The 57,671-nt window shown below is 31.9% G+C and carries 51 protein-coding genes and 2 tRNA genes (1 of these 53 running past the window's edge); 21 read left to right on the top strand and 32 right to left on the bottom strand.

Annotated elements, in window-relative coordinates:
- Together M3P09_RS04105 and rpe are read left to right on the top strand one after the other, a co-directional pair.
- Positions 1 to 174 carry the end of a sigma-70 family RNA polymerase sigma factor gene (locus M3P09_RS04105; RefSeq protein ID WP_034041378.1) on the top strand. 690 nt of this gene lie to the left of the window's left edge, so the window shows 174 of its 864 coding nt (coding positions 691-864); its start codon lies beyond the left edge, outside the window; the stop codon is at positions 172 to 174.
- 140 nt (positions 175 to 314) lie between these two features.
- Positions 315 to 977: a ribulose-phosphate 3-epimerase gene (gene rpe / locus M3P09_RS04100; RefSeq protein ID WP_099564480.1), complete on the top strand. Its 663-nt coding sequence runs from the start codon at positions 315 to 317 to the stop codon at positions 975 to 977.
- On the opposite strand, the gene M3P09_RS04095 is transcribed toward rpe, so the two are convergent.
- The 17 genes from M3P09_RS04095 to mraZ all read right to left on the bottom strand — a co-directional run bounded on the left by M3P09_RS04095 (position 974) and on the right by mraZ (position 18,626).
- Complete coding sequence (locus M3P09_RS04095; protein ID WP_099564481.1) at positions 974 to 1,390, bottom strand: CBS domain-containing protein; 417 nt, start codon at positions 1,388 to 1,390, stop codon at positions 974 to 976. The two genes, rpe and M3P09_RS04095, sit on opposite strands and share 4 nt — an antisense overlap.
- Before the next feature lie 91 nt (positions 1,391 to 1,481).
- Positions 1,482 to 2,342, bottom strand: a complete 861-nt coding sequence (locus tag M3P09_RS04090) for a zinc-dependent peptidase (protein ID WP_249972131.1) — start codon at positions 2,340 to 2,342, stop codon at positions 1,482 to 1,484.
- A gap of 118 nt (positions 2,343 to 2,460) precedes the next feature.
- Positions 2,461 to 2,534: transfer RNA gene (locus M3P09_RS04085), tRNA-Arg, on the bottom strand.
- Between the two features lie 10 nt (positions 2,535 to 2,544).
- Positions 2,545 to 2,994 carry a GatB/YqeY domain-containing protein gene (locus M3P09_RS04080; RefSeq protein ID WP_249972130.1) on the bottom strand — a complete coding sequence of 150 codons (450 nt, stop codon included), beginning with the start codon at positions 2,992 to 2,994 and terminating at the stop codon, positions 2,545 to 2,547.
- Positions 2,995 to 3,097: 103 nt separating this feature from the next.
- The gene (gene ftsZ, locus M3P09_RS04075) at positions 3,098 to 5,098 is read right to left on the bottom strand and encodes a cell division protein FtsZ (RefSeq protein WP_249972129.1); all 2,001 of its coding nucleotides are present in this window, start codon (positions 5,096 to 5,098) and stop codon (positions 3,098 to 3,100) included.
- Positions 5,099 to 5,154: 56 nt separating this feature from the next.
- Positions 5,155 to 6,462 (bottom strand): cell division protein FtsA, encoded by a 1,308-nt coding sequence (ftsA, locus tag M3P09_RS04070; protein WP_099564484.1) that lies wholly within the window; start codon positions 6,460 to 6,462, stop codon positions 5,155 to 5,157.
- A 3-nt stretch (positions 6,463 to 6,465) separates the two neighbouring features.
- Positions 6,466 to 7,158, bottom strand: a complete 693-nt coding sequence (locus tag M3P09_RS04065; protein ID WP_347709794.1) for a cell division protein FtsQ/DivIB — start codon at positions 7,156 to 7,158, stop codon at positions 6,466 to 6,468.
- 16 nt (positions 7,159 to 7,174) lie between these two features.
- Positions 7,175 to 8,527, bottom strand: a complete 1,353-nt coding sequence (gene murC, locus M3P09_RS04060; RefSeq protein ID WP_249972128.1) for a UDP-N-acetylmuramate--L-alanine ligase — start codon at positions 8,525 to 8,527, stop codon at positions 7,175 to 7,177.
- Complete coding sequence (murG, locus tag M3P09_RS04055; protein WP_249972127.1) at positions 8,528 to 9,622, bottom strand: undecaprenyldiphospho-muramoylpentapeptide beta-N-acetylglucosaminyltransferase; 1,095 nt, start codon at positions 9,620 to 9,622, stop codon at positions 8,528 to 8,530.
- On the bottom strand, positions 9,623 to 10,816 hold the full coding sequence (locus M3P09_RS04050; RefSeq protein WP_099564488.1) for an FtsW/RodA/SpoVE family cell cycle protein: 1,194 nt from the start codon (positions 10,814 to 10,816) through the stop codon (positions 9,623 to 9,625).
- A gap of 7 nt (positions 10,817 to 10,823) precedes the next feature.
- Positions 10,824 to 12,161 carry a UDP-N-acetylmuramoyl-L-alanine--D-glutamate ligase gene (murD, locus tag M3P09_RS04045; RefSeq protein ID WP_249972126.1) on the bottom strand — a complete coding sequence of 446 codons (1,338 nt, stop codon included), beginning with the start codon at positions 12,159 to 12,161 and terminating at the stop codon, positions 10,824 to 10,826.
- Between the two features lie 49 nt (positions 12,162 to 12,210).
- Positions 12,211 to 13,452 (bottom strand): phospho-N-acetylmuramoyl-pentapeptide-transferase, encoded by a 1,242-nt coding sequence (mraY, locus tag M3P09_RS04040; protein ID WP_099564490.1) that lies wholly within the window; start codon positions 13,450 to 13,452, stop codon positions 12,211 to 12,213.
- An 18-nt stretch (positions 13,453 to 13,470) separates the two neighbouring features.
- Positions 13,471 to 14,934: a UDP-N-acetylmuramoyl-L-alanyl-D-glutamate--2,6-diaminopimelate ligase gene (locus M3P09_RS04035; protein WP_249972125.1), complete on the bottom strand. Its 1,464-nt coding sequence runs from the start codon at positions 14,932 to 14,934 to the stop codon at positions 13,471 to 13,473.
- Positions 14,931 to 16,892 carry a penicillin-binding protein gene (locus M3P09_RS04030; protein ID WP_099564492.1) on the bottom strand — a complete coding sequence of 654 codons (1,962 nt, stop codon included), beginning with the start codon at positions 16,890 to 16,892 and terminating at the stop codon, positions 14,931 to 14,933. The genes M3P09_RS04035 and M3P09_RS04030 overlap by 4 nt, the downstream gene beginning before the upstream one ends.
- A gap of 63 nt (positions 16,893 to 16,955) precedes the next feature.
- A complete protein-coding gene (locus M3P09_RS04025; protein ID WP_099564493.1) occupies positions 16,956 to 17,273 on the bottom strand; it encodes an FtsL-like putative cell division protein in 318 nt (105 codons plus the stop codon).
- The gene (gene rsmH, locus M3P09_RS04020) at positions 17,273 to 18,169 is read right to left on the bottom strand and encodes a 16S rRNA (cytosine(1402)-N(4))-methyltransferase RsmH (protein ID WP_249972124.1); all 897 of its coding nucleotides are present in this window, start codon (positions 18,167 to 18,169) and stop codon (positions 17,273 to 17,275) included. Before rsmH ends, M3P09_RS04025 begins: the two co-directional genes overlap by 1 nt.
- Entirely contained in the window at positions 18,156 to 18,626 is a 471-nt protein-coding gene (gene mraZ, locus M3P09_RS04015; protein WP_099564495.1) for a division/cell wall cluster transcriptional repressor MraZ, read from the bottom strand. Before mraZ ends, rsmH begins: the two co-directional genes overlap by 14 nt.
- 294 nt (positions 18,627 to 18,920) lie before the next feature.
- Here mraZ and M3P09_RS04010 point away from each other — a divergent pair, with 294 nt between their 5' ends.
- The 3 genes from M3P09_RS04010 to M3P09_RS04000 all read left to right on the top strand — a co-directional run bounded on the left by M3P09_RS04010 (position 18,921) and on the right by M3P09_RS04000 (position 21,061).
- The gene (locus M3P09_RS04010; protein WP_249972123.1) at positions 18,921 to 19,685 is read left to right on the top strand and encodes an alpha/beta fold hydrolase; all 765 of its coding nucleotides are present in this window, start codon (positions 18,921 to 18,923) and stop codon (positions 19,683 to 19,685) included.
- A 47-nt stretch (positions 19,686 to 19,732) separates the two neighbouring features.
- Entirely contained in the window at positions 19,733 to 20,338 is a 606-nt protein-coding gene (yihA, locus tag M3P09_RS04005) for a ribosome biogenesis GTP-binding protein YihA/YsxC (protein WP_099564497.1), read from the top strand.
- 126 nt (positions 20,339 to 20,464) lie between these two features.
- Positions 20,465 to 21,061 (top strand): 3-keto-disaccharide hydrolase, encoded by a 597-nt coding sequence (locus tag M3P09_RS04000; protein ID WP_249972122.1) that lies wholly within the window; start codon positions 20,465 to 20,467, stop codon positions 21,059 to 21,061.
- Between the two features lie 8 nt (positions 21,062 to 21,069).
- Here M3P09_RS04000 and M3P09_RS03995 read toward each other — a convergent pair whose 3' ends face one another.
- On the bottom strand, positions 21,070 to 22,170 hold the full coding sequence (locus M3P09_RS03995) for an ABC transporter permease (RefSeq protein ID WP_249972121.1): 1,101 nt from the start codon (positions 22,168 to 22,170) through the stop codon (positions 21,070 to 21,072).
- Positions 22,171 to 22,178: 8 nt separating this feature from the next.
- The gene (locus M3P09_RS03990; protein ID WP_249972120.1) at positions 22,179 to 24,314 is read right to left on the bottom strand and encodes a carboxy terminal-processing peptidase; all 2,136 of its coding nucleotides are present in this window, start codon (positions 24,312 to 24,314) and stop codon (positions 22,179 to 22,181) included.
- A 198-nt stretch (positions 24,315 to 24,512) separates the two neighbouring features.
- Between M3P09_RS03990 and surE the strand changes: the two genes are divergently transcribed.
- From surE to M3P09_RS03965, 5 genes are read left to right on the top strand one after another with little or no spacing between them, the layout of a single operon-like run.
- The gene (gene surE / locus M3P09_RS03985; protein WP_249972119.1) at positions 24,513 to 25,289 is read left to right on the top strand and encodes a 5'/3'-nucleotidase SurE; all 777 of its coding nucleotides are present in this window, start codon (positions 24,513 to 24,515) and stop codon (positions 25,287 to 25,289) included.
- Positions 25,282 to 25,572, top strand: a complete 291-nt coding sequence (locus M3P09_RS03980; protein ID WP_249972118.1) for a hypothetical protein — start codon at positions 25,282 to 25,284, stop codon at positions 25,570 to 25,572. The genes surE and M3P09_RS03980 overlap by 8 nt, the downstream gene beginning before the upstream one ends.
- On the top strand, positions 25,573 to 26,688 hold the full coding sequence (lpxB, locus tag M3P09_RS03975; RefSeq protein WP_099564502.1) for a lipid-A-disaccharide synthase: 1,116 nt from the start codon (positions 25,573 to 25,575) through the stop codon (positions 26,686 to 26,688).
- Between the two features lie 7 nt (positions 26,689 to 26,695).
- The gene (locus tag M3P09_RS03970) at positions 26,696 to 27,196 is read left to right on the top strand and encodes a C40 family peptidase (RefSeq protein ID WP_249972117.1); all 501 of its coding nucleotides are present in this window, start codon (positions 26,696 to 26,698) and stop codon (positions 27,194 to 27,196) included.
- 23 nt (positions 27,197 to 27,219) lie between these two features.
- Positions 27,220 to 29,259 carry a ComEC/Rec2 family competence protein gene (locus M3P09_RS03965; RefSeq protein WP_249972116.1) on the top strand — a complete coding sequence of 680 codons (2,040 nt, stop codon included), beginning with the start codon at positions 27,220 to 27,222 and terminating at the stop codon, positions 29,257 to 29,259.
- A gap of 6 nt (positions 29,260 to 29,265) precedes the next feature.
- On the opposite strand, the gene M3P09_RS03960 is transcribed toward M3P09_RS03965, so the two are convergent.
- From M3P09_RS03960 to M3P09_RS03945, 4 genes are all read right to left on the bottom strand, one after another.
- Positions 29,266 to 29,814: a thioredoxin family protein gene (locus M3P09_RS03960; protein ID WP_249972115.1), complete on the bottom strand. Its 549-nt coding sequence runs from the start codon at positions 29,812 to 29,814 to the stop codon at positions 29,266 to 29,268.
- An 88-nt stretch (positions 29,815 to 29,902) separates the two neighbouring features.
- A complete protein-coding gene (locus tag M3P09_RS03955) occupies positions 29,903 to 31,651 on the bottom strand; it encodes a peptide MFS transporter (protein WP_249972114.1) in 1,749 nt (582 codons plus the stop codon).
- Positions 31,652 to 31,714: 63 nt separating this feature from the next.
- Positions 31,715 to 33,271: a peptide MFS transporter gene (locus M3P09_RS03950; protein ID WP_249972113.1), complete on the bottom strand. Its 1,557-nt coding sequence runs from the start codon at positions 33,269 to 33,271 to the stop codon at positions 31,715 to 31,717.
- Positions 33,272 to 33,300: 29 nt separating this feature from the next.
- Entirely contained in the window at positions 33,301 to 35,532 is a 2,232-nt protein-coding gene (locus tag M3P09_RS03945) for a S9 family peptidase (RefSeq protein WP_249972112.1), read from the bottom strand.
- 147 nt (positions 35,533 to 35,679) lie between these two features.
- Here M3P09_RS03945 and M3P09_RS03940 point away from each other — a divergent pair, with 147 nt between their 5' ends.
- Both M3P09_RS03940 and M3P09_RS03935 read left to right on the top strand, forming a co-directional pair.
- On the top strand, positions 35,680 to 37,005 hold the full coding sequence (locus M3P09_RS03940; protein ID WP_347709804.1) for a hydroxymethylglutaryl-CoA reductase, degradative: 1,326 nt from the start codon (positions 35,680 to 35,682) through the stop codon (positions 37,003 to 37,005).
- Position 37,006: 1 nt separating this feature from the next.
- Positions 37,007 to 37,951, top strand: a complete 945-nt coding sequence (locus tag M3P09_RS03935; RefSeq protein WP_249972110.1) for a GYDIA family GHMP kinase — start codon at positions 37,007 to 37,009, stop codon at positions 37,949 to 37,951.
- A 58-nt stretch (positions 37,952 to 38,009) separates the two neighbouring features.
- Here the strand turns inward: M3P09_RS03935 and M3P09_RS03930 are convergent, their stop codons facing one another.
- The 7 genes from M3P09_RS03930 to M3P09_RS03900 form a co-directional block, all read right to left on the bottom strand.
- Positions 38,010 to 40,178, bottom strand: a complete 2,169-nt coding sequence (locus M3P09_RS03930; RefSeq protein WP_249972109.1) for a SurA N-terminal domain-containing protein — start codon at positions 40,176 to 40,178, stop codon at positions 38,010 to 38,012.
- A gap of 158 nt (positions 40,179 to 40,336) precedes the next feature.
- Positions 40,337 to 41,626: a hemolysin family protein gene (locus M3P09_RS03925; RefSeq protein WP_099564512.1), complete on the bottom strand. Its 1,290-nt coding sequence runs from the start codon at positions 41,624 to 41,626 to the stop codon at positions 40,337 to 40,339.
- Positions 41,627 to 41,821 (bottom strand): hypothetical protein, encoded by a 195-nt coding sequence (locus M3P09_RS03920; protein ID WP_099564513.1) that lies wholly within the window; start codon positions 41,819 to 41,821, stop codon positions 41,627 to 41,629.
- A gap of 70 nt (positions 41,822 to 41,891) precedes the next feature.
- On the bottom strand, positions 41,892 to 42,449 hold the full coding sequence (lptC, locus tag M3P09_RS03915; RefSeq protein ID WP_099564514.1) for an LPS export ABC transporter periplasmic protein LptC: 558 nt from the start codon (positions 42,447 to 42,449) through the stop codon (positions 41,892 to 41,894).
- The gene (locus tag M3P09_RS03910; protein WP_099564515.1) at positions 42,450 to 43,832 is read right to left on the bottom strand and encodes a tetratricopeptide repeat protein; all 1,383 of its coding nucleotides are present in this window, start codon (positions 43,830 to 43,832) and stop codon (positions 42,450 to 42,452) included.
- Positions 43,833 to 43,850: 18 nt separating this feature from the next.
- A complete protein-coding gene (gene bamG / locus M3P09_RS03905) occupies positions 43,851 to 45,164 on the bottom strand; it encodes a BamG family beta-barrel-assembly machinery protein (RefSeq protein ID WP_099564516.1) in 1,314 nt (437 codons plus the stop codon).
- Positions 45,164 to 45,895 carry a type III pantothenate kinase gene (locus tag M3P09_RS03900; protein WP_249972108.1) on the bottom strand — a complete coding sequence of 244 codons (732 nt, stop codon included), beginning with the start codon at positions 45,893 to 45,895 and terminating at the stop codon, positions 45,164 to 45,166. Before M3P09_RS03900 ends, bamG begins: the two co-directional genes overlap by 1 nt.
- A 173-nt stretch (positions 45,896 to 46,068) precedes the next feature.
- Here M3P09_RS03900 and M3P09_RS03895 point away from each other — a divergent pair.
- Positions 46,069 to 46,141 (top strand) — tRNA-Phe (locus M3P09_RS03895).
- A gap of 344 nt (positions 46,142 to 46,485) precedes the next feature.
- Here the strand turns inward: M3P09_RS03895 and M3P09_RS03890 are convergent.
- Together M3P09_RS03890 and M3P09_RS03885 are read right to left on the bottom strand one after the other, a co-directional pair.
- Positions 46,486 to 47,226, bottom strand: a complete 741-nt coding sequence (locus M3P09_RS03890) for a hypothetical protein (protein ID WP_249972107.1) — start codon at positions 47,224 to 47,226, stop codon at positions 46,486 to 46,488.
- Entirely contained in the window at positions 47,220 to 47,657 is a 438-nt protein-coding gene (locus tag M3P09_RS03885) for a hypothetical protein (protein WP_099564519.1), read from the bottom strand. Before M3P09_RS03885 ends, M3P09_RS03890 begins: the two co-directional genes overlap by 7 nt.
- A 653-nt stretch (positions 47,658 to 48,310) precedes the next feature.
- Between M3P09_RS03885 and M3P09_RS03880 the strand changes: the two genes are divergently transcribed.
- The 8 genes from M3P09_RS03880 (at position 48,311) to M3P09_RS03845 (ending at position 57,650) form a co-directional block, all read left to right on the top strand.
- Positions 48,311 to 49,762, top strand: coding sequence for a VCBS repeat-containing protein (locus M3P09_RS03880; RefSeq protein WP_249972106.1), 1,452 nt, complete (start codon positions 48,311 to 48,313; stop codon positions 49,760 to 49,762).
- 351 nt (positions 49,763 to 50,113) lie between these two features.
- The gene (locus M3P09_RS03875) at positions 50,114 to 51,868 is read left to right on the top strand and encodes a PQQ-dependent sugar dehydrogenase (protein ID WP_199099671.1); all 1,755 of its coding nucleotides are present in this window, start codon (positions 50,114 to 50,116) and stop codon (positions 51,866 to 51,868) included.
- Positions 51,869 to 51,927: 59 nt separating this feature from the next.
- A complete protein-coding gene (locus M3P09_RS03870; protein ID WP_099564522.1) occupies positions 51,928 to 53,178 on the top strand; it encodes an amidohydrolase/deacetylase family metallohydrolase in 1,251 nt (416 codons plus the stop codon).
- A gap of 50 nt (positions 53,179 to 53,228) precedes the next feature.
- Positions 53,229 to 54,329, top strand: coding sequence for a bile acid:sodium symporter family protein (locus M3P09_RS03865; protein WP_249972105.1), 1,101 nt, complete (start codon positions 53,229 to 53,231; stop codon positions 54,327 to 54,329).
- 17 nt (positions 54,330 to 54,346) lie between these two features.
- Complete coding sequence (locus tag M3P09_RS03860; protein ID WP_249972104.1) at positions 54,347 to 55,273, top strand: RraA family protein; 927 nt, start codon at positions 54,347 to 54,349, stop codon at positions 55,271 to 55,273.
- Positions 55,274 to 55,340: 67 nt separating this feature from the next.
- Positions 55,341 to 55,823: a RidA family protein gene (locus M3P09_RS03855; protein ID WP_249972103.1), complete on the top strand. Its 483-nt coding sequence runs from the start codon at positions 55,341 to 55,343 to the stop codon at positions 55,821 to 55,823.
- 18 nt (positions 55,824 to 55,841) lie between these two features.
- On the top strand, positions 55,842 to 57,056 hold the full coding sequence (locus M3P09_RS03850) for an aminotransferase class V-fold PLP-dependent enzyme (RefSeq protein WP_099564526.1): 1,215 nt from the start codon (positions 55,842 to 55,844) through the stop codon (positions 57,054 to 57,056).
- A 12-nt stretch (positions 57,057 to 57,068) separates the two neighbouring features.
- Positions 57,069 to 57,650, top strand: coding sequence for a RidA family protein (locus M3P09_RS03845; protein WP_249972102.1), 582 nt, complete (start codon positions 57,069 to 57,071; stop codon positions 57,648 to 57,650).
- The last annotated feature ends 21 nt before the right edge of the window (positions 57,651 to 57,671 follow it).

Here is a 57,671-nt window from a genome sequence, read left to right as displayed (position 1 = left end):
GCAGATGTTATTCGCTTATACTTTGGTTTAGGAAACCAGCACCCAATGACTTTAGAAGAAATTGGTGAGACTTTCGATTTAACTCGAGAGCGTGTTAGACAAATAAAAGAGAAAGCTATACGTAGATTAAAACATACGTCTAGAAGTAAAATATTAAAAACTTATTTAGGTTAGTAATTAAATTACGACTAAATTACGACAACAAACAGTTTCACATAACTGTTCGTTTTTTGATTGATGAAAGAACCCTCGGCTGATTACCGAGGGTTTGTTTTTTTATACTATTTTTGCGGCAAATAAAATAACATATCAATATGAGTTCTAAATTAATTGCACCTTCAGTTTTAGCGGCAGACTTTGCCAACCTTCAACGCGATATAGAAATGGTTAATCAAAGTGAAGCTGATTGGTTTCATATTGATATTATGGACGGGGTTTTTGTTCCTAATATATCATTTGGCATGCCTGTTTTACAAGCTATTGCTAAGCATGCTAAAAAAACTATCGATGTGCATTTAATGATAGTTGACCCAGATCGATATATTAAAACATTTGCTGAATTAGGCAGCAACATACTTACTGTGCATTATGAAGCTTGTACACATTTACACCGCACGCTTCAGGCCATTAAAGCAGAAAACATGAAAGCTGGTGTGGCACTAAACCCGCATACTAACATTAACGTTTTAGAGGATATCATTAACGACATTGATTTAGTCTGTTTAATGAGTGTAAATCCTGGGTTTGGCGGCCAAAGTTTTATAGAAAACACATATTCTAAAGTACAACAACTTAAGGCTTTAATTACACGCAAGGGAGCTTCAACACTTATAGAAATTGATGGTGGTGTTACAAATAAGAATGCAAAAGCATTAACGCAAGCCGGAGCCGATGTTTTAGTTGCTGGTAGTTATGTCTTTAAAAGCAATAACCAACCAGAAACCATTAAAGATTTAAAGGCTATTGCTAATTCTTAAAACTGCTTTAACAAATATTTTATTAAATCGGTAGTTGTTACAATACCTACTAAAATAGAGTCGTCAACAACTGGAAGTGCGTGAAATTCATTTTCTGCTAAGATTTCTGCAACTTCTTTAATGGTAGTTTCGCTTGTTACATTTATTAAGTTTTTTGTCATCACTTGCTCAATTGTAAACATATTATAAACCACTGAGTCAACATTATATTCATCATTTGTAGCATCAGCAAAACTTATCCGCAACAAATCGGAATAACTTAACATTCCTATTATTGACTCACCAGTAACTACTGGGATGTGCCTAATATTATGTCTTTTAAAAAGCATTTCTGCTCTTTCTAAATCGTCAGCTCTACTCAAAGCTATAACTTCTTTCGACATTATTTCTGAAACTGGAGTTCTTCTTTTCATGATATTCCATTTTAAAATTCTATACTAAAAGTATAAATGAAAAACAGAAAAAAGTATGATAAAAATCATGATTGAAGACATTTTAATTACCCTAAAATCCAGCTATATTAAAATTAAGCATTTGTTTTACTTTATCGTAAACTTTTGGGAATTGTAATTTAAATTCTTGAGGTGTTTCAATAAAATTTTCAATTATAACAGCAACAAATTCAAACTGATTCGTAAAAGCATATTTTCTAAAATAATCAGACCTCATTAACTTACTTCTTAAATCTTCGTTTGCTGATAATAATTTTGTTAACTCTTTAAATGAGTCACTAAAAATTGTGGAGCTCACATCACGTTCTTTCATGCTATTTATATGTATGGCATGAGTAAATTCGTGAATTCCTAAATTTAAATTATCATTCTCATCATTAAAACCAGCTATAAAATCTTCCCACGATAATACTAAAGCCTTTAATTTGGGGTTAAATTCTCCTTTATGATAGGCGTTATTAGTGTTTGAATAAAACTTGTTTGGGTAAACCACTATTTTAGAAATAACACCAATATAGAAATCTCTAAATCCAAAAGTTAACATAACGGCAGTAGCCGAAATTAAAACTTTCACCTCATCAGTAATTCTATTACCATCTCTTCCTATAAAATCTTTGTCTTTAATAAATAGTGCTACTCTGTGCTCAAAATACCTCTTTTCCTTTTCTGTTAAGTTTTTATAAAAAGTAAAATGATTTTTTAATATAGCTTTTTGCGACACACTTAATTGTCTTAAAAAAACATAAAAATGATTGTATAATGGCTTTTTATGTTTTAAAACATATGCCATTTCTGTCATTTTAAAAGCATAATGTAGAAACAGCCAACCTAATGCCCCAAATAAAATGGTCAATATAATCTTACTACCATAAGTATAAGATTCATTAATAAATAAAAATAGATTATATAGCATACATGTTTTAAAAGATTAAAACTACAAGAATGTATTCATTATTAACATAATAATAGGGTATTTATTTTTCATTTTATAAAAAAAAGCGAGCCATATAGCTCGCTTTTTTTTATAAAAGTGACCGCGAAGGGATTCGAACCCCCAACCCTCAGAGCCGAAATCTGATATTCTATCCAGTTGAACTACGCAGCCGTTATTTACTTTATGATAATTTTTGTCTAACTATACTTGAAATCGTTTTTCCGTCTGCTTGTCCAGCCAGCTCTTTACTTACAATCCCCATAACTTTACCCATATCTTTCATGCCTTGAGCTCCTATATTATCAATAGTCATTACAACTACCTTTTCTATTTCTTCTTCACTTAAAGCCTCTGGTAAAAACTGTGCTATTACATCTGCTTCAGCAATTTCAGGAGCTGCTAAATCTTCACGATTCTGCTCTAGATAAATTGCTGCACTATCTCTACGTTGCTTTACTTGCTTCTGAAGTATTTTAAGCTCTTGCTCTTCAGTTAATTCTTCTTTTGCACCACTTTCTGTTTGAGCTAATAAAATAGCAGATTTAACTGCTCTTAAAGCTGTTAAAGCCGTTTGATCTTTAGCTTTCATGGCGCTTTTTAAAGCCGACATAATATCTTGTTGTAAACTCATGTATTCTTTTTTTGATATGCGAAGATAAAAATAATTAAAAAGAAATGCCCGAAAAGCTAAGGGTACTTTTCGGGCACATAAATAAGTAAGTTCTAGTAATATATTAATCTACATTATCGTGTAAAAAAGAATTGCTGCTTCTTAATTGAATATCATCATTATCATCTAAACCTATAGTTGTTCTAGACATATCGGTTTCGGAAGAGTGCTTTGCATCTTCTAAATTCACACCTTGACGTTTGTATGCTGGTACTTTTTCAATGTCATCAATCTTAGCATTATTGAATTTATAATTAAACTCTTTCATTTTACGTCTGCGTTCTTCTGCTCTTTCTATCAACAATTCTGAAATAGGACTGTTCATAGGGTCAGCTTCTTCAACTGATGATTCTTCAACGACTTCTTCTTTTAAAACCTTCTTTTCAAAAACAACATCATTATCTATTTCTTCTACAACTTCGTTAGATTCTGGTACTCTTTTATTCATTGCAGATTCTACCTCAGCATAATCATCTAACACATAGCGTACATCTCCTTTCTCATTTGTTTCATTCACCGTGATTAGCTCTACGTAATCTTTAACTGGGATATCTTTAGTTTCTTCATCTAATTGATAAGAAATAATATCCTCTGCATTTACATCTTCTTCAATGTCTGAAGATAAGGGCAAATCGAATGTTAATGTTATTTGTTGTTCTTCTTCAATATAATCTGAAATCACCTCAACATCTGTTATATCTTCTAGGTCATCAGACATTCTTGTTACTGGCTTGATTATAAAATCTTCTTCTTCAACAATATCGGCTTTAACTTCATCATAAACTACATCAATGTTTTTAATAATTTCTGATGTCGGAATTAGGTTTATGTCTTTTGAAAACACATCAATGTTTTCTGCAATAGAGTCTTCTTTTACAACTGTTTTTTGAGGTTGTTTTATTGGCTCTTCTTCTGATTCTAAGTCTAAAGTATGCCTAACTACTGGTGTCTCTTTCTTCTCTTCTAATTCAACTATAGGTTCAATAATAACAGGTTCAGCAGCTTTTACATTAGCATCTTCATCTTCACTTAATGAATGTACTACTTTTTTGGTTTCTGTATTAGAAATTTCATCTTGTTGCTCCACATTAAATCCAGTAGCTATAATGGTAACTGCGATAGATTCTTCTAATGCTTCATCTTCACCAACACCCATAATAATATTTGCACCATGACCAGCTTCGGTTTGAATATGATCATTTATTTCTCCAATTTCATCAATAGTTATTTCATGCGATCCTGAAACAATTAGTAGCAATACATTTTTAGCACCAGTAATTTTATTATCATTTAATAACGGCGAATCTAAAGCTTTTCGAATAGCATCTTGTGCACGATTTTGACCAGATGCTAATGCAGATCCCATAATAGCTGTTCCGCTATTACTTAATACCGTTTTTGCATCTCGTAAATCAATATTTTGTGTATAGTGATGTGTAATAACTTCGGCTATACCACGAGCAGCAGTTGATAGCACTTCATCAGCTTTAGAAAAACCAGCTTTAAAACCAAGGTTTCCATAAACTTCGCGAAGTTTATTATTATTTATTACAATTAAAGAATCTACAACATCTCTTAATTTTTCAATTCCTTTTTGGGATTGTTCAATACGCATTTTACCTTCAAAAGCAAAAGGCATAGTTACAATACCAACTGTTAGAATATCTAAATCTTTAGCCATTTTGGCAATTATTGGAGCTGCACCTGTTCCTGTACCACCTCCCATTCCAGCTGTTATAAAAACCATTTTTGTATTAGTATCTAGCATTGTTGAAATGTCATCGAAACTTTCAACAGCAGACTGCTCCCCTATATCTGGATTAGCACCGGCTCCCAATCCTTCGGTTAAATTAACACCTAATTGGATTTTGTTTGGAACACCACTATTTTGAAGCGCTTGTGCATCTGTATTACAGATGTAAAAATCGACTCCTTTAATACCTTGTTGGAACATATGGTTAATGGCATTACTACCACCGCCTCCAACACCAATAACTTTAATAACATTTGATTGATTTTTTGGTAAATCAAATGCGATGCTTTCGAATTCTTTTTTGCTGCTCATAAATTCTGTTTTACTGGGGTTTTATACTTTTATATTTTTAATTCAATGGTTTATATTTACTCAGCGTTATCTAAAAAATCTTTAACGCGTTCTGTTAGCTTATCGAGAAACGACCGTCGTTCTTTAACTGGTTTCTCTTTAATTTCTTCTTCATGATTTTCTTCTTCTTCAATTTCTTTTTGCTGCTGCTCTACTTTTTTTCTCTCTTGACGTTTTAAACCATCCAAAACCAATCCTACTGCTGTTGCATACAAAGGGCTAGTAATGTCATCATCACTATCACCTGCTAAATGCTCGTTAGGATAGCCTATTCTGGTATCCATTCCCGTAATATATTCTACTAATTGTTTTAAGTGCTTTAACTGGCTTCCTCCTCCAGTTAAAACAATACCAGCTATTAGTTTTTTCTTTTGTTCTTCGTGTCCGTAATTTTTAATCTCAACATAAACTTGCTCTACAATTTCTACAACACGAGCATGAATAATTTTTGATAAATTCTTTAATGTTATTTCTTTTGGTTCTCTACCACGTAATCCTGGAATAGAAACAATCTCATTGTCTTTATTCTCACCTGGCCATGCTGAACCAAATTTTATTTTTAAAAGCTCTGCTTGCTTTTCTATAATTGAGCAGCCTTCTTTTATATCTTCAGTAATCACATTTCCTCCAAACGGGATAACAGCAGTATGACGAATTATACCATCTCTAAAAATAGCTAAATCGGTAGTTCCTCCTCCTATATCAATTAATGCTACACCAGCCTCTTTCTCTTCTTGACTTAATACTGCATTTGCTGATGCCAACGGCTCCAATGTAATGCCTTCTAAATTTAAACCTGCGCTTTGTACACAACGCCCTATGTTTCGAATTGAAGACACTTGCCCAACCACTACATGGAAGTTTGCTTCTAGCCTACCTCCATACATACCTATAGGTTCTTTTATTTCGGCTTGTCCATCAACTTTATATTCTTGCGGCAATACGTGAATTATTTCTTCACCCGGAAGCATTACCAATTTATGAACTTGATTGATGAGTCTATCTATATCTTCTTCATCTATAACATGTTCCGAATTTGGTCTGGTAATATAATCGCTATGTTGAAGACTACGAATATGTTGCCCAGCTATACCAACGGTTACACCCATAATTTTCATATCAGCAGCAACTTCAGCCTCTTGAACTGCCTGCTGAATTGATTGAATAGTTTGCGTAATATTGTTTACAACACCACGATGTACACCTAAGCTTTTAGATTTACCAATACCTAAAATTTCAACTTTGCCGTATTCGTTTTTACGACCAATCATAGCCACAATTTTTGTGGTTCCTATGTCTAATCCTACTGCTAAATTATGCTCCATGGTTTACGTTTTGGTACACACTACTTGGTTTTCAAATTGCAAATTAACTTTGCTATAATTATTAAGCGTTTTTTCTTTTTGATTTTTTTGATAAAACGCTTTTAGGTTATTAATTTTTTTGTCTAAAAAACTAACATCACCTAATTGAACTAAAAATTTGCATTGCCTAAGTTTCAAGTATATTTTTTTATTAACACTTTGATGAATTTCAATAACATTCTTTTTTAAGAAATCATCCGTATTAATTTTACTTGCTACTTTATAGACATTTTTTAAATTATTTTTTTCAATATAACCAGTAACTAAGGGTACTCTAGCTGAATAATTATCAGATAACGGCATGTATAAACCTTCATCATCAATATAATAAGACGCATTTGTACTTACTCGTGCAATAGGTGTTTTTTGTTCAATTTCTGCATTAAGTGTACCATTTACAGCAACATACACTTCTGCAGTTTTTATCATTGGATTAGATTTTAGGGCATTTTCTAATTCATTCAAAACTAAAGTTTCTTTGGGTACATTTTTAACCCCTCTATAATTTTGTATTAACAATTTACTAACAGTCTCATTTGTAATAAAAAGGTTGTCGTCGCCAATAAACTTAACATTGGGCTTAGTTATTACTCTTTGCCCATTTCTATTTGAAGAAAAGGCAAACAAGAAGACCACTAAACTTAGCAGAACAATCATTTTTATGTAACTCCAATTAACTCGCAACACTTAAGGCCTTTTTTATATGTTTTACTTCCTCTCCTATATCACCGGCTCCTATTGTCAATACAATTTGAGCATTACTTTTTTCTATTTTTGAAAGTAATTCTGCTTTGCTTACTAGCAGCTTATTTTCATTATTCACTTTTCCTAATAACCAATAAGATGTTACACCCTCAATAGGTAGTTCTCTAGCAGGGTAAATATCTAATAGTATTACCTCATCAAATTGCGATAAGCTTTTAGCAAATTCGTCAACAAAATCACGTGTTCTTGAATACAAATGAGGTTGAAAAATTGCCAATACTTTTTTACTAGGATACATTTCTCTAACCGCCTGATATACAGCATTAATTTCTTCTGGATGATGCGCATAATCATCAATAAAAACTAAATCATCAGTTTTTATATGATATGTAAATCTTCTTTTCACACCTTTATAAGATGCTAAAGCATTGGCGAGCTGCTGGTTAGGGCAACCATATTCTACAGCCATCGCCAAGGCTATTAATGCATTCGACAAATTATGTCTCCCAGGCAGGTTAAATTGTAAATTTTCCAGCACTGTTTTTGGCGTTTTCAAATCAAAAACATATGTGCCGTTTTTTATTTTTTTATTTTGAATGGTATAATCTGAATTATCTTCAATTCCATAAGTAATTCCATGTAAAGGCAATCCGCTTTTAACGAATAGCTTCCCATTAGGTTTGATTCGTTTCGAAAATGCTTTAAATGATTCGTGCAAAGCATCAGCCTCTCCATAAATATCCAAATGATCAGCGTCCATTGATGTTATGCATGCAAAGTTTGGTGATAGCGCTAAAAAGGATCTATCAAACTCATCAGCTTCAACAACCGAAACCTCATTACCTTTAAGTATTAAGTTAGAATTATAATTTTCACTAATCCCTCCTAAAAAAGCTGTTAACTCCACACCACATTCATACATTAAATGCCCAAGAATGCTCGTAGTTGTTGTTTTTCCATGCGTACCAGCAATAGCTAAACAAAAAGTGTTTTCTGTTATTAATCCTAATACTTTAGATCGTTTTAAAACTTGAAAACCATTAGTTTTAAAATAATTATATTCTGCATGACTCTTAGGGATAGCTGGAGTATAAACTACCAGTGTATTTTCAGGATCTAAAAATTTATTATCTATATTTTCTATTGAATCTTCAAAATGTATATCAATACCTAAAACGGTTAACTCGTCAACAATTGTTGTTTTAGTTTTATCATAGCCAGATACATTCTTATTATTAGCATTAAAATATCGCGCTAAAGCACTCATACCAATACCTCCAATACCAATAAAATAGATGTTATGTATCTTGTTTAAATTCATTTATTTTTTAAGTAGTTTATCTATTTCGTCTACTATTTCTTTTGTAGCATTAATTAATGCCAGTTTTTTTATGTTTTCTCCTAATTCCTTTTGTTTATCTGGAGATGCTATGAGTTGTGAAAACTTATTCTCAAAATCGACATCTAAATCTTCTTCTTTAATTAGTAGTGCTGCATCATTATTTACTACCGCCATAGCATTTTTTGTTTGATGATCTTCAGCTACATTTGGCGACGGAATAAAAACTACAGGCTTACCTACAATACAAAGTTCTGAAACCGAAATTGCTCCTGCTCTAGAAATCACTACATCTGCAGCTGCATAGGCATAGTCCATATTATTTAAAAACTCATAAACTTGGATTCCTTCGGTATTGTTATAAATTTTATACTGCTGATAATACAGCTTACCACATTGCCAAATTATTTGTACATTTTGAGTATCAAAAAAATCTAACTCCTTTTCAATTAGTTCATTTATTCGTCTAGAGCCTAAACTGCCTCCAATAACTAACAGTGTATATTTACCATGTTTTAAATTAAAATGGTTTTTGGCATCAACTGTTTTTGTATCAATGTCCAACAAATCTTGTCGCACTGGATTTCCGGTTTTAATCATTTTCTCATTAGAAAAAAAACGCTCTAGTCCATCATATGCAACACATATTTTATTAGCCTTTTTAGCCAATAACTTGTTCGTTATTCCTGGAAACGAATTTTGCTCTTGTATTACACTTGGTATTTTATTTGAAGCTGCTACATATAACAATGGGCCGCTTGCAAAACCACCTGTACCAATAGCAACATCTGGCTTAAAGGATTTAATAATTTTGCGAGCTTTCCATAAACTACTAATCAATTTAAAAGGAAACATTAAATTTTTTAACGTAAGCTTTCGCTGAATTCCAGAAATCCACAAACCCTCTATATCATACCCAGCTTGTGGTACTTTTTCCATTTCCATTCTATCCTTAGCTCCAACAAATAAAAATTCAGCATCTGGATAACGAAACTTTATTTCGTTAGCAATGGCAATAGCAGGGTAAATATGACCTCCCGTTCCGCCTCCAGATAATATGATTTTATAACTACTCATTTAAATTGTTTCCGATAGAATTTCTAAGGGATTATCCTCATTACTTTCTTTTTCCTTTATTTCTTCTCGTTTAGCACTTACACTAAGTATAATTCCTATAGCTAAACATGTCATCCAAATAGATGTTCCTCCGCTACTAATTAATGGCAATGTTTGTCCTGTTACTGGAAATAATTCTACTGCAACTGCCATATTAATTAAAGCCTGAAACACAATAGGTAAACCAACGCCAAGAACTAAAAGTTTTCCAAAAATAGTATCAGACTTTTGTGCTGCAATAACTATTCTAAACAACAACCACATATATAGAATCATGATTGTAAAGCCGCCTAACAATCCATACTCTTCAATGATTATGGCGAATATAAAATCGGATGACGATTGTGGTAAAAAATTCTTTTGTATACTTTTTCCTGGACCTACTCCTTGAATACCGCCAGAGGCTATAGCAATTTTAGCTTTCTCTATTTGATAATCGGCTTGAGTGTCTTCTCCATTTGAATAATTTTTAATTCTATTTTCCCAAGTAGTCACCTTAACATTTAATGGCCCTGAAGTTAATTTTGCAGCCATCACAAAAAGCACTAAAGCTAATAATCCAGAGCCTAAAATCACTCCTATATAGCGCATAGGATACCCTCCTAAAAAAACCAATACTAAAACCATTAAAAACATTATGGCAGCTGTTGAAAAATTTGAAGGAAGAATTAATGCTAAAATTAAAAATACTGGCACCCAAAGTGGCAATATAGATTCTTTAAAAGTTATTACTCTATCCTTTACTTTAGACATATACCTCGCTACATAAACCATAAGTACTACTAATGCCAATGTTGATGTTTGAAATGACATCCCCACAATTGGTATCTGAATCCACCTACTTGCACTTGCTCCTTCAACAACCGTTCCTTGTAACATTGTAATGCCCAACAACACTAAAACAATAGGAATCATTACTAATGATAATCCTCGAAAATATCGGTATGGTATTTTATGCACGCCATACATTATTGCAAACCCTAAAAACAAATGCATAAAGTGTTTAACAAAAAACGCAAAAGTATTTCCGTTTCCGCCTCTATATGCCAAATTACTAGCAGCACTATAAACAGGCAAAAACGATAGTATAGCCAACAACGCAACTATTGCCCAAATTAAACGATCTCCCTTTATATTTTTAAATAATGTTTGCACTTATTTTTTATAAATTTCTTACTGCATTTTTAAATTGACGTCCTCTGTCTTCATAGTTTTCAAACAAATCGAAACTAGCACACGCAGGCGACAACAATACATTATCTCCAGCTTCGGCTATTTTATAGGCTATTTTTACAGCTTCGCTCATAAATTGTGTTTCAATTATAATGTCAACCATATTACCAAACGTATTCATCAGTTTTTCGTTGTCAACACCTAAGCAAATAATTGCTTTTACTTTTTCGTTTACAAATTGAAACAATTCTTCATAATCATTTCCTTTATCTGTTCCACCAACAATCCAAACCGTTGGCGTATCCATACTTTCCAAAGCGTAATATGTTGCGTTTACATTGGTGGCTTTTGAGTCGTTTATGTATTGAACTTTATTAATTTTTAACACTTGCTCTAAACGATGTTCGACTCCTTGAAAATTTTCTAAGCTCTCACGAATGGTTTGCTTTCTAATTTTTAATAAATGTGCAACAGTTGAGGCTGCCATTGCATTTTTAATGTTATGTTTTCCCTCTAATGCTAGATTTGTTGTTGGCATAATTATTTGGTTGTTATCTATTGTTATTATAATTTTTTCTTTGTCTAAATACGCGCCATTTTTAATAGTTTTTTTTAATGAAAATGGCAATAATGTTGATTGAACTGGGTATTCTTTTAAATGATTAGTGATTACTTCATCATCTGCATCATAAATCAAATAATCATGTTTTGTTTGATTTATGGCTATTCTAAATTTAGAAGCGATATAGTTTTCAAATTGATAATCATATCTATCCAAATGATCAGGAGTTATATTAGTAATTACTGCTATATGTGGTTTAAAATCAATAATATCATCTAATTGAAAACTACTGATTTCAAGTACATAATTTTTAAAATCATGCTCCAAAACCTGTTTAGCAAAACTGTCGCCAATATTTCCCCCTAACCCAACATTTAGCTCTTGCTTTATAATATGATGTGTTAACGATGCTGTGGTTGTTTTACCATTACTTCCAGTAATTCCAACAATTATAGCATCAGTATATTTTGATGCAAATTCAATTTCTGAAACCACCTTAATTCCTTTAGTTCGAATTTGTTTTATCAAATCAACCTTATCTGGAATTCCTGGGCTTTTCATGACAGTGTTCGCATTTAGAATTTTTTCTTCAGAATGCTTTTCATCTTCCCATTCAATCTCATTATGTATAAGAACTTGTTTATATTTTTCTTTTATTTTTCCTTTATCCGAAACAAAAACCTCGTATCCTTTTTTCTTTCCTAAAAGCGCTGTTCCCACACCACTTTCTCCTGCTCCTAATATGACTAATCTTTGTTTTGTCATTTCGTTTTCATTTCATATGATTCTCGCCTTCGCGAGAATGACGAATTTACTATCGTATTTTCAAGGTCACTATTGACAGTATCGCTAACAAAATGCCTATAATCCAAAAGCGTGTTACTATTTTACTTTCGTGATATCCCGATTTTTGATAGTGATGATGTAATGGTGACATTTTAAAAATGCGACGTCCTTCCCCGTATTTTTTCTTGGTGTACTTAAACCAACTCACTTGCATAATTACAGACATATTTTCTGCTAAAAATATACCGCACAAAACTGGAATTAACCACTCTTTACGAACTGCAATCGCTATAACTGCTATAACACCCCCTATAGTTAAACTTCCTGTATCACCCATAAAAACCTGTGCAGGAAAAGTGTTATACCATAAAAAGCCAATAAGTGCTCCTACGAAAGCTGCGATATAAATAGTAATTTCTTCAACCCTTGGGATATACATAATATTGAGGTACTCTGAGAAAATAATATTACCAGAAACCCATGCAAAAATTCCCAAAGTGAGCACTATTATTGCTGAAGTACCAGCTGCTAATCCATCAATTCCGTCTGTAAGATTTGCGCCATTTGAAACCGCAGTTATTATTAAAATTGATATTAGAATAAATATAATCCACGCATACTTTTCCAAGTCTGGACTAATCCATGTAATTAAATCTGAATAATCAAACTCGTTTCCTTTTACAAAGGGAATGGTTGTTTTTGTTGATTTTACTTCCTCCTTAAATAGTTTTGAAGCTTCTATTTTTGGGTTTTCGGCTAAAAGTTCCTGCTGTACTTCTAACGGAAGTTTTTCTTTCATCGTTACATCATCATGAAAAAACAAGGTAGTACCTATAATAATTCCAAGTCCAACTTGTCCCAAGATTTTGAAACGCCCTTTTAAGCCTTCTTTATCATTTTTAAACTTCTTTAAATAATCATCAATAAACCCAATAACTCCCATCCAGAGCGTAGTTACAATCAATAAAATGATGTAAATATTTTCCAATTTCGCGAGTAATAATACTGGTATTAAAGTGGCAAGAATAATAATGATTCCGCCCATAGTTGGCGTTCCTGCTTTTTGCGCTTGTCCATCTAAACCCAAATCCCTAATAGTCTCTCCCATTTGTTTTTTCTGAAGAAAACGAATTATTCTTTTTCCATATATAGTAGATATAAGCAACGATAAAATCATAGCCAAAGCTGCACGAAACGTTAAGAATCCGAAAAGTGTAGCTCCTGGAAATTGGAATTGTTTTTCTAAATATTCAAATAGGTAATACAACATTTATATATTGATTATTTTTTATTTCTGTAATTGCTTTAAAAACTCTTGTACTATTTTATAATCATCAAAATCAAATCTTTGACCTTTAATTTCTTGATAGGTTTCGTGCCCTTTGCCCGCTATTAAAATGATATCGTTAGGTTGAGCTAACTGACAAGCTGTTTTAATAGCTTGTTTTCTATCGGATATGGTTACAATTTTTTTAAAATTTTGAGGCTCAACACCTTTTTCTATGTCTTCAAGAATAACCTCAGGAGCTTCACTTCGCGGATTATCGCTTGTAAAAATCACTTTAGTACTTAATGCTGATGCAATGTGTCCCATTTTTGGGCGCTTAGTTTTATCTCTATCTCCACCGCAACCAACGACGGTTATTAATTCTTCATTTTTAGTACGAATACTATTGATGGTTTCCAGCACATTTTTTAAAGCATCTGGCGTATGCGCATAATCTACAATTGCAGTGATTTTTTCATCTGAAATGATATATTGAAATCGTCCGCTTACACTTTCCAGCTCGCTTATCAATCTTAGAATTTCAACTTTTTCTAAACCTAACAATTCTGCAGTAGCATAAATTGCCAATACATTGTAGGCATTAAAATTTCCGATAAGGCGTGTCCAAACTTCGCTATCATTAACCTTAAGCAACAAGCCTCCAAACTGATTTTCTAGAATTTGTGCTTTATAGTCAGCATATCCTTTTAAAGCATAAGTGTATTTTTTTGCTTGTGTGTTTTGCAGCATTACCAATCCGTTTTTATCATCTGTATTCACAAGGGCAAATGCTTTTGATGAGAGCGTATCAAAAAACGTTTTTTTCACATCTCGGTATTCCGAAAATGTATTGTGATAATCTAAATGATCGTGAGACAGATTGGTAAAAATGCCACCTTCAAAACATAATCCCTCAATTCGGTTTTGATGAATTCCGTGAGAACTAACTTCCATAAAGCAAAACTCGACTCCAGCATCATTCATTTCTTTTAAATACTTATTTATAGTTAAAGAATCTGGAGTTGTATGTGTTGCTTTATATACCTTATTATCTACTAATATCTTTACTGTTGAAAGCAAACCTACTTTGTATCCTGCCTTTTTAAACAATTGACTTAACAAACTTGCAACAGTTGTTTTACCATTTGTTCCTGTAACCCCAACAAGCTTTAAGTTTTCTGAAGGCGCATCATAAAAATTAGATGCCATAATAGCTAAAGCACTATTAGAATTATCAACCTCGACATAAGTAATACCATCTATCAAATTATCTGGTAAAGTTTCACAAATAATTGCTATTGCTCCGTTTTTTATAGCAACATCAATGAATTTATGCCCATCAACCACATTACCTTTAATAGCAACAAATAAATCGGCCTTTTTAATGTTTCTAGAATCAAAATGAATATTATTAATAGACACACCAGTACTTCCAACAACAGCGTTGAGAGTTACTTTATATAATATGTCTTTTAATATCATCATGATGCTTTTAAAACAATGGTTTGATTATCTTTTAGCTTTACATTTTTATTGATTGATTGTTGTTTTACAATACCACTACCACTAAGTTTTACTTTTACATTTACATCCATATTTTCCAATAATGCCAAAGCATCCATAGCTGGTAAGCCCACCACATTAGGCATTATAGTTTTATAGGTTTGAGCTGTTTTGTAAAAATTTTCGTATTCTTTTTCAGTTGATGCGGTTTTAACTTCCAAGGACTCTACCTCATCAATAATAGGTGTATCTGTAAATATTTTTTGAGCCACTTTTTTGAACACAGGCCCAGACACATCTGCTCCATAATACCCAATACCTTTTTCTGGCTCATGTATAACTACTATGCATGAGTATTTAGGGTTATCTGCTGGAAAATACCCAGCAAAAGATGAGATATAATTTAATTTTGATTTGTCTCTATAATCCTTTTGACAGGTCCCAGTTTTTCCTGCCATTGAGAAGTTTTTAGAATACAATCTATTACCAGTTCCGTGTTTTTTCTCAACAACATTTTTTAACAATTGCTGAACTTTTGCAACAGTTTCTTTTGAGCATACTCGTTTGTTGATTACTTCTTTTTCAAAAGGCACAATGGTTTTATCAAATTCTTTAACTTCTTTTAAAAACTGTGGTTTCACCATCACGCCATCATTAGCAATAGCATTATAAAAGGTTAATGTTTGTAATGGCGTGAATGACACACCGTAACCAAACGCCATCCATTGCAATGCAATACCACTCCAACGTTTATTTTTTATTCTTGGGTCTGGAATAATTGGACTTGATTCTCCAATAATTGGTAATCCCAACTTTTCATTCAAACTCATATCATAAAGCCTATCAACAAACTTGCTAGGCTTTTCTTTATAAGCATGATCTATAGCTGTTACTATACCAGTATTAGAAGATAACTCAAAAGCTTTAGACACGGTTATTTTCCCATAACCTTTATGATTCGAATCGTCTACATGTTTACCGTAAAAAGTTAATCTTCCTTTTTTTGTATCTACTACATCACTTGTATCTATAACTTTATCTTCAAGAGCTGCTGTAATAGCCATTAATTTAAACGTAGACCCCGGCTCGTGAGATTCCCATACAGCATAATTTCTCCTTTCATAATAATTACCAAGCGAATTTCTACCTAGGTTTGCTATAGCTTTTACTTCTCCTGTTTTGGTTTCCATAACCACCACACAGCCATGATCTGCTTTATATTTCTCTAATTGTTCCAAAAGTGCATGATGCGCTATATCTTGAATATTTACATCAATGGTAGTATAGACATCATAACCGTCTTTAGGTTCAATTTCGTTAGCATCACTTAATGGCTTCCATTGCCCTTTTCCTATTTGTTGCTTTTTTCTTTTCCCATCGGTGCCTCTCAAATATTGAATTCCGTAGGCGCCATCAATTCCAGGGCGTGTTACATTTCCCTTTTCATCAAAACGTTCGTAACCAATAGTACGCTGTGCAATACCACCCATTGGATGTTCTCGTTTTGTTGTTTGCTCTACTATCAATCCGCCTTTAAAAGCACCAAGATTTAGCATTGGAAAATTTCGAATTCTTATATAATCTGAATACCCAATATTTCTAGCCAACAAATAATATCTATTTTTATTAGCTCTAGCTTTTCTAATTTCTTTTTGATAATAGCTTGAAGGTTTTCCTGAGTATTTTGAAAGAGAATCGCTTAAAGGCTTCAAATGCTTTTCGAACGTTTTTGAAGAAGGTGTAATAGCATCTATTCTAATATCATATTTTGGAACCGATGTTGCTAGCAAATTACCGTTTACAGAATATACATTTCCTCTATTTGCAGGAATAATTACATCTTTTACTATGCGCTCACTTGCCATAGCTTTATACTTATCACCTTGTAAAAATTGAATACTCAGCAATTTAAACACCACAGCAACGCCGAAGATGAACATACATCCTGCTATAAAATACAATCGGTTTAATATGCCTTTCTCGTTTACTGCCAAGATTCGCTTTTAATTTTGGGATTTTACTTTTATTTTTTTTGGCGGAATCACCGAAGGCGACAACCCTTTTTCTTTCATTTTACTTACTACAGCTGATTCCATTTTTAGCCGCATCAGTTTTGATCTACCATCAATAAATGCCGAACGCATTTCATTAACTTCATTTTTTAATCGTGCAATCTCATATACTTTTTTATCAGCACTATGCGAACTCGCAATCATCACTATAGCTAATCCAGATATAAAAAGAATCATGCGCCAATTCTTAAACGAATCGTCGCTCACTAAAAATGTTCCTTTTAATATGCTATAAATACTTTTCTTCATTAAATTTTTTCAGCAATTCTAAGTTTTGCACTTCTTGCCCTACTGTTTATACTTACCTCTTCTTTAGTTGGAACAATTAATCCATTTACTTTTTTTAATGGTACTTCAAAATTTCCAAACATGTCTCGCTCTGGCTCTCCTTCAAACAATCCATTTCTTATAAAACGCTTTACCAATCTATCTTCTAAAGAATGATAGGATATAAAACTTAAACGGCCTCCAACTTTTAATATTTCTGGCGTTTGCAACAAAAACTCTTTTAAAACCTCTATTTCTTGATTTACTTCAATTCTAATAGCTTGGTAAATTTGAGCTAACACCTTGTTTTCATGTCGTGGCGGCAAAAACTTTCTCAATACTTTTTTTAATTGTTCACTCGTTTTAATTTCTTCCGTTTTTCTATATTCAACAATAAGCCTCGCCATTGCCGGTGCAGCCCTTAATTCCCCATACTGCAAAAACACTTGTTTCAACTGCTCTTCTTCATATTCATTAACTACATGAAATGCCGACATATCATTTTGTTGATTCATTCGCATATCTAAATCAGCTTCAAATCTTGTAGAAAAACCTCGTTCAGCTACATCAAACTGATGTGAAGACACTCCAAAATCTGCCAAAACACCATCTACCTGCTTTACACCATGAAACCTTAAAAAGCGTTTTACATATCTAAAATTTTCATGTATCAACGTAAATCGTTCATCATCAATTGTATTTTCAAGAGCATCTAAATCTTGATCAAAAGCAAACAACCTACCCTCTTCACCAAGATGTTTTAGTATTTCTTTACTGTGTCCACCTCCTCCAAAGGTTACATCTACATATACACCATCTTCTTTAATATTTAAACCATCAACGGTTTCTTTTAACAAAACTGGATTATGATATTCCATGGTCGTCATCATCTTGTCCCATTACCTCTTCAGCTAAATCAGCAAAGTCTATTGCAGCATCATCAATAGCCTGTTCATACCTATCTTTATCCCAGATTTCAATAATATTTACTGCTGGAGAAATCACTATGTTTTTTGAAATACCTGCAAAACCAATAAGATCTTTCGGAATTAGCAAGCGTCCACTACCATCAATATCTACCATTCTTGCCCCTGCATTAAAACGGCGAATAAAATCATTGTTCTTTTTCTTAAACCTATTAAGCTTATTTACTTTTTGCATCACTGTTTGCCACTCGCTCATAGGATACAATTCTAAACACGGTTGAAAAACAGAACGCCTTAACACGAACCCATCTTCTATAATAGACACCAACTGCTTTTTCATGCCAGAAGGCATCATAAGCCTGCCTTTCGCATCTACTTTACAATCGTATGTCCCTATTAATGAGTTCAAAGCGGTCAGTATTCGTTTTTAGGTTTAAGTTTCAAATATATTGAAAAATATCCCACATTTTACCACTTTACTGCACTTTGTTAATAATTTTTCGATGAAGTACCATTTTAAATAGATAATGAAAAGCAAAAAATATTTTAGCTACTCACTGTCAACCTGTTACACAAAAGAGTTTTATTTAAACACTTTGTTAACATCTTAATTCAAAACAATTATGCCAGAGCTTAAATTAAAATGATTGAAATATGAATGAAATAACTATATTTGTTTTTAACGAAATAGACTAACCAGTTAATGACGCATCGTTTAAAAAAAGAAAAGAATTATAGCTATATTGAAGTTGGAGAAGGCAAACCTGTTATTGTTTTGCACGGTTTAATGGGTGGGTTAAGTAATTTTGATTCGGTTACTAAGTTTTTTAGCAAAAAGAGATATAAAATTATTATACCAGAATTACCAATTTACACGATGTCTTTACTAAAAACCAATGTAAAAAGTTTTGCAAAATATTTGCATGATTTTATTGAATTTAAAGGTTTTGATGAAGTGATTTTACTAGGAAATTCGCTAGGTGGCCATATTGGTTTGTATCACACAAAATTATTTCCAGAAAAAGTTAAAGCTCTTGTAATAACAGGAAGTTCTGGGCTTTATGAAAGCGCTATGGGAGGAGGATACACAAAGCGTAGTGATTATGAGGTTATAAAAAAGAAGGCTCAAGACGTGTTTTATGACCCTGCCGTTGCAACAAAAGAAATAGTTGACGAAGTTTACGAAACAGTTAACGACCGTAATAAACTTATAAAAACGTTAGCTATTGCAAAAAGTGCAATTAGACATAATATGGCTAAAGATTTACCAAAAATGCAAACCCCCACATGCATTATTTGGGGAAAGAATGACAACGTAACTCCGCCAGAAGTTGCCGAAGAATTTAATGAGCTTTTACCTGATTCTGATTTATTCTGGATTGACAAATGCGGACACGCTGCTATGATGGAACACCCTGAGGAATTTAATCAAATTCTTGATACTTGGTTAACTAAAAGAAAATTTTAAAACAAAACTAAGATTCCCTTCTTCAAGGGAATGACAAAAACACTATTTTGAAAATTAAATCTGCTGAATTTGTAATGAGTAATTCTGATGTGGCTAAATGCCCTAAAAGCAGATTACCTGAATATGCTTTTATTGGCAGAAGTAACGTTGGAAAATCTTCTTTAATAAACATGCTAACTAGCCGGAAAAGTTTAGCAAAAACATCTGGAAGACCTGGAAAAACTCAACTTATTAATCATTTTTTAATAAATAAAAATTGGCATTTAGTAGATTTGCCTGGTTACGGTTATGCGCGAGTTTCTAAAAGCGCAAAAAAGGTTTTTCAAAAATTTATAACACAATATTTTGCTTTACGGGAGCAGTTGGTTACCGCCTTTGTTTTAGTTGACATTAGGCACAAACCTCAACCTGTCGATTTAGAGTTCATGCAATGGCTAGGTGAAAATGGCATACCTTTTTCAATCATTTTTACCAAAGCAGATAAACTAAAACCTAAAGCTATTGAAAATTATGTTGAAGATTATAAAAATGTACTTTTAGAAACATGGGAAGATATGCCTAATTATTTTATAACTTCATCATCAAAAGATATAGGTAAAGATGACGTTTTGAATTACATTGAGAGTTTAAATGAAAATATGCTACCTGAATAACCTCTATACTACATGTTCAAATAACATAAAGCTACAAGCCATACTTTGACTTTACCACAAATAATTATAACTTAGCTGAATACTCTATTAATAGAACACAAAACACATTAAATACATATAGTAATTATGAAAAACTTTTTAGTTGCAGCAGTAGTAAGCATCTTAACATTTGGAAACATTTATGCACAAAACACAGATTTGTTTAACGGTAAAGACTTAGATGGATGGGAAATTTATGGTACAGAAAAATGGTATGTAGAAGATGGCTATTTAATATGTGAAAGTGGAGAAGATAAAGAATATGGTTACTTAGGCACTAAAAAATACTATAAAGATTTTATTTTAACCTTAGAGTTTAAACAATGGAGCAATGGCAATAGTGGTGTTTTCATTAGATCGACTGTTGATGGCACTAAAGTTAAAGGCTGGCAAGTAGAAGTAGCTCCAAAAGGAAAGCATACTGGTGGTGTATACGAATCTTATGGGCGTGGGTGGTTAATAAAACCTGAAGCAGATAAGGAAAATATCCTTAAAGAAGGGGAATGGAATACCATGAAAATTAAAGTTAAAGGATCTAAACTAACCTCGTGGTTAAATGGAACAAAAATGATTCATATAGATGATGAAAAAATAGGTGAAGGTGAAGGTGGAATAGCTTTACAAATTCATAGCGGTGGAGGCGTGAAAATAAGCTGGAGAAATATTAAAATTAAGGAACTTTAATACAAACATTAACTCTTTACATCTAAAGCATCACGAAGCGCATTACCAATAAGCATAAATGCCATAACCAGACTCATAATACAAAGCCCAGGTATAATGGCTAGATAAGGTTTTCCTAATATTATATAATTATAGTGATCTTTAATCATAGCTCCCCAACTTGCCATTGGAGGTTGGGCTCCAATACCTAAAAAACTAAGTCCGCTTTCTATTAAAATAGCTGCAGCAAAATTAGCTGCAGATATTACAATAACTGGCGCCATAATGTTGGGTAAAATATGTTTAGTTATAATTCTAAAATCATCAAAACCTAAAGCTCTAGCAGCCGTAACATATTGCATTTCTTTAGCACTAATTATTTGTCCACGCACCACTCTAGCAACCTCAACCCACATAGTTAAACCTACAGCAATAAATACTTGCCAGAAGCCTTTACCTAAAGCTAAAGTAATAGCAATTACTAATAACAGCGTAGGTATAGACCATGTAACATTAATAATCCACATAATAAAGGCATCTACTTTTCCTCCAAAATACCCAGCGACACTTCCCATAAAAACACCGATAATCAATGAAATAAAAACCGCAACAAAACCAATGAAAAACGAAATTCTGGCCCCAACTAAAACGCGACTTAGCAAATCTCTTCCGTATTTATCAGTTCCAAAAACAAAAGTTTTTTCTTCAATAAAATCTTTAGCAGACTGATTTGGGAAAGCATTAAGGTCGATTGTTTTTTCAACACCTTTTAAGCCATCAGAGGCATATTCGGTATAATTTAACAAATGGTCTTCTATATTATAGCTTGAAATTGGTATCTCGGTATCTGTATTTATTTTTCCAAAAAAAACTTTATTAAAACCATTTTGGTTATTCTTTACTTGTGATGGAATAGTTAGCATTTGGACTTTAAAACCTGGTTGTTTTGAATGAATAGATAAGTGCATTTGGTTTGCTGCTTGCGAATTATCTGGAGCAAACGCATAAGCAAAGACTGATACTAAACCAACAAATACAATAAAACACAAACTGAAAACACCCCAAAAGTTCTTTTTAAACTTTTGGAGCGCTAATTGTTTTAATGAGTTAGTATTTGAATTATTACTCATATAATAACTTAATCCTTTACAGTCGCTACCTTTTTTATAGCATAAGACATTTTTAAATCTTCAAGCACATTTAACGCTTCTTCAATATAAACATCTTTACTTAAGCTTTGATGCCATCGTTGACGTTTTTCTTTTAAATCTGTTGTGTCACTTTCAAAAAGGCTTTTTTCATAAGCATGAGACTCAAAAGTTAAGTTAGTTTTATATTTAGAAATAGCATCAAAACGTTTAGATTCTAATTCATTTAAATCATTCGTTGCCTTATATTTTTCATAATTTAACGAAACTACAGTTTCATCAATTTTACTTTTTACCCATTTAGCGTTTTCCTCAATAAGTTTTAACTGCTCGTTGTTACTCATTCTTTGCTTGCTCTTTTCAATGGTTTCATCATAATCAAAATAATTATCCCAAACTGCATAATCGGCAGCATCAATTTCATCCCATGGTAATGGGTTTTCTTTATCTTTTTCGCCTACATCAATAAAGCTAAATCTGCCAGGGACTTTAACATCACTTTTAACCCCCTCTAATTGTACTGAACCGCCATTGATTCTATAATACTTTTGAGTAGTTAATGCCAATGATCCTAAATCACCGCCAGAACTGTTTCTAACCAAATTGTTCAAGTTTAAAACATTTTGAACTGTTCCTTTTCCATAAGTTTGTTTGCTCCCAATTATAATGGCGCGTTTGTAATCTTGCATTGCTGCTGCCATAATCTCTGAGGCTGAAGCTGATATTTCGTTAACCAAAATAACTAGGGGTCCATCCCAAACAATAGATTTGTCTTTATCTTTTAAAACCTCTTTTGGCTTACCTGTTGATCGTACTTGTACTATAGGCCCATCCTTTATAAATAAGCCTGCCATATCTACAACTGCAGGTAATGAGCCACCACCATTATTGCGCAAATCTAACACCAACCCTTCCATTCCTTCAGCTTTTAAACGCTCAATTTCTTTCTTAACATCCGCTGCAGCGTTTAACTTTTTATAATCATTAAAATCTAAATAAAACGAAGGCAAATTAATAACTCCAAATTTCTTATTGTTTTTTTCTACTAAGGATGATTTAGCATAGGTTGCTCCTAATTCTACAATATCTCTTGTTATGGTAATATCTTTAATTGTTCCATCTATCTTTTTTATAGTTAAAGTTACTTTAGTTCCTTTCGGCCCCTTAATTAACTTTATAGCATCATCAATTCGCATACCAACAATATTAACTGGCATCTCTTCATCTTCTTGTTTTACTTTTAAAATAACATCATCGATATCTAATTCTTTTCCTCTCCATGCTGGTCCACCAGATACCAGATAAGTAACTTTTATATAATCCATACGTTTTTGAAGCCCAGCACCAATTCCTTCTAATTTCCCAGACATTCGCTGATCAAAAACTTCTTTATTACGAGGTGCTAAATAGTATGTATGCGGATCGAATTCTCCAACAATTACTCCTACATAATCAGCAAAATAGTCTTCACGTTTTTTGTCATCAATATTGTCGTTAAAATATATATCAAGCGATTTCAAAGTAGCTTCGCGAGCTTCTTTTTCAATTTCCTCCTCTGTTTTCATTACATAAGAAGCATCATTTTCTTTTGCTTGTTCTTCTTCACTATAAATATCCTCATAATTAGAAAGTGTTGAAAACTTAAGTTGCTTTCTCCAACGCTCTTTTAGTTGCTTTCTATTTTTAACATATGAGGTTTTTTCAGAATCAGTATCAAAAATCTCATCTTTAGTATAATCAAATGGTTCAGATAATATTTCTTTATATAAAGATTTGGCTTCTTGGATACGCTTTATCATTCGCTCGTGAGTTACATTGAAAAACGTAATGTCTGATATTTTTAATTGATCATCAATAGTCAATTTATATTTTTCAAAATCTTTATAATCCGATTCATAAAAATATCGCTTTAAAGGATCCATAGCCTCAACATAATCTAAAAACAATTCAGCTGAAAAAGCATCATCCATTGCAATAGGATCAAAATGAAGTTGTTCTAAAACACTTTTAATGATATGAATTAGCATTTTGTCTTTATCTGAATCGTCAAATGTTTTAGATGTAAAACTACACGATGCAAAAGCAAGCAAAACCATTAATAACAAAACTTTATAATTCCTCTTCATAATATTTTTCATCTTTTAATCTTTTCTGTTTAGATACTAATATATCTATCTTCAAATAAAAATAATAATTTATTTTCTACTAAAATAAAGAAAAAACCATGCCAATAAAGGCAATTGCTACTAATTTTTTGTTAAAGCAAAGAAATTAAGTGTTTACTGGCTAAATTATGTATTTTAGCGGTGTTTTATAATCCCAATATGTCAAAAAAACCTCTTATTCTAGTAACTAACGATGATGGCATTAATGCGCCAGGAATTAGAACACTGATTAGTGTTATGAATACCATTGGAGATGTAGTAGTGGTAGCACCTGACAGCCCACAGAGCGGTATGGGGCATGCCATTACAATAAACTCAACATTATACGTTTGGCAAATTAATAGCGATAATGAACCTCAAATAGAGTATTGTTGCTCTGGAACACCTGCTGATTGTGTAAAATTAGGTGTTAGAGAAATATTGGATAGAAAACCCGATTTATGTGTATCAGGAATCAATCATGGCTCAAACTCCTCTATTAATGTTATTTATTCAGGCACTATGAGTGCAGCTATTGAAGCTGGCATTGAAGGTATTCCTGCAATTGGTTTTTCGTTATTAGACTACAATTGGAAAGCTAATTTTGAAGCCTGTAAACCTTTTGTAAAAACAATTACCGAAAATGCTTTAAAACATGGCATTCCTAATGATGTTGTTTTAAATGTTAATATCCCAAATGTTTCTGAGGAAAATATAAAAGGCATAAAAGTTTGCAGGCAAGCTAAAGGGAATTGGGTTGAAGCTTTTGACAAGCGTCAAAACCCTCAGGGAAAAGATTATTACTGGCTTTCTGGAGAATTTGTTAATTTAGATGGCGGAGAAGACACTGATGAATGGGCCTTAGAAAACAATTACATTTCTGTAGTTCCAACTCAATTTGATTTAACTGCACACAAACATATAAGTACATTAAAAAAATGGAATTTAAATGATTAAAAAAGATATTTTTATAGGTTTTTTTGTTGGTCTAGTAGCCAATTGCATTGGGCTAATTACTGCAATATTTATAATATCAAAAAAAAATAACAGTGATTTCACTAGCGTAATGAATGCTGCAGTATCTGAAGGTTATTTAGGTAAATTAATAAGTTTAGGAGCTATTTTAAATCTTGTTGCTTTTTTTATCTTTATAAAAAAGAAGCAGGATTATCGAGCAAGAGGTGTTTTATTAATTACTGTTTTCATTGCTGTTTTTACCTTTGTTTTTAAACTCTTCTAAATGAAGTACTATATTATTGCTGGCGAAGCATCAGGTGATTTACATGCCTCTAACTTAATGAAAGCATTGCAAAAAGAAGATAGCAATGCTAACTTTAGGTTTTGGGGAGGTGATCTTATGCAAAATGTTGGCGGTACTTTAGTAAAACATTATAAAGAACGGGCTTTTATGGGTTTTGTTGAAGTCATTATGAATCTCAGCAAAATTTTTAAGGATATCTCTTTTTGCAAAAATGATATTGAAACCTTTAATCCAGACGTCATTATTTTTATAGATAATTCCGGATTTAATTTACGTATTGCAAAATGGGCAAAGCAAAAAGGTTTCAGAACCAATTACTACGTTTCCCCACAAGTTTGGGCATCAAGAGCAAGTAGGGTTCATGCTATTAAAAGAGATGTTGACGCGATGTATGTTATTCTTCCTTTTGAAAAGGTTTTTTACAAAGACAAATTTAATTACGATGTTACATTTGTTGGTCATCCGTTAATTGACGCTATTGCAGACAGAACTCAAGTTGATGAATTTAAATTTAGAACAACTCACAAGTTAAACGATAAACCTATTATTGCACTTTTACCAGGTAGCAGAAAACAAGAAATTACTAAAATGCTTTCTGTTATGTTGAGTTTGGTTGACGATTTCCAAGACTATCAATTTGTTATTGCAGGAGCGCCAAGTCAAGATTTTAGTTTTTATAAAACCTTTATTAAAAATTCAAATATTAGCTTTGTTAGTAATAAAACATACGATTTATTAAGTGTTTCAACCGCTGCTTTAGTTACTTCTGGTACAGCTACACTTGAAACAGCATTATTTAAAGTTCCTCAGGTAGTTTGTTATAAAGGCAGCAACATATCTTACCAAATTGCTAAACGTATTATTACTTTAAAATACATTTCGTTAGTTAATTTAATAATGGATAAAGAAGTTGTTACAGAACTTATCCAAAATGATTTCAACAAAAAAAGATTGAAGCAAGAGTTAGAATTTATTCTCGACCCATATAATCGTGCAAAATTATTTTTAGATTATTATGATTTGGAGAAAAAACTTGGTGGTAAAGGTGCAAGCGAAAAGACCGCTAAAGAAATTTTCAAATCTATTAAAACCTAATTTATTTGTGAAAAAACTTCTTTTCATAATGCTCTTAATTGCTGGTTTTAGTAGCTGTAAATCTTCAAAATCAAAAACTAAAAAGAAAAATGAAACTGTTGTAAAAGCAGAAACTAAACCACTTTTAAAAGCTGATGACATTACCAACTATGCTAAGCAGTATGAAGGTACACGTTATAAATATGGTGGTACTACAAAAAAAGGAATGGATTGCTCGGGCTTAATTTACACTTCGTTTAAAAGTGAAGCTATTATACTTCCTAGAACCACAAAAGATTTAGCAATCACAGGAGATTGGATAGATCTAAAAGAAGTTAAAAAAGGTGATTTATTGTTTTTTGCTACCAAAAAAAACAGTCGTAAAGTAAACCATGTAGGTATTGTAACGTCTGCACAAGTTGGTCGTATAGAGTTTATACATTCAACCTCAAGCAGAGGTGTTATAACATCTGAGCTATCCGAACGCTATTGGTATTTTGCTTTTGTACAAGCAAGGCGCGTTTTGTAAATCCTTTTTAGTAACTTTCACTAATGAAGTTACTTAATTTCACAATCATTAAATTAACGTGTTTCTTAATTATAGGAATTATAATTTCATATTTATACCCTATATCTATTCATTCAAGTTTATACCTAACTACTGCTCTTTTAATCTTATTATTTATATGCTTTTTAATAGCCAGAAAGCAATTTATTAAAACCATTTGGTTTGGAGTTTTTGCTTATATTTTAATGATTTCTGTTGGGGTATTAGCCACTTCTTTTCATAATCAAAAAAACTTTTCGAATCATTATTCTAAACTTGTTTCGCTAGAAAAGGATACAGCGAAAACCGTAACATTTAGAATTAGAGAAGTTTTAAAACCAGGAAATTACTATGACAAATATGTTATTGATATTTTAAATATTAATAACGTAACTGTCTCAGGGAAATCTCTATTAAACATTCAAAAAGACTCTACTCAATCTGTTTTAAAAGTAGATGACATTATTGTTAGTAATACGGCTTTTCAAAACCTTATTCATCCGCTAAATCCTTATCAATTTGATTATAAAAAATATCTTAAAAAGAAATATATCTATCATCAAATATTTGCTAAAAATAACTCGCTTTTAAAAGTAAGTACAGATACACATACTCTTTTTGGTATTGCAGATGATATTAGAGAATACATCAATCTAAAATTAAAGCCTTATCATTTCAAACCAGATGAGCTTGCCATAATTAATGCTTTATTACTTGGGCAGCGGCAAGATATTAGTGAAGAAGTTTACACCAGTTACACAAATGCTGGTGCTATACATATTTTAGCTGTGTCGGGGCTACATGTTGGTATTATTTTAATCATTTTAAGCCTTGTTTTTAAACCTATTGAACGCTTAAAACATGGTAGACTTATAAAAACCATTTTATTAGTTCTCTGCTTATGGTGCTTTGCTTTAATTGCTGGATTATCGGCATCGGTAACCAGAGCAGTAACTATGTTTAGTATTGTTGCCATTGCTATAAATTTAAAAAGACCAACAAATATTTATAACACCTTAGCAATTTCTATGTTTGTTATATTACTTTTTAAACCCATGTTTTTGTTTGACGTTGGTTTTCAGTTAAGTTACTTAGCTGTTTTTGCTATTGTAGCCATAGACCCTATACTCTATAATTTATGGAAACCAAAAAACTGGTTAATAGACAAATATTGGCACACTTTAACGGTAACAGTTTCTGCTCAGTTTGGAATTATACCAATTAGCTTATTTTATTTTCATCAGTTTCCTAGCCTATTTTTTATATCAAATTTGGTTATTATTCCATTATTAGGAATCATTTTAGGATTGGGAATTCTTGTAATTCTACTTGCAGTAACAAACTTACTCCCCAATTTCATAGCAAATGTTTATGGATACATTATTAGTGGCATGAATAATTTTGTTGGCTGGGTATCTAAACAGGAATCGTTTCTTTTTAAAGATATTGCTTTTAGCTTATTATATGTTTTAGTTTCTTATTTAGCTATTATAACACTTATAAAGTTTTTGAAGAAAAGAAATGTTTTCAATTTAAAGCTATTATTAATTTCGGTGTTAATTATTCAATGCGCGTTTATTTATTCAATATATAAAAAGTCTTCAAATCAGTTTATTGTATTTCATAAAAGCAGATATACTTTATTGGTGAACAATAGTAATAATAACCTATTAGTAGCTCATGATTTTGATAGCTTAACACAATTAAAAAACAAAATAATTAAAGATTTCACCATTGGAAATCAGATAAAAACTATAGAGAAAGACACTCTGAAATCTGTCTATATTTTAAATAACAAGAAACTTTTAGTTATAGATAGTTTGGGTGTTTATAATATAAAATTGTTTAAACCAGATTATGTATTGCTGAGACAATCTCCCAAAATAAATTTGAATCGATTAATAGACTCTATAAAACCAAAACATGTAATTGCTGATGGTAGTAACTACAAATCTTATATTGAAAGATGGGAGGCTATTTGTAAAAAAAGAAAACTCCCTTTTCACCAAACTAGTAAAAAGGGAGCATATATTATTAATTACTAAGTTTTATTAATCTTTAAAATTAGACACAAAAGCTTTATAATAGGCATTAAACTCTTCTTGAGTCTTAATGTTTTTATGGTCATCTTTTTTAAACATCTTTAAATACAGTTCTAATTGAGATGGCTTCTGATATCCTCTAATAGGAGCAATAACTTCTCCTTTATCATCAAAAAACACAATAGTAGGATAAGCACTAATTTGTAAATATCTTGCTAAATCATGAGCCGAATTACGCCTGTTAGCATTTGCAGGGTTGTAGTTAGGGTTTGTAAATGACTTCTCTTTATAGTTTACTACATCATTTCCTTCTCCGTTAAACTTAACGGCGTAATAATGTTCATTTACATAATCAGCTACTTCTTTCTTTTGAAAAGTGTTTCTGTCTAGCATTTTACATGGTCCACACCAATTGGTATAAACGTCCATCATAATTTTTTTAGGGGTTTTCTTTTGAAGCTCTAGAGCTTCTTGAAAAGTCACCCAATTTATCTCTTGAGCAAAGGCATTTAAATTTAAAAAGCCTAAAGCTAGCATTAAGTATATTGTCTTTTTCATAATCTTATGGGTTGCAAAAGTTGTTCCGAACTTACAAAAAAAGCTCCTAATTAGGAGCTTTTTGAATGTTTTTTAACAATTTTTTCGATTAACGAACACCATGCATTAGTTTTTTAACCATAGGATACATTATTACAGATAAAACTGCTAACCCTAAAGACAAGCCTGTTAGTATCCAAAAGAAATAACTTATACCATGTTCCTTAGCAATTCCTGTAGATGCCTCTCCAAACATTCCTGCTAACTTCATTCCAATAGCGATAGCTAAATAGTAAATTCCAAACATCATTGCTATCATTCTACCTGGAACAAGTTTACTTACATAAGATAGAGAAACTGGCGATATACATAACTCTCCCATAGTATGAAAGAAATAAACCAAAACAAGCCATATCATACTCACAGATGCCGTTTTAGCGCCAGGCTCTATAGAAGAAGAACCAATAGCAACACATGCCATACCTAACCCTAATAAAACCATGCCTATTGCATATTTCATATTTGCATTTGGGTTATACTTACCTTCCCACCATTTTGAAAATAATGGTGCTAGAGTTATTATAAATAAAGAATTTAGAGTTCCAAACCAACTGGCATCTATTTCTGCAACATCACCACTTAATTTATCATTTAATCTAAATATTGCAATTGCCCAAATAACTAAAAAACTAAACGCCAATACTATATTAGACCATGAATATTTAGCAAAAGTTTTTTTAAATAATTTAAATAACACCCATGTAATTACGCCTAATGGAACAACTGTAAGTAAAACATCGACTATTTTAAAAATTATTGCAGAATTGCCTTCTAAAATTCTATCCGTGTAATCTCTTGCAAAAATAGTTAATGACCCTGGAGATTGTTCGAATATAGCCCAAAAGAAAATAGTTACAAAACAGAAAAACACAACTGCCAACATTCTATCTCTTGTTGTTTTTGCATATTTTGGGATTCTTATAATTAGTAAAATAACAAAAATTAATAGCGCCGTTAAAATAGCTACATTCTGTCCATCAAATCCAAAAATTTTAAATCCAAATAAATTATACGCTCCTTCTGAAATTTTAGATATTGGATCATTTAATATCCAACTTAACCCTAAAGTTGATGAAATAATTATCAAAGCCATTTCAAAACGCGTGAAAGGGTTTAATTTTTCACCTTCTTTTAAAACAACCTTTTCTTCATTTCCTTTTTCAGGTTTTAAACCAATATTGCCAAAAATATTTTGTGCCAACCAAAACTGAATTAATCCAAACAACATAAAAATACCAGCAACACCAAACCCCCAAGACCAACCTATCTGTTCTCCTAAATACCCACATAATAGAATTCCAACGAAAGCTCCAGAGTTTACACCCATGTAAAATATTGTATAGGCGCCGTCTTTCTTCTCAGGCCTATCTTTATACATTTCAGATATAATTGAGGTCATATTAGGCTTAAAAAAACCACTACCAAAAACCAATAATGTAAGTCCTGTATAAATAAAGAAAGGTGTTTCTATCGCCATACAGCCATGACCTAATGTCATCAACAAAGCTCCTACTAGAACTGCATACCTAAAACCAATAATTTTATCAGCAAAGTAACCACCCAATAATGTTGATAAATACACAAGGGAAACATATGTTCCGAAAATGGCATAAGCCCAACTTTCTGGCCATTCCCAACCTCCGTTAAAAACTTTGGCTGTAAAAAACATTATAAGTAATGCTCGCATACCATAATATGAAAAGCGTTCCCACATTTCTGTGAAAAATAATACAAACAACCCTGAAGGATGTCCTAATACATTCGATTTAAAAAACTGATCGGTAGAATTTTCTGCCATACTAAGAATATTAAAAAGTTTAAAAGAAAAACCTCATAAAGAAGTTTATGAGGTTTATATAATTTATTGTTTATCTGCTAATTCGAACCCTTCGGCTTCATCATAATGCATTACACGTTCGTTGTCTTCTGCTCCATGAGTTAAGCGTTTTAAAGGTTTTAATAATAGAATAAACAAAGCACCTATTATTACTGTAAATACTAATATCCCTAAAAAGATAGCGTATTCACCAAACTCTGAAGCAGATTCGCCTACAATACCAGCTACTTTATTCCCTAAACCTGTTGCAGCAAAATAAACTCCCATCATTAGAGATGCATATTTAACTGGAGCTAACTTTGTAATAAATGATAGTGCTACTGGAGATATACAAAGCTCTCCTATGGTATGAAATAGGTAGGCTAATACTAACCATATCATACTAGAAGTTCCAGATTTCTCAAATTCCATGGCAGCAAATACCATAAATAAGAAACCAAAGCCCATTATAATTATACCCAATGCCATTTTAAATAGCGAAGATGCCTCTTTTCCTTTTAATTGCCTTTTTGCCCAAATACTAGCCACAATTGTAGCAAAAATGATAATAAAACCAGCATTTAAACTTTGAAACATAACGGTAGGTATTTCCCATCCAAATAAAACCCTATCAGTATTAGTTTCAGTATATAAATTCATTAATCCTCCAGCCTGCTCAAAAGCGCCCCAAAATATTATTACCATAATAAATGATAATAATAATACCATAAATCTATCTTTAAAAACCTGAGAATCTAACTCTTTATAAATCATCATTAAAAGTGAAGTTATAGCTGTTAGAAATAAAAATAGCAAGCCATATTTCCATCCCATTTTGTACCATCCAAATAACGACACAGCTAATAAAATAACAGAAAATGTTAACTGCTTTGGAGAACTAAACAACTTAGAATAAAGTTGACCATAAGAAATTTCGTTTTCATCTCCTTTACTTGGAACAAAGTTTCCAACATGTACTAAATATTTTTGTCCAAAAACATAATTAATTAAACCTAAAACCATTACAATTCCTGCAAGTCCAAAACCTGCATGCCATCCCCATTCAGCAACTACAAGCCCTACTATTAAAGTAGCCAATAAAGACCCCAAATTTATGCCTATATAAAAGATACTAAATCCTTTATCTCTTCTAATATCTCCTTGTTTATATAGACCGCCAACCATAGTTGAAATATTTGGTTTTAGTAAACCAACACCTAAAATAACTAAGCCAAGACCAGTATAAAAGGCCCAAATATCAGTTAACACCAATACTCCATGACCTAAACACAAAACAATTGCTCCTAATAGAACAGCCTTTTTTTGCCCAATTAATTTATCGGCTATCATACCCCCAGGTATAGACATTACATATACTAACATAGTATACCATCCATAAAGCGCTAAGGCCTCTTGATTTGTCCATCCTAAACCTGCTCCCCTATCATCTCCAATGGTTTGAGTTGTCATATATAATACTAATAATGCGCGCATTCCATAATATGAAAAACGCTCCCACATTTCAGTTAAAAATAAAATATACAATCCTATTGGTTGCCCAAAAAGTTCTTTTTGATGTGGTTTTAATGCCGTTGCTGCCATAAATTTATTATTAGTTAGTAATTAGTTTATTATCCTTTAATTTCTACTTTTTTTACTTCGCTTTCTTTTGCTTTTTCTCGCTTATCTCCAAGTTTCTCATTTATAAAAGTAGTCATTTTTTTATAGAGGTGTAATCTTGTATTTCCACCGTAAATACCATGGTTATCATCTGGATAGACACCCCAATCAAATTGCTTATCTGCTTGAATTAAAGCCTCTACCAATCGCATAGTGTTCTGCAAATGTACATTGTCATCTGCAGACCCATGAATTAATAAATAATCGCCCTTAAGTTTATCGACATGATTTATTGGCGAATTATCATCATAACCACTTGCGTTTTCTTGCGGTGTAGTCATGTATCTTTCTGTATAAATAGTATCATAAAAACGCCAGCTACTAACGGGTGCTACAGCAATTGCCATTTTAAACACATCATTCCCTTTAAACAAAGCATTACTACTCATAAATCCACCATAACTCCAACCCCAAATACCTATTCTGCTAGCATCAATATATGGTAATTCTCCTAATTGTTTTGCTGCTTGAATTTGGTCTTCAACTTCGTATTTCCCTAATTGGTTTTGTGTTACTTTTTTAAATGCTGCTCCTTTAAAACCTGTACCACGACCGTCTATACAAACAATAATATACCCTTGTTGAGCTAAATGTTGATACCAATAATCGTTTGCACTATTCCAACGGTTAGCAACTTGTTGAGATCCTGGTCCAGAATACTGATACATTAACAAAGGGTATTGTTTTGAAGCATCAAAATTTGCGGGTTTAATCATCCACATATTTAAATCGTTTCCATTTACATGAATGGATGTAAACTCTTTTTTAGAGGTTTTATAGTCAGAAAGGTTTTTTGATAACACATCGTTATCTTTAATACTTTTAATTAGATTCCCAGAAGCCGCACTATTTAAAGTATACTCTGGCGGTGTTGTTGCGCTAGAAAATGTATTTATAAAATATGAAAAATCTGCACTAAATGAAGCTCCGTTAGTGCCTTCGCTTTTTGTAAGTCGTTTTTTGTCACGACCATTAAGCTTTATAGAATATACATCACGATTTATTGAACCATTTTCTACAGATTGGTAAAAAATTCTATTTGTGTTTTCATCATAACCATAATAGTTAGTAACTTCCCAATTGCCTTTTGTAATTTGGTTTTTTAACTTCCCATCATTTGAATAATGATAGATGTGGTTGTAGCCATCCTTTTCGCTTGTCCAAATAAAGCTGTTGTCCTTTAAAAACGTTAAGTTATCCGTTACATCAATGTAAGCATCATCTTTTTCAGCAAGAGCTAAAGTTGATGTATTTGTTTTGGCATTTATCATCCATAAATCCAATTCGTTTTGATGCCTATTCATATATTGAGCACTTAATATGTCAGGGTTTTTAGACCATTCAATTCTTGGAATATAAAAATCGCTATATGTTTTATCTACCTTTACTTGATTAGTTTTTTTAGTATCTAAATCATAAATATGAAGTGAAACCAAAGAATTTTTCTCACCAGCTTTTGGGTACTTAAATACTTGTTGAGTTTGATATAACCCGGTTCCATAAACATCCATAGAAAACTCTGGCACATTAGTCTCATCAAATCTTATAAATGCAATTTTGTTGCTATCTGTATTCCATTCAAAAGCACGAACAAAAGCAAACTCTTCTTCGTAAACCCAATCCGTTATACCATTAATAACTTTATTTTTTTCGCCATCAAAAGTAATTTGATTTACTGTTTTTGTATTTAAATTTTTAATGTATAAATTGTTTTCAAATCCGTATGCAACCATATTTCCATCAGGAGAAAATGTAGGTTCTTGAATTTTATTTTCAGAAATTAAGGTTATCGACTTATCTGTTGTATCATAAACATAATAGTTCCCTAAAGTTGATCTTCTGTATATAGATTCTTCATTTGTTGCTAAAATAATTTTGCTTTCATCATTGCTAAAAGAATAATCAGTAAAATAATTTAACTCTTCTATATCAGAAGAGCTTACCAATGTTTTTATCTTTTTTAAAGTCTTATAATCATAAATATCTACTGAAGTAGATCTAGTCTTCCTATCAAAATTCAGTACTGAATATTGTTGTCCATTTTTCATGGAGTGCAAAACATCCATTCCTTCCGTTCTAAAGGTACCATTCCAAATTTCTTCGAGGGTAATTTGCTTATTTTGAGCCGATAAAGTTATAGTTAAGAAAAGACAAATAAATAAAGGTAATCGTAGAATTCTCATTAAAAATTATTTTTTTGACAAAATGATGTCAAGTTTACTAAAAATTATGCAAAAAACCGTAACTATTAACAGTTAAATAAGCGAATGTAATAACTATGCCTTCAATTTTCATACCAAGAATAGTATATTTGCTCCGTAAAACAGTTGATAATGAGCAAAACGATTTCTGGGTTTTCTAAGCTTTCCAAGTCTAACAAAATTGATTGGATTGTAAATACATATTTTTCGAATACTGAAGAAGCAAAGCGCATTTTGAAACAGTATTGGAATAATAATGAAAAATTACAACAGTTACATGATGAGTTTATTGAAAACACAGTAACCAACTATTATTTACCCCTTGGTGTTGCTCCAAATTTTTTAATTAATGATACACTTTACACCATCCCGATGGCTATTGAGGAAAGCTCGGTTGTTGCAGCAGCAAGTAAAGCTGCTAATTTTTGGTTAGACAGAGGAGGGTTTAAAACTAAGGTGATTTCAACTACTAAAATTGGTCAGGTACACTTTATGTATCATGGTGATTTTAAAAAGCTACAAAGCTTTTTTAACTATGTAAAACCTATCTTAATCAAAGATGCTAAACCTATTACCAAGAACATGGAAGCTCGTGGTGGTGGTATTATTGATATAGAGTTACGTGACAAAACAGAAGATATAAACGGATATTATCAATTACATGCCTCTTTTGAAACTTTAGATGCTATGGGTGCGAATTTTATAAATTCGTGTTTAGAGCAATTTGCAAAAACATTTAAAAACGAAGGTTTATTATTTGAAGGTTTTTCAGAAGAAGAAAAGCAAATTCAAATAGTAATGAGCATTTTATCAAACTACGTTCCTGATTGCTTAGTAAGAGCCGAAGTAAGTTGTAAGGTTGAAGATTTAAGCGACAATGATTTGATTTCGGGTGAAGATTTTGCCACAAAATTTGTACAAGCAGTTAATATTGCTGAAATAGAACCATATCGTGCTGTAACCCATAATAAAGGCATTATGAATGGTATAGACGCTGTAATTTTGGCAACAGGAAATGATTTTAGAGCTGTTGAAGCTGGAGTACATGCTTATGCTTCTAGACATGGAAAATATAGTAGCTTAACACATGCCAAAATTGTAGATGGTATTTTTACCTTTTGGACAGAAATCCCCTTAGCATTAGGTACTGTTGGCGGGCTTACTAATTTGCACCCGTTAGTAAAATTAGCTTTAGAATTATTACACAAACCATCAGCCAAAGAACTTATGCAAATTGTTGCTGTTGCTGGTTTAGCACAAAACTTTGCTGCTTTACGTTCATTAACCACAACAGGGATTCAACAAGGACATATGAAAATGCACTTAATGAATATTCTAAACCAATTTGAAGCTAACGAAAAAGAAAAAGAAATCTTAACTGAGCATTTTAAAACCAATACAGTAACCCACAGCGCTGTTGTTGAGGCGATAAAAGAGTTAAGAGTTAAAAATTAGAATGGAACGTTTTTATAGCAACGGAAAATTATTGTTAACTGGAGAGTATTTAGTGCTTGATGGTGCCTTATCATTAGCTATTCCAACAAAATATGGGCAATCCTTAAATATTGAAGCTATTGAAGCATCCAAACTCGTTTGGAAAAGCTTAGATGAAAAAGAAAATATTTGGTTTAAAGATGAATTTTTAATTGGTGAAACTATCAAGTCCAGGTCGGTCGATTCTAGTAATGACATTAGTGAGAGATTGATTCAAATATTAAACATTGCTAAAAAACTTAATCCCAATTTTTTAAATACAGAAAATGGCTTCAAAGTAACAACAAGATTAGACTTTCCTAGACAATGGGGCTTAGGTACATCATCAACATTAATAAATAATATAGCACAATGGGCAAATGTTGATCCTTATCAACTTTTGAAACAATCTTTCGATGGTAGTGGTTACGATATTGCTTGTGCAAAACATAACCTACCAATAACCTACCAATTATATGTAAAAACCAATGAAGTTTCTTGTGATACTCAAAATAATACAAGAGCCATTAAAGAAATAGCTTTTAATCCTTCATTCAAAGACCATTTATACTTTGTTTATTTAAACCAAAAACAAAATAGTCGTGATGGTATTGCGCGGTATAAAAACAATATTTCAGATTTATCAGAATCTATTTCAACAATAAGCACTATAACTCAAAATATAATTTCGTGTAAAACGCTTGATGAATTTATTTTACTAATTGAAAAACATGAATACATCATTTCAAAAATCATACATCAAGATCCAATTAAGAAGCGTTTATTTAGCGATTTTAATGGCGGAATAAAAAGCCTTGGTGCGTGGGGTGGCGATTTTGTTTTAGCTGCTTCAAAAAACAACCCTACAGATTATTTTAAAAAGAAAGGATACCAAACGGTTATCTCATTTGAAAACATGATACTTTAAAGCATAAAAAAACCTCGATAAACGAGGTTTTTTTATATAATCTTTATTAGATTAGTCTTTATTGAACTTGAGTTTTAGCTCTGTTATCTTCTATATCAGCAGCTTCTTTTAAAGCATTGTATAACTTTGCGGTTACCACATTTGTTTTTAAAGTTTCTACTTGATTGGCAAAAGATTGGTAATTATCTAACTCTACAGCTGGAATTACTTTAGTTACCTGAATCATATAAACTCCATTTGCGCCATCAATTAACTTAGATGTTTCGTTTTCATTTAAACCAAAAGCAGAGCCAACAATAATTGGTTCTCTTCCAGCTCCAGAAAGCGTTGGTGTTTTCATTGTAATAGCCGAAGCTGTTCTTACTGTTGTATTTTCAGCTGCTGCTAAATCTTCTAAAGTAGTAGCCGTTGTTCTATCTCTAATAATTTTAGCTTTTTTCTCTTTACGTATAGCAGGTATTGCTGTAGCTGATGCATCTTCTACACTTTTCAATCCTTCTTTATGTTTTGCTACTAACTGTGCAATAACATAGCCATTTGGTATGTTAAAACGCTTAATATCACCTACTTTAGCATCTTCTTCAAAAGCCCAGCGCACTATTGGTCTTTGATTACCAACACCTGGAATATTTTCGTCTAACGCTTTAATACCATTCACTGGTCTTACAGTAAATTTATTTTCGGTTGCTGTCTCTTGAAAATCTTTATCAACAACTGTTATTTCGAAGTTTGAAGCATCTCTAAATACTTTAGAAATTGTAGCTTCAGATGGTTCAATTTCGCGAGCAATAGTTCCTATTTTAAGGGCATTTTCAAAACTCTCTTTATCATCTACTCTTATAATATGATAACCAAATTGTGTTAAAACTATATCTACACTACCTTTCTCGTTTGTAAATAAAAAGTCTGCGAAATCAGGATCAAAACTTCTTGGGTTAAAAGTTGAGTATCTTATCCAACCTATACTACCATCTTTTCCTTTTGTCCCATCAACATTTATTTCATTTGCGACTTCGTTAAATTTACTTTTACTGTTCTTAACTAAAGGCAATAAACTATCAACTAGCTTTTTTGCGTCTTCTTTTGTTGTTGTTGTTTCGGCAGTAGCGGCTAATGAGCCTACAAAAGGAACAATAATATGGCTCGATTGAACTGAATCTGCTATTTTTTCATAACTAATTGCTTTAGTCACTTTAAAATATCCGTTGTCTTTATATGGTCCATAAATTTCACCTTCATTAAGATTAAAAATACTATCGGCCACAGCAGTGGGTAATGATGATTTGAAAACAAAACGATCATTAAACTTTATATCAGAATTAGAATTAACAAAATCTTCGTTATCAGTAGTTTTAGAAAAACCAGTAATGGTTTCGTTAGCTTTTAATGCTTCACTATATTCTTCTCTATCATTTAATAGCTTTACCAAATCTGCTTTTATAGCGTTTTCGTCTTCAACTGTAGCGATTTCTTTAAACTCTACATATCTAATATCTCTTGAAGCTTCAACTTCAAACTGTTTTTTGTTTTTATTTATATAATCTGAAATATCTGATTTTGAAACAGCAATTGTACTATCTGCAACTGAAGTGTAAGGTACTTGCACGTACTTAATGTCTACTTTATTTCCTTGCAATTTATGTTCTAATTCGCCTTCAGCAAGAGTTCCTGTTAAACCAGCTTTTACTAAATTAAAATAGTTTTGATTTAAAGCATTATTAGCTAATTGCTTTTCGTAGTTTACCCAATCAGCAAAAGTTAATGGTTGTCCTGCTATAAAACCTGGTTGTGGCGATAATTCTTTAAGATTAGCAATAAACTCATTTAACTTATTTTCATCAAACAACCCTGCTTCATTTAAAAACTCTGGATTGGTAGCCATTGCTGTTTTAAGCAAATCTCTCATTTGGTCCTTTTCAATAGAAATACCTAGAGTTTCGTATTGTGTTTCCATAACAGCTTGCCTTACTTCTTGCTCCCAAACACTGTTCATTACTTGAGTATTAGTAGCTGTTGCTCCAGCACGTTTTTGTGCTACTTCTACTTTTTGTAAAAAATCTTCACGAGTAATATCTTTACCATTAATTGTAGCAACAATATTTTGCGATTTTGCTGTAAGTGCATCACCATTTTTAAATAAATCTGCTAAAACGAAAGAGAATAACGCCAATGCTATAATTAGTATTAAAAATAGTGAACGTTGTCTAATCTTATTTAAAACTGCCATTTGTAATTTAAATTTAAAAAATCCTTAGTACGGGATTTTGCTTATTAAGTTGTTTATGTAATAATCAAATTTTGATTAAATACAGTGCGCGAAAATACCATTTTCTATTTAATAATAAAAGTGTAAAGAGGCTTTAATTGTATTAAAATATTCCAATTTTAATCTTCTTCTAAAAGTTTAAGTTCTACCAAATCAATTTTAGTGTTTGATACCTCTAAAATAGTAAACTGAAATCCATCAATAATAACAATTTCATCTTTTGCTGGAATCTCTTCAGTGTGATTAACAATTAATCCGCCTAAAGTTTCATAATTTTCACTATCTGGTAGGTTCAATTTATAAGTTTCGTTTAAATGATCCACTTCTAAACGTGCCGAAAATGTGAACGTTTCTTTATCAATTTTTTCTTCAATTAAATCTACTGAGTCATGTTCGTCCTCAATTTCACCAAATAGCTCTTCAACAATGTCTTCAACAGTCATAATACCAGATGTACCTCCATACTCATCTAAAACAACCGCAATACTCTTTCGCTTTTTAGTGAGCACATTTAACACATCTTTAATTAGTACGGTTTCTGGAATAAACTCAACAGGTAGCATTGCCGATTTTATAGTTTTTGGTTTTTTAAATAGTTCAAAAGAATGCACATAACCCAAAATATCATCAACCGTTTCTTTATATACTATAATTTTAGTACAACCTGTTTCTGTAAAAAGAGCGTTTAGTGTTTTTATTGACTCGTTAATTTCTACTGCAATAATTTCAGTTCTGGGCACCATAACTTCTCGTGCTTTAACTTCAGAGAATTCTAATGCATTTTGAAATATTTGAATTTCAGAATCTACCTCATCATGAGCTTCAACCGATTCCATCTGTTCACTTATATAATTACCTAATTCTACTTTTGTGAAAGCTAGTTGAATTTGGTCTCCATCGGTTTTAAAAAAATATTTAAGAATAAAATCAGATATCCAAATAACAAAATCTGAAATAAAAGTAAATAATACATAAAAAATATAAGCTGGTAATGCTAAAACTTTTATAAGTGTATTTGAATAAATTTGAAAAAACACCTTTGGCAAAAATTCTGCTGTAATTAAAATAACAAAAGTTGAAATAACGGTTTGCGACAATAAACTGAAGTCTGTTAGCATGTAGTTAACAAAAACTGATGTTGTTGGTAACATGGATTGAAACCAATTGACCAGTAAATCGCCCATAAAAAATCCATAAATAACCAATGCTATATTGTTGCCAATTAACATAGTTGTAATAAACTTTGATGGTTTTGCAGTAAGCTTACTTAATATTTTTGCAAGAATGCCGTCTTGTTTTTTCTCAATCTCGATATGGATTTTATTTGAAGAAACATAAGCAATCTCCATACCTGAAAAAAAGGCCGATAATATTAATGATACAATTATGATAATAACATAAATGCTCATTTATTTTGAATTGTTTCTGTTTTCAAATTTTTTACTAAACTTTTTTCTAAAGAAAAACATAAAAATAGCTAGTGCTCCTAATAATATTGAAGGGTAATAAATTTCGCCATTATCCATATATCTTGAAATGGCGTCATATATAAACAATATAGCAAATACGATATAAGCATATTGAAAAATCTTTGAATATTTCATTTTTTGAGTTGTAATTTAAATTGCCACAAAGATAATTAAAATAGAGAAGCTGGGTTTGAAGAATTTTGAGTTATTCATCAAGTGTAATTATACCTGTTACTTCAAGCACTTCAGCATTAGTGAATTTTGAATCTGAATCAAAACCATTGCCATTAATCAAATCCTGGCCTTGTCTAAATTTAACAGGCTTATTAGTAAATATCCACTCTTTTTTCTTATCATAAAACAATTGTTCAGCATACAATGTATCGTTTGTACTTGTTGTTATTTTTACATTGCCTTGTAAATCTATAAGATTAGTATTAATGTAATTAATAGCATAATCAGCAATAACTACATTTTTTTTATTATCCTCATCTAATAAGTCTAATACAATACCGTTAGGAAACTCAAAAAAAGGAAAAGCTCTATTTTGATAATCTAACATTTTTGGGCTTAAAAGGATAGCTTTAATCTTACCTGAATCTGTATATTTCAAATTAATATTTTCAGCAACTCCAATAGGTTCATTTTCAGAAACACCAATTTTCTGGATCTCTTTAAAGTTGTCTTTACATGAAAAAAACATAGTCACAGCAATCGCTGTGACTATGTTTAGTATATAGTATTTATATGTTCTAGTTTTCATTTAAACTTTAGGCACTGTAACTGAAGCTCCAATCCAACAACCGATTCTTATAGTTTGTCCTGAATTCGCAGCGCTAAATATATCTGACTTAGATGGTGCTTTAGCCGAATAACTTTTAGCTGATTGCGCAGAAGCCTTCTTTAATGTTGGATCTACTCGTCCTGCTTTTCTAGCTTCATCTGCAGCTAACCAATATACTGCTCTTTTATTAAAAGTTGTATCTCCACATCGGTTTGCACTAGCAGCATACATGGTTGCTATAGCTAAATGTGGGCGACCGTTTGAAGGGTTAAGTTTTAATGCATTTCTAAAATACCCTCTTGCTTTGCCATATTTACCTTTCTTTTTAAGAATTGTACCTATTCTGTATGCTAACTTTGATTTTTTGAAAGTATCTTCTTCTAAATCATAAGCTTCATTAAAGTAACCTTCTGCTTCTGATGTTTTTCCTTTTTTCATTAAAATACCAGCAACAAAAACTTTAGTATCTGCAGATGGAGATAATTCATCATAAGCCTTTACTAATCTCTCATATAAAGGATCATCAGTACATTCTTTGTAAAACATTCTACTTACTGCACGCTTTAACCAAACTGCATCATTTTGATATTCCTCAAAATCTTTAGTGTAAAGCGGTATTAAGTTTTCACAATTTGCTCTTTCTCCTAATTCAGAATCAATACTTCCTGATACTTTATCATAAGCTGTTAGTACTTGAGAATAGTATTTCTTATACTTTTTTTCTTTAGACGCTAACGCTGTACCTGCATCTTCTTTTTCAATCAATTTGTTAAGCTTTCCTGAAGCTAATTTTACTTCATCCTCAATCTTTTCAGCAACATCATCATATTTATTAAATAAATCTTTAGCTGGTTTTTTACCTCCGTCGTATAATGCTACCATTAATTTAAAATAAATATATAAGCTTTTAGGGTTTTTAAACGTTGCTTTATCTAAATTATAAGCTGCATCAAAACATTCATAAAGTTCTTGATCTGTCTTATTTAATATGCTTTTATGGTCATACATTAATTGACAACCTTTGGCAGCATATTCTCCTTTAGGAGTTTTACTCGCAAAATGAGTTCCTCTTTCATCCCATAATTTTAAAAGATCATTTACAAAAGCAACTTTTTCGGTTCCTGTAGATTTTTTAATTTTATCTCCTAAAATTTTCTCGCCATATACGTATATAGCTCTATTAAATTTTGGGTTTCTTTGTCTTAGCTCCATAAACGGTTTATAAGCCGCTTCGTAATTTTTTGCTTTAGCATACTCTGTCATAATTGACAAAGTTGCCATATCTTCTTCATTACTTTGAGAGTTTACCAAATTTAATCCAATGAATAAAAATGTAAATAATAATGTAATTTTCGCCTTCATGATAATAATTTTATGTTGTTAGTCGTACTTCCTTTTATTGAACCATCTGTCGTTCAAAGATAAGCTTAATTGGAAATTAACAAAATTCTCTTGAATTAAGTTGCTATTTTTAGTTCCGCGCTTACCTATTTCGAAACCTAAATTGGCATTAGAAAACATTCTAACGTCTCCAACTGGTAATCCTACTCCAAAAGATATGCCAAACTCTTTTATTGATTCGTTATTTATATTTAACCCTGTTTTTTCTGAGCGAATACCAGCTCTATATACTACACGTTTAAAATACCCATTAAGCGTATTATAGTTAGGAATAAAAAAACCTCCAAAAGAGATGGTTGATGCATCTTCAAACTTTGTTGCGCTACTACTATATAAAGCATTAGAAAAATTGCTTGTTTTTTGCGATGTATATTCTGCACCAACAAACCATTTTCTCGGCTCACCTATACCAGCTCCAAATGAGAATTTAGATGGTAAAATTAAATCTGTTTCTTTTAAACCACTAGCTTCCAAATCTAATTCAATAGTGTTTATTACAAATTCTTGTCCTGTTGAAGGGTTAATTGTAATTGTAGAAAAAGAACGCTCGTTTTTTGATGTTAAGCTACTTTCTGGCGTGAATGTAACACCAGAAACAAATTCTAATTTTTCACTTAGCATCTTTTTATATGATAATCCAATATTAAAATTTAACCCGCTTAAATCTGACCTATTTGCTTCACGAGCTTGATATTGAGCAAGTACTCCTTCATCATCATAAAGAAATTCAATAGTGGCATTTTGAATATTTCCAAAGTTATAATGAGCATCAACTCCAATACTTAATCCTTTCGCTAACATATAACCAAGTCCTAAATAGGCTTTATTAACACCGCCTTCACCTCTAAATCTGTTTACTGGATCTCCAGCTCCATTAAGAGACTCTAATTTATAACCAACAGATGTATAAGGCATTAAACCGAAGCCTAAACCAAATTTACCCATAGGAACAGATAAGGCTAAATAATCAAATGTAGTTGCCGAAGCTTTATCACTACTGTTATTGCTTTTTAAATCTATGCTTGAATAACTACCTCCAACAGTAAATTTAACTGGTCTGGTTTCGTTATTAAAATAAGTCAAATTTTCTCCTGCATAAGATGCTGGGTTACGTAAATTAGCATGAATACTATCTGTATAAATACTTAATCCACCCATACTTCTATTCTCAACTGTTCCCTTAAATTTAAGGCTACCTATACCATAAAATGAATAAGGTGAAGCAGTTCCTTGTTGTGCGTAACTCTGAATTGCAATAAAAGCAATAAAAACTATTACAAGTTTTTTTATCATTAGTTTGAATTAAATTGTAAAATATAGTTTAGTCCCTCTAATAGAAAATTAGAGTTGGCAAATATGCTACTTTTTAATTGTTTTGACAAGAAATTAGCATCGCCACCTGTTAAAATAACTGTTAAATCTGAATATTTTTCTTCATATTCTTTAATTACCCCATCAATTTCTTTTAAAATGCCATTTACTACCCCAGAGTGTATCGAATCATTCGTTGAGTTTCCAATTATAGAATTTGGGATTTCTGTTTCTAATAACGGCAAATTAGCCGTTAAATTACTTAATGATTTATAACGCATACGAATTCCTGGAGATATGGCTCCTCCTAAATAGTCATTACTATCTGTAATAAAATCATAAGTAATACATGTTCCTGCATCAATAATTAAAACATTTTTTTTGGGGAACTGATTAACCGAAGCACTAACCAAAGCTATTCTATCTATCCCTAATGTTTTTGGTGTACTATATAAATTCTTAAAGGGTAATTTAGTGTCAGAATTCAAAAGAATTAAACTTTTATAATGTTTAGCTATATAGCTAATATCTTTGTTTTTTAATTTTCCAACCGAAGCTATAATTACTTTTGTAATAGATTTATATTCTTTTTTTAACGAGTCAATATATACTATAAGGTTCTCTAGTTTAATAACATCCTTTTTTTTCAACCTATCTGCCTTAAAAACAGCAAGTTTAACGTAAGTATTTCCAACATCTATAATTAAATTCATATCTCTTTAAAACGCTAAATTTACAAAACCGACAACAATAAAATTCTTAATTATTTTATAATATTAGTATTTAAATAAAAGCACATTAAATAAATGCCGATAAACTATAATTTTTTGTATTTTTATTTTGGCGAATAACAAAAATGAATATATATTTGCAACCGCTTTGGCGAGGTACCTTAGCTCAGTTGGTAGAGCAAAGGACTGAAAATCCTTGTGTCCCTGGTTCGATTCCTGGAGGTACCACTTTAAAAACTCATAACAATCTAATTATTAGAAAGTTGTGAGTTTTTTGTTTTTGAATGCAGCAACAATTCTCTCAACTTTGTGTCTGGTCTAATCATAGTAAGTCTAAATCTACTACTTTCCATATACTAAAACACTCCCTACAAGAGTTGACTACCCCCCATAAAGGCTATAAAAATGCAAATTGGGATTTGTTTAATTCTGATTATTTGGTATTTACACTATCGTCTATTACTTCAAATTCAAAACCATTGGTTTTAATTTATTAGATGACTGAAGGTTTTTTATACACTAAATCTGGAGTAGCATTAATGTTTTCTATAATTAGATTTGAAGAACTTTGACTAGTTTTCATGAAGATTATAATACTCAAGAGTATTATAAAATGATATTAAAATTGAGTAAATCATTTCAACTTTCACTTTTTTGTCGTTTAGTGCTCTATTTGTAATTAACTTTAAAATTTCGTTTCTAGATTTTATAAGATTGATTTTAAAAAATGTGTTATTAAAATCTGTTTTTTTCAATAATTTTATTTCATTAGCTTTTCTATATGCATTGTACCAAGAATTGGAATGCAATGCTTTTGGAATACACATTTCCATCTCCAAAATTGATTCTTGAGGTAACTTTAACTTGTTAGATATTTCTTCTAAATTGTAATTTTTATACCTCATTTTTAAGAAATTAATTTCAGAACGATCAAAACTTTTTTTATATAAACCCAGTTTTCTATTATTAGCTGCCAATTGTAAGCCACATTTCTTTATGAAAGTCTTTAGAATATTTTGAAGTGTAATTAAGTCTATTTGAGAAGCCTTTGAGTATTCTTCTATAATAATAAGCGCATAATTTGATGATATTTCTTTAATAGCCTCATCTACGTAATCATACTTACTCAAAATCTCTAAATTGAAGGCTTTTATAATAGTGTCAGAACAATATTTAGTTTTTAATTTTCTTCTAACCCTTTTTTCTATAATTAAAACCTTTTCTTTTTCTAAACCTAAAAAATTTGATATGTAGCTATGGCTAAAGTTATGAGCAAAAAGCTTTAAAAAATATAATTCGTATTTATTTAACATGCCGATAATAACATATTTGATTTGATTTGGTTTTCTTTTGTCAAAAATTTATTTTTCATTTCATTCTTTTCGATGATTCCTTCAAGAATCTTAAGTGTTTCTGAATACAAATCGTTAAGATTATTTTCAGAAATATGATTATATTCTCTGTCTAGGTATAAATTGTAAGCAATTCCAAAAGCTATATGATTTGTATTTTTTAAAAAATAATTATCTACAACAAATAGTCCAATATTATAAGCTTTATCTATAATATTTAAATCGTTTATTATACCTAACTTTCTTTTTATTTCTCTTTTCCTTTCAAAAAAACTTGAATTATTTTTTATGGATAATTCATTTATAATTTGATCTATACTAAATCCAAGAGCATATCTTTTAATAATAAACATGTCTGTATAATTTAGTATTTCTATTCCCATAAGTTCCATGCAATTAATTTTTATCTATTATGTTAAGTTTTTAAATATTTTCTTTTACTATACTTTGTTTTAATAAGCTTTCTAATATTTGTTTCAGCAAAGACATCTCTTTTTGTTAACCATTACTTGCTTATCACAGCGCTTTTCAACCTATTAAATATTAATATCAAAAGTTATTGATGGGTTAAATGAACAAAAAAGGCTTCATTAACAAAATGATAATGTAATAAGTGTGCACATATGTAATATAAATGGGGCTTAAGCCTGTTTTAACGGAAAAACAGCTTTCAACCCAATAAAGTCAATGCTTTTCCATTGAAAAAGAGAAAATGGATATAAATTAGTTTGACCGAATGAATGAAATACAGTTGATTATATATTGTAGAATTATTTCTTGACTTGTAACAAAGCGTCAGTGTAACCATTAACAACTCATTAAAATTAAAAATTACCTTTATTATTTTATGTTCAGTATCTAAAAGTCACTTATTTTGATTAGCTTTATTTTTATAATTATCGTTCAATCTAAAAACAATTTTAATTAAGTGACATTTATAAAAACTTCTCATATCGTCTTTTTTATTTCTACAGTAATACTAATAAGCATAGTACTCCGCAATACAAACAAAAAAACTAAATCGTATGTTTCTATTAACAAACAAATGCATTTAGACACTGTACTAACTGGGAAACAACTGGCCAATATTTATTGTAAAGTATGCCACGAATTTCCTGAACCTAAACTACTAGATAAAAGTACTTGGGTTAATAATGTACTCCCAAATATGGGGCTTCGAATGGGGATAAAAATCCCTGGCGTAGATGCTTTTGCAGGCACCCCAAAAGAAGACATAAACATTGTAAAATCATTAAACATATATCCAGAAGAGCCTATTTTAACAAAAAGTCAGTGGAGTAAAATTATAGAATATTATGAAAGAGAAGCTCCTATCCATCCTATTGATAAAGAATTAGAAACTCCAATAATAAATAAATTACCTCAGTTTAAAGCTGATAAAATTTTTGTTAACAATAAAGGCTTTCCAAGAACCTCTCTTCTAAAATTTGATGAACTAACCTCTCAGCTTTACGTTGGAGATGCTAGTAATTTGATTTATATACTCGATAAAAAAATGAAACTTAAAAGGACCTTAAAAGGGCCAAGCCCTGCCGTTGATATAGATTTCCCAACAAACAAAGCTCCTAGAATACTTACTATAGGCAAATTTAGTCCTTCAGACCAAAATTTGGGTGAATTAAGTTCAATGTTTAGCACAGATAATAGCCCAAGAATTAAAATACAAAATCTTCCAAGACCAGTAAATTTTAGTACGGCTGATTTAAATGCAGATGAAAAAGAAGATGTAATTATCTGTGGTTTCGGACATAATCGTGGCAAACTTTTATGGTATGATAATTTCGATCCCAATAAAAGATATGTTATAAAAAACGCTCCTGGGGCAAGAAAAACCGAAGTTTTTGACTTTAATAATGATGGCAAACCAGATATTATGGCTTTAATGGCGCAAGCAAATGAGCAAATTTCGATTTTTTACAACAGAGGAAATAATAAATTCGAAGAAAAAATAGTACTAAAATTTCCTCCAGTTTATGGAGTTAGTTATTTTGAATTAGCAGATTTTAATAATGATGGCTATAAAGATATTCTTCTTTCTAATGGTGATAATTGGGACTATTCAGTAATAAGAAAAAATTACCACGGTGTTAGAGTATATTTAAATGATGGGCATGATAATTTTGAGAAAGCATTCTTCTATCCACTCTATGGTGCAAGTAAAGCCATGGCACGAGATTTTGATAACGATGGTTTTTTAGATATCGCAGCTTCTGCTTTTTATTATGATGATGACAAACCAGAGCAGTCTTTTATATATTTATCAAATAATGGTGATATGACTTTTAAAACATTTTCTACACCTGAAGCAGCATCAGGGAAATGGCTAACTATGGATGTTGCAGACTATGATGGCGATGGTGATATTGATATTTTTTTGGGATCATATTTTCATACATTTGGAGAATACTTCAAACAGGTCTCTAAAGGCGTTTCAGAGTTCCCTCAATTATTAGTACTTACTAACAATCAAGAATAACACTCTTCGTTTTAAAAGGTTTAAATCTGATTACAATAGGGTAACCTAACACCTTTACATATCACATTATACTCTAATAAGGATATAAAAGTTTTATCTACACAAATATAATATGTAGTTCGTAGGCTTAAACACCACTAGCGTAACCAAATACTTTGCATTCGTAGAAAAAATTTAATGATACATTTAATTTTTAGTATCTTTAAAAAGATTCCAAATTGAATTCTATCAGAGGTTTTTACTGAATATATTAATAGTCCCAAAAAGTGTTACATATAAACCAACCATTTGTATTTCTCCTACTTGTAATACGGCTATTAAATATTATTTATGAATTTTCGATTAAAAATCATGCTACTTGTACTACTAGCAGCATGTAGCTTCACCCAATGTGCTAAAAGTCCAACTAAAACTCTGCCTCAAGGAGATCCTGAGAATGGAGGGTTATTTATTCCTGATGATTTTGAAGCTATAGTGGTTGTAGATAGTATTGAAGGAAAAGCAAGACATCTTACCGTTAATAAGTTTGGGACCGTCTTTGTAAATTTAAGATACTCAAAGAATGGAGAAGCAATTGCAATATTAAAGGATACAACTCAAAACGGAAAAGCAGACATTATAGAAAGATATGGTAACCTAAAAAAGCGAAGCTCTGGTTCTAGAGGTGGTTATTCCACTGCAATGAAAATATATAACGGATATTTGTATTATAGTTCTGAGTTGGTGGTATATCGATACAAATTAGACAAAAAAGGAGATATTATACCTAGAGAACCAGAAATAGTAATGGTTGATGACCATGCACATAAACAACACCAACATATAGCTAAACCCATTGCTTTTGATAATAAAGGCTATATGTATGTAGCTTTTGGAGGTCCCTCAAATGCTTGTCAAGTTGAAGGAAGAACGCCTGGATCTCCCGGTATAGACCCTTGCCCGCAACTAGAAGATCATGGAGGCATTTGGCGCTTTGACGCCAATAAAACTGGGCAAACTCAAAAAGACGGTTTTAAATTTGCCACAGGAATTAGAAGTGTTGTAGGTTTAGACTGGAATCCAATTGATGAAACGTTATATGCAGTAGTCCACGGAAGAGATGACCTATATCGCCTTTTTCCTGAAAGATATACGCCATGGGAAAGTGCTTTATTACCTTCTGAAGAATTTATAAGGGTTACTGAAGGTTCTGATTTTGGTTGGCCATATTGTTATTATGATCAGTTACAAAATAAAAAAGTATTAGCTCCAGAGTATGGAGGAGATGGAAAAATTGTAGGAAGATGTGAATCTTGTGATGATCCAGTGATTGGTTTTCCAGGGCATTGGGCCCCTAATGATTTAATGTTTTATACCGGAGACCAACTTCCTGAACGTTATAAAAATGGTGCTTTTATTGCCTTTCATGGCTCTACCAACAGAGCGCCATATCCCCAATCAGGTTATTTTGTTGGATTTGTTCCTTTTAAAGATGGAAAAGCCACCGGGGAATGGGAAATATTTGCAGATGGTTTTGCCCAAATGGATCCCATAGTTAGTGTATATCGAGCAGTCAACAGGCCTATGGGTATTTCAACTGGTCCAGATGGCTCCATATATATTAGCGACTCTAACCAAGGAAAAGTTTGGCGAGTTATGTATAAAGGAGATAAAGCAAGCTTTGAAAAAAAACAGCTTGCTGCTATGGAAGAACGAAAATCAGCTACTAACATTAGAACTCCCGATGAAGAAAAAGATAATTTATTGTTTGGAAAAAAGATTGTTTCAAGAGGACATGAACTATATCTTAAATATTGTGCTGCTTGTCATCAAGATGATGGTCATGGAGCAGGAGGAAGATTTCCAACCTTAGTTGATACAGAATGGGTTACAGGAGATAAAGCAAGGTTGATTAAAGTTATTCTTAGAGGATTAAAAGGAAATATTGAGGTTAAGGGTGAGTCTTTTAGCGGCTTAATGCCACAACACAGTTTTTTAAAAGACGAAGAAGTTGCAGGTATTTTAACATTTATTAGAACAAATTTAGGTAATAATGCGTCAACTATAGAAGTAAATGAAGTTAGTGCAGTGAGAAACAAACTTGAGCAAGAGCACAGTCATGACTAATGATACAGCTATAAATTGTAAAAAATCTGCCACCACTAATTAATATAAATCAATTAAGTATGATCAAATTAAACAAATATTTTCTAGTAAACACCTACTTTCTCCTTCTCATTAGTTCGCTAGCTTTAGCTCAGGATTTTGATGTTTTAATAAAAGGAGGACATGTAATTGACGCCAAAAACAATATAAATGGTATCATGGATATTGCTATTACCGATGGTAAAATTGCTAAAGTAGCCCCTAACATTTCTAGCACTAGTTCTAAAAAAACTATAAATGCTAATGGTCTTCTTGTAACTCCTGGCCTTATAGATATACATGGTCACAATTTTTTCGGCACCATAAGAAAAGCTTATTTGAGTAATAGTTTTAGCAGTTTACCTCCAGATGGTTTTACATTCAGAAGCGGCGTTACTACTATTGTTGATGTTGGTGGTGCCGGATGGAAAAATTTTGAAACTTTTAAAGAACAAACCATAGATCAATCCAAAACCAGAGTATTATCATTTCTAAATATTATTGGCTCAGGAATGAAAGGTGGATCTGTTGAACAAAATATATTAGACATGGATCCTGAAGCTACAGCAAAAAAAGCCAAGCAATATCCGGGTATCATCGTTGGTGTTAAACTTGCACATTATTCAGGCCCAAATTGGGAACCTACAAATCTTGCTATTAAAGCAGGAACTATAGGAGACATTCCTGTTATGATAGATTTTGGAGGTAGCGACCCAGAATTAAGTATGAAAACGTTACTATTAGAAAAATTAAGACCAGGTGACATTTTCACCCATTGTTATGCCAATGTAAAAGGTAGAACCGCCTTAGTTGATAAAAAAGGAAAAGTTAGACCTTATGTCTTTATTGCTCAAAATAAAGGCATTGTCTTCGATGTTGGTCATGGAGGAGGAAGTTTTGTGTTCTCTCAGGCAGTTCCAGCTACAGAACAAGGTTTTTGGCCAAATTCTATGAGTACAGATTTGCATACTGGAAGCATGAATGCAGGTATGAAAGATCTCACTAATATCATGTCTAAATTTTTAAATATGAATATGCCTTTGGAAGAGGTTATAAAAAGTGTTACCTGGAGTCCAGCAAAATATATCAAAAGAACCGATTTAGGGCATTTATCTGAAGGGGCTGTAGCCGATATTACTTTACTTAAACTATCAAAGGGTGATTTTGGGTTTGTAGACACTAAAGGGTTTAAAATTAACGGAACTCAAAAGTTGACCTGTGAGTTAACACTAAGAGAAGGCAAAGTCGTTTGGGATCTAAATGGTCATTCCAGTACCTTATGGAATGATTAGTCTCAAAAAGCTTAGTTAAAAAAAACAGAATACTTAAAACTAAAATGTAGATGAAATTAATTTTCAAATTTTTATTAATCAGTGCGCTTATTTGTTTATCCATTACTATCGTAATGATAGCTGTAGGAAAAGGGTCCAATGCAGGCATACCACTTATGCTATTTTTTCTTCTTCTAGCGCTATCTGTAAGAGGCACCAAAAAATTTAAAGGCTTTTCATTTACCATATTAATCTTTGCTACTGTAACTGTATCGATGTACTACCCTACATATTTTACAAGTGTCGGGAGTTTTAATCTAAAAAAACTCATCGTTCCATTGCTTCAAATCATTATGTTTGGAATGGGAACTGCAATGAGTATGAAAGACTTTGCAGGCGTTGTAAAAATGCCAAAAGGAGTATTAGTAGGACTCGCTTGTCAATTCACTATAATGCCCGTTTTAGGCTTTGGCATTGCAACTCTTTTTGGCTTTGCTCCTGAAATTGCCGCTGGTGTTGTATTAGTAGGGTCTTCGCCTAGTGGATTAGCATCAAACGTTATGGCATATCTAGCAAAAGCAAACCTTGCATTATCAGTAACACTTACAGCTGTATCAACAGTTTTAGCCCCATTAATGACACCACTATTAATGAAAGTGTTTGCCGGACAATTTGTACCAATAGATTTCTGGTCAATGATGCTTAGTATATTAAAAATTGTAATACTACCGATAATAATAGGGTTAATTTTCAACCACTTCTTTCACGGTAAAGTAAAATGGTTAGACAAAGCAATGCCAATAATTTCAATGGCTGGAATAGCTTTTATTATAACAATAATTACTGCAGCTGGAAGAGATAGTTTGCTTACAATAGGATTATTACTAGTATTGGCAGCCATCATTCACAATATAGCAGGCTATTTCTTAGGATATTGGGGTAGTCGTGCATTAAAAATGAGTGAGCAAGATTGTAGAACAATAGCACTAGAAGTAGGAATGCAAAATGGAGGGCTTGCATCTGGAATTGCTCTAGAAATGGGTAAAGTTTCAACAATAGGATTAGCACCAGCAGTTTTCGGTCCTTGGATGAATATATCCGGTTCATCATTGGCTACCTGGTGGAGAGATAAAAGTTCAGACAAAGAAATAACTTCAGATGAAGATCAATAATATTTAAACAAAATAATATGAAAAGAATAAAACTAACAACCTTACTCGGAATATGTTTACTAATGATAAATATATCATTCTCTCAAACTATCACACGAGAACAAACCATATTTCTTACACCCTTATGGGAAGGAGAACGTTTCCCTGATGGACGTCCAAAAGTTTCCGATGATATTCTAGAAAGAATGAAAAGCGTTGCTATTGAAGAGGCTTGGGGCGTATTGAGAAATGAAGGTTATCATAATCAATTTGAAGGTGATTGGAAACCTTTGCACGAGGACATTCCAATTGTTGGTCGAGCACTTACAGCACAATACATGCCAAATAGGCCTGATGTAGCAGAGCAAATTAAAAAGAAAGGGAAACGTGACGGACGTGTTGGAAACACTAACTCCTGGCCAATAGATATGTTAGTTACTGGCGATGTTTATGTTGCTGATTGTTTTGGAAAAATTGTAGACGGAACATTAATTGGTGACAATTTAGGAAACGCTATATACGCTAAATCTAAAACAGGAGTTGTATTTAATGCCTCAAGTCGTGATATGGAAGGGCTTTCAAAAATTGAAGGCTTTAACGCATTTGTTAGAGACTGGCACCCATCATTCCTTACTGAAGTGATGTTATTAAGTTTAAATACACCCATAAGAATGGGAGCAGTAACAGTGCTTCCAGGAGATATTGTTTTAGCAAAAAGAGAAGGTGTTATTTTTATTCCAGCCCATTTAGCTGAAAAAATAGTGATTACTTCAGAAGTTGTTAGATTACGTGATTTATTCGGAATCACTAGACTTAAAGAAGGTGTATATAGTCCAGGACAAATTGATAACAAGTGGACTGATGACATTGAAAAAGATTTTTCAAAATGGCTTAATGATCATATAGATGAATTACCCGTACCTAAAGAACAAATAAAAGAACTACTAAAAAAGAGAATGTGGTAGCTTTAGTAAGTTTCAAAATCATTTCAAATTTTGCGCAACAGAATAACTCACTAAATATTTATAACAAATGAAAAACATAGAAAACAAAACAAGTAGAAGGTCTTCCTTAAAAAAAATGGGAATGGCTGTAATTGGGGCTTTAGGCTTAGGCATGTCAAATAATGCATTGGCAAAAGAATCAAATCCAAAAAAGCAAGTTCTAGACAAACCAGAAAATGATCAAGACATCCCTTTATTCTCAGGAGCAGTAAGACATGGAAACACATTATACATTGCAGGTAAAGGAGCTCATTTTGAAGGAGACATAAAAGCACATACCGACCACGTTCTAAAAGAACTTCAAAAAGGATTAGAGAAAAATGGTTCTTCTATGGAGCAAGTATTAAAAGTGAATGTATATCTACATGACTTAGAAGATTATAAAGGAATGAATGAAGTGTTCAGAGGGCGTTTTGGTAAAAATCCTCCAGTTAGAACTACGGTTGCAACATATGGCGGTGTACCTGGAAAATCATTGGTAGAAATGGATTGTATTGCAGCAGTTGATTAACAATTAATAAAGTAAATTATGGCAACACGAAGAAGTTTATTAAAAACGCTTTCTATGCTACCTTTAGCAGGTAGTCTATTAGGCACAGAATGGTTACATGGGCAGTCAATTAGTAAAACAGTTTTAGAACCCGGAGCTCGCAATTTTTTTAAAGAATTAGGACTTAGAACGTTTATTAATGCCGCAGGCACTTATACTTCTATGACGGGATCATTAATGCACAAAGAAGTCACAGAAGCTATTAGTTATGGAGCAACTGAATATGTTAATCTGGATGAATTGCATGACAAAGTAGGAGAAAGAATAGCCGAATTATTAGGTTGCGAATATGCAACAGTATCCTCAGGAGCTTTTGGAGCAATGACTATTGGTGTTGCAGGAATAATGGCAGGTATGGATAACGAAAAAGTTGCACAACTTCCAGATGTAACTGGTTTAAAACATGAAGTTATAGTTCAAGAATCTCATAATATAGGTTACACCCATGCATTACTTAATGCGGGAGCCAAAATAATAAATGTAAAAAACACAAAAGAGCTAGAAAAAGCCATAAATAGTAAAACAGCTATGCTTTGGTTTTTAAATGCTAACACTGAAAGCGGACCAATAAAACACGAAGAGTTTGTTGCTTTAGGGAAAAAACATGGTATTCCTACATTCATTGATTGTGCTGCAGATGTACCACCTGTAGAAAATCTATTTAAGTTTACTAAAATGGGATTTGATTTAGTTTGTTTTTCAGGTGGAAAAGGCATCAGAGGACCACAAAGTGCTGGATTACTTTTAGGTAAAAGAAAGTATATAGAAGCAGCAAGACTTCATACGCCACCACGCGGTACTACTATTGGGAGAGGTATGAAAGTTAACAAAGAAGAAGTTTTAGGCATGTTGGTTGCCTTAGAATTATATTTACAAAGAGATCATGCCAAAGAATGGAAAATGTGGGAAGATCAAATTAAGCTAATAAGTGACAGTGCAAAATCCGTAAATGGTGTAGAAACTGAAATTCACGTTCCTCCACATGCTAACCATGTGCCTTCTTTAAAAGTGAAATGGAATCAAAACATCATTAAAATGACTCCATCAGAAGCTAGAAACAAATTAAAGAATGGTCACCCTTCAATCGAAACCGTTGGTAGTGATAAAGAAATTGGTATTACTACTTGGATGATGGAACCTGGTCAAGAAAGATTAGTTGCACAGCGATTAAAAGAAGTATTGTCTAATTTTTAATAATAATTCTAAATGAAAAACATTAAAACATTTTGTATCACTATTGTATTCCTTTTTTCTATAGGTTGTTCAGAACAAAAAAAAGAACAAAACGAAGAAGTCAAAGTGAGTCAAACTATTTCTGATGATTACAATCCTGAGGCAAATTTAGAAAAGCTTAATATCAATTTAAGCGAGCCATCAAGTCCTGTTGCTAACTATGTAAATGCAGTTAAAACTGGTAATCTTATATTCTTAGCTGGAAAAGGGCCGTTACAAGCAAACGGAGAAAATATAACGGGAAAGTTAGGATCAGATTTAACAATAGAACAGGGTTATGAGGCAGCAAGGGTTACTGCAATAAATCAATTATCGGTACTTAAAGCTACACTTGGTAATCTAAACAAAGTAAAAAGAATTGTAAAAGTTTTAGGTATGGTAAATGCTTCTCCGGAATTTACAGATCATCCAGCTGTCATAAATGGCTATTCTGATTTAATGGTTGAAGTTTTTGGTGAGCGTGGAAAACATGCTCGTGCAGCTGTAGGAATGGGTTCTCTTCCTGGAAATATAGCAGTAGAAATTGAAATGATTGTTGAAATAGAATCTGAATAAACACCATATATAATCTTCTTC

Origin of the sequence: Jejuia spongiicola (genome assembly GCF_023502325.1) — a bacterium.
Taxonomy (GTDB): domain Bacteria; phylum Bacteroidota; class Bacteroidia; order Flavobacteriales; family Flavobacteriaceae; genus Wocania_A; species Wocania_A spongiicola.
This window is presented reverse-complemented; position numbering and strand designations above follow the sequence as displayed.

Coding starts and splice junctions, on each gene's coding strand:
- rpe (WP_099564480.1), top strand. CDS start 315: ATGAGTTCTAAATTAATTGCACCTTCAGTTTTAGCGGCAGACTTTGCC.
- M3P09_RS04095 (WP_099564481.1), bottom strand. CDS start 1,390: ATGAAAAGAAGAACTCCAGTTTCAGAAATAATGTCGAAAGAAGTTATA.
- M3P09_RS04090 (WP_249972131.1), bottom strand. CDS start 2,342: ATGCTATATAATCTATTTTTATTTATTAATGAATCTTATACTTATGGT.
- M3P09_RS04080 (WP_249972130.1), bottom strand. CDS start 2,994: ATGAGTTTACAACAAGATATTATGTCGGCTTTAAAAAGCGCCATGAAA.
- ftsZ (WP_249972129.1), bottom strand. CDS start 5,098: ATGAGCAGCAAAAAAGAATTCGAAAGCATCGCATTTGATTTACCAAAA.
- ftsA (WP_099564484.1), bottom strand. CDS start 6,462: ATGGAGCATAATTTAGCAGTAGGATTAGACATAGGAACCACAAAAATT.
- M3P09_RS04065 (WP_347709794.1), bottom strand. CDS start 7,158: ATGATTGTTCTGCTAAGTTTAGTGGTCTTCTTGTTTGCCTTTTCTTCA.
- murC (WP_249972128.1), bottom strand. CDS start 8,527: ATGAATTTAAACAAGATACATAACATCTATTTTATTGGTATTGGAGGT.
- murG (WP_249972127.1), bottom strand. CDS start 9,622: ATGAGTAGTTATAAAATCATATTATCTGGAGGCGGAACGGGAGGTCAT.
- murD (WP_249972126.1), bottom strand. CDS start 12,161: ATGACAAAACAAAGATTAGTCATATTAGGAGCAGGAGAAAGTGGTGTG.
- mraY (WP_099564490.1), bottom strand. CDS start 13,452: ATGTTGTATTACCTATTTGAATATTTAGAAAAACAATTCCAATTTCCA.
- M3P09_RS04035 (WP_249972125.1), bottom strand. CDS start 14,934: ATGATGATATTAAAAGACATATTATATAAAGTAACTCTCAACGCTGTT.
- M3P09_RS04030 (WP_099564492.1), bottom strand. CDS start 16,892: ATGTTCATCTTCGGCGTTGCTGTGGTGTTTAAATTGCTGAGTATTCAA.
- M3P09_RS04025 (WP_099564493.1), bottom strand. CDS start 17,273: ATGAAGAAAAGTATTTATAGCATATTAAAAGGAACATTTTTAGTGAGC.
- rsmH (WP_249972124.1), bottom strand. CDS start 18,169: ATGGAATATCATAATCCAGTTTTGTTAAAAGAAACCGTTGATGGTTTA.
- M3P09_RS04010 (WP_249972123.1), top strand. CDS start 18,921: ATGACGCATCGTTTAAAAAAAGAAAAGAATTATAGCTATATTGAAGTT.
- M3P09_RS04000 (WP_249972122.1), top strand. CDS start 20,465: ATGAAAAACTTTTTAGTTGCAGCAGTAGTAAGCATCTTAACATTTGGA.
- M3P09_RS03995 (WP_249972121.1), bottom strand. CDS start 22,170: ATGAGTAATAATTCAAATACTAACTCATTAAAACAATTAGCGCTCCAA.
- M3P09_RS03990 (WP_249972120.1), bottom strand. CDS start 24,314: ATGAAGAGGAATTATAAAGTTTTGTTATTAATGGTTTTGCTTGCTTTT.
- surE (WP_249972119.1), top strand. CDS start 24,513: ATGTCAAAAAAACCTCTTATTCTAGTAACTAACGATGATGGCATTAAT.
- M3P09_RS03980 (WP_249972118.1), top strand. CDS start 25,282: ATGATTAAAAAAGATATTTTTATAGGTTTTTTTGTTGGTCTAGTAGCC.
- lpxB (WP_099564502.1), top strand. CDS start 25,573: ATGAAGTACTATATTATTGCTGGCGAAGCATCAGGTGATTTACATGCC.
- M3P09_RS03965 (WP_249972116.1), top strand. CDS start 27,220: ATGAAGTTACTTAATTTCACAATCATTAAATTAACGTGTTTCTTAATT.
- M3P09_RS03960 (WP_249972115.1), bottom strand. CDS start 29,814: ATGAAAAAGACAATATACTTAATGCTAGCTTTAGGCTTTTTAAATTTA.
- M3P09_RS03955 (WP_249972114.1), bottom strand. CDS start 31,651: ATGGCAGAAAATTCTACCGATCAGTTTTTTAAATCGAATGTATTAGGA.
- M3P09_RS03950 (WP_249972113.1), bottom strand. CDS start 33,271: ATGGCAGCAACGGCATTAAAACCACATCAAAAAGAACTTTTTGGGCAA.
- M3P09_RS03945 (WP_249972112.1), bottom strand. CDS start 35,532: ATGAGAATTCTACGATTACCTTTATTTATTTGTCTTTTCTTAACTATA.
- M3P09_RS03935 (WP_249972110.1), top strand. CDS start 37,007: ATGGAACGTTTTTATAGCAACGGAAAATTATTGTTAACTGGAGAGTAT.
- M3P09_RS03930 (WP_249972109.1), bottom strand. CDS start 40,178: ATGGCAGTTTTAAATAAGATTAGACAACGTTCACTATTTTTAATACTA.
- M3P09_RS03925 (WP_099564512.1), bottom strand. CDS start 41,626: ATGAGCATTTATGTTATTATCATAATTGTATCATTAATATTATCGGCC.
- M3P09_RS03920 (WP_099564513.1), bottom strand. CDS start 41,821: ATGAAATATTCAAAGATTTTTCAATATGCTTATATCGTATTTGCTATA.
- lptC (WP_099564514.1), bottom strand. CDS start 42,449: ATGAAAACTAGAACATATAAATACTATATACTAAACATAGTCACAGCG.
- M3P09_RS03910 (WP_099564515.1), bottom strand. CDS start 43,832: ATGAAGGCGAAAATTACATTATTATTTACATTTTTATTCATTGGATTA.
- bamG (WP_099564516.1), bottom strand. CDS start 45,164: ATGATAAAAAAACTTGTAATAGTTTTTATTGCTTTTATTGCAATTCAG.
- M3P09_RS03900 (WP_249972108.1), bottom strand. CDS start 45,895: ATGAATTTAATTATAGATGTTGGAAATACTTACGTTAAACTTGCTGTT.
- M3P09_RS03890 (WP_249972107.1), bottom strand. CDS start 47,226: ATGTTAAATAAATACGAATTATATTTTTTAAAGCTTTTTGCTCATAAC.
- M3P09_RS03885 (WP_099564519.1), bottom strand. CDS start 47,657: ATGGAACTTATGGGAATAGAAATACTAAATTATACAGACATGTTTATT.
- M3P09_RS03880 (WP_249972106.1), top strand. CDS start 48,311: ATGCATTTAGACACTGTACTAACTGGGAAACAACTGGCCAATATTTAT.
- M3P09_RS03875 (WP_199099671.1), top strand. CDS start 50,114: ATGCTACTTGTACTACTAGCAGCATGTAGCTTCACCCAATGTGCTAAA.
- M3P09_RS03870 (WP_099564522.1), top strand. CDS start 51,928: ATGATCAAATTAAACAAATATTTTCTAGTAAACACCTACTTTCTCCTT.
- M3P09_RS03865 (WP_249972105.1), top strand. CDS start 53,229: ATGAAATTAATTTTCAAATTTTTATTAATCAGTGCGCTTATTTGTTTA.
- M3P09_RS03860 (WP_249972104.1), top strand. CDS start 54,347: ATGAAAAGAATAAAACTAACAACCTTACTCGGAATATGTTTACTAATG.
- M3P09_RS03855 (WP_249972103.1), top strand. CDS start 55,341: ATGAAAAACATAGAAAACAAAACAAGTAGAAGGTCTTCCTTAAAAAAA.
- M3P09_RS03850 (WP_099564526.1), top strand. CDS start 55,842: ATGGCAACACGAAGAAGTTTATTAAAAACGCTTTCTATGCTACCTTTA.
- M3P09_RS03845 (WP_249972102.1), top strand. CDS start 57,069: ATGAAAAACATTAAAACATTTTGTATCACTATTGTATTCCTTTTTTCT.